A 56,616-nucleotide genomic window follows, 5' to 3' on the forward strand; every position below is an offset into this window, starting at 1 on the left:
ATCGGCCGGCGCACGGTCACGGTGACGGTGGCGCCGCTGGTCGACCCGCCGGACCTCGCGGTGGTCAGCCTGTTCGAGGAATCGGTGGCGCGGCGGATCGACACCCAGCTGAACCGCCGCCACGCCGCCCGGTCGATGACCGCGATGGCGGCGATGCTGGCGCATGAGATCAAGAACCCGCTCTCCGGCATCCGCGGCGCCGCCCAGCTGCTGGAGCAGACGGTCGGCGACGACGACCGGGCCCTGACCCGGCTGATCTGCGAGGAGACCGACCGCATCGTCCGGCTGGTCGACCGCATGGATGCCTTCTCCGACCCCAGCCCGCTGAACCGCGAGCCGGTCAACATCCATGAGGTGCTGGAGCGGGCGCGCCAGGTGGCGCAGACCGGCTTCGGCCGCCATGTCCGCTTCATCGAGCGCTACGACCCGTCGCTGCCGCCGGTGCCGGGGCAGTTCGACCAACTGGTCCAGGTCTTCCTGAACCTGATCAAGAACGCGGTCGAGGCGGTGGCCGAGGATGGCGAGATCATCCTGACCACCGCCTATCAGCGCGGCGTGGCGATCGCGGTGCAGGGCACCAGCCAGCGCCTGAACCTGCCGCTGATGGTGGCGATCCAGGACAACGGCCCGGGCATCCCGGACGACCTCAAGGACCACCTGTTCGACCCCTTCGTCACCACCAAGGCGGAAGGCTCCGGCCTCGGCCTGTCGCTGGTGGCCAAGATCATCGGTGACCATGGCGGCCTGATCGGCTTCGAGAGCGAGCCGCGCCGCACCGTGTTCAAGATCTCCCTGCCGATCCACGCCGGGGCGGTGTCGACCGGCGACAGCGAAAGCAACGGAAGCGAAGCATGACCAGCGGGACCATTCTGGTCGCGGATGACGATCGCGCCATCCGCATGGTGCTGACCCAGGCCCTGTCCAGGCTCGGCCACGAGGTGCGCAGCACCGGCACCGCCTCGACCCTGTACAAATGGGTCCAGGACGGCGTCGGCGACCTGATCATCACCGACGTGATGATGCCGGACGAGAACGGCCTGGACCTGCTGCCGCGGATCCGCAAGCTGCGGCCGGAGCTGCGTGTCATCGTCATGAGCGCGCAGAACACCCTCCTGACCGCGGTCAAGGCGACCGAACGCGGCGCCTTCGAGTATCTGCCCAAGCCGTTCGACCTGAAGGAGCTGGTCGGGGTGGTCGAGCGCGGCCTGACCCTGCCGCGCCAGGACGAGGGCGAGCGCCGCGAGGTCGAGGACGGCGAGGAGGCGATGCCCCTGATCGGCCGGTCGCCGGCGATGCAGGAGATCTACCGGGTGATGGCCCGGCTGATGGCGACCGACCTGACCGTGATGATCACGGGCGAGAGCGGTACCGGCAAGGAGCTGGTGGCGCGGGCGCTGCATGATTACGGCCGCCGGCGCAGCGGCCCCTTCGTCGCCATCAACATGGCGGCGATCCCGCGCGACCTGATCGAATCCGAGCTGTTCGGCCATGAGAAGGGCGCCTTCACCGGCGCGCTGTCGCGCTCCACCGGCCGGTTCGAGCAGGCCCAGGGCGGCACGCTGTTCCTGGACGAGATCGGCGACATGCCGATGGAGGCGCAGACCCGGCTGCTGCGGGTGCTGCAGGAGGGCGAATACACCACGGTCGGCGGCCGCACCCCGATCCGCGCCGATGTCCGCATCGTCGCCGCCACCCATCGCGACCTGCGCACCATGGTGCGGCAGGGCCTGTTCCGCGAGGACCTGTTCTACCGCCTCAACGTCGTGCCGATCCGCCTGCCGCCGCTGCGTGAGCGGTCGGAGGACATCCCGGCCCTGGTCAGCCACTTCATGCGCCGCGCCGCCGCCGAGGGGATGAGCGAGAAGGCGCTGGACAAGCGGGCGATGGAGCGGCTGACGCGGCACCGCTGGCCCGGCAATGTGCGCGAGCTGGAGAACCTGGCCCGGCGCCTCTGCGCCCTCTACTCGCAGGAGACGATCGGCATCGACGTGGTCGAGGCCGAGTTGAGCGACGCCCTGCCGCAACCCGGCATTGCCGAGCCCGGCGCCGAGCCGGCCGGGGAGGGGCTGTCGGCGGCGGTCGAGCGCCATCTGCGCGACTATTTCGCCGCCCATGCCGGCAGCCTGCCGGCCAGCGGCCTGTACGACCGGGTGCTGCGCGAGGTCGAGCGGCCGCTGATCACGCTGAGTCTGGCCGCCACCCGTGGCAACCAGATCCGCGCGGCCGAGCTGCTGGGCCTGAACCGCAACACCCTGCGCAAGAAGATCCGCGAGTTAGACATCCCGGTGGTCCGTGGCCTAAGCTAGGCCCCCACTCAGCATGTTGAACCGTTCTCGATGACCACCAACGCCGCGAGCCCGTCTTCCCTCTGGCGGCAGCTGTATCAATGGGCGGCCCGGATCGGGCTTGAGAACAAGCTGGCGGTGGTGCTGATCTTCGCCGCCGTCGCCTCCGGCATCGCGACCTACACTGCGCTCAGCAGCAACTCCCTGTTCGGCAAGGATGCCGACCGGGTGACGCTGCTGCTGGTGCTGGACCTGACCATCCTGCTGATGCTCGGCGCCATCGTCGCGCGCCGGCTGGTCGGGATCTGGGCGGCGCGGCGCCGCGGCTCGGCCGGGTCGCGGCTGCATGTCCGGCTGGTGGCGCTGTTCGCCGTGGTGGCGGTGGCGCCGGCCATCCTGGTCGCGGTCTTCTCCGCCGTCATCTTCAACATCGGCGTGCAGACCTGGTTCTCCGAGCGGGTGTCGACCGCGGTCAACGAATCGCTCTCGGTCGCCCAGGTCTATCTGGAGGAGAACCAGAAGGGCATCCGCTATGCCGCGCAGAGCATCGCCTACACGGTCGAGCGGGCCTACGCCCAGTACCCGGAATTCATCACCGCGAACAAATCCGCGCTGATCGGGATCCTGGGCAGCATGACCCAGACCTACAACATCCCCGACATCCGGATCATCGACCGCAAGGGCCAGGTCGTCGCCGAATCGCCCTACGCCAAGGGCCTGAAGCTGGACATGGTGGCCCCGCAATATTTCGACCGGGCGATGTCGGCCGACAGCACCGGCTACGGGCCGGTCGAGCTGATGGTCGACGGCCAGGGCGACCGGGTGCGCGCCCTGGCGCGGCTGAACGGCTTTCCCTTCGACGCCTTCCTGCTGATCGGCAAGCAGGTCGACCCGGAGGCGCTGGCCTATGTCGAGCAGACCAAGGGCGCGGTCGCCGACTACCGCGCCCTGGAGGGGCGGCGGTCGCAGCTGCAGCTGATCTTCACCGCCATCTACGTCACCGTCGCGGTGCTGCTGCTGATGGCCGCGGTGTGGATCGGCCTGGTCTTCGCCGACACGCTGGTGCGGCCGCTGCGCGAGCTGATCATGGCGTCCGAGCGGGTACGGGCCGGCGACCTGTCGATCCGGGTCCAGGGCAGCGACAGCACCGACGAGCTCGGTAGCCTGGCGCGCTCCTTCAACCGCATGACCAACCAGCTGGAGAGCCAGCGGCGCGAGCTGATCGAGGCGAACCGCCAGCTGGACCAGCGCCGGCAGTTCACCGAGACCGTGCTGTCCGGCGTCTCGGCCGGCGTGCTGGGCCTCGACGAGGACGGACGGGTGCATCTGCCGAACCGCTCCGCCACCGACCTGCTCGGCCGCTCGGTCGACGAGCTGGTCGGCCACCCGCTGGAGGCGGCGGTGCCAGAGATGGCGGAGCTGCTGGAGAGTGCCCGCAGCCGCCAGGGCCGGGTGGTGGAGGGCCAGGTCAAGGTCCGCCGCCACGGCGAGATGCGCATCCTGCTGGCCCGCATCGCCGCGGAGCGGCTGGACGGCGAGATCCGCGGCTTCGTCGTCACCTTCGACGACGTCACCGAACTCTTGTCGGCGCAGCGCAAGGCGGCCTGGGCCGATGTCGCCCGCCGGATCGCGCATGAGATCAAGAACCCGCTGACCCCGATCCAGCTCTCGGCGGAGCGGCTGAAACGCAAATATCTCAAGCAGATATCGGACGATCCTCAGACCTTCATCACCTGCACCGAGACGATCGTGCGGCAGGTCGGCGACATCGGCCGGATGGTCGACGAGTTCTCGGCCTTCGCCCGTATGCCGACGCCGGTGATGAAGGCGATCGACCTGTCCGAGACCTGCCAGCAGGCGATGTTCCTGCAGCGCAACGCCCATCCGAAGGTCAGCTTCTCCTTCAGCCAGCCGGACGACCGCCCGACGGTGCCCTGCGATGCCCGGCAGCTGTCGCAGGCCGTCACCAACCTGCTGCAGAATGCCGCGGACGCGATCGACGGCCGCATCGCCGAGGGCCGCGACCTGCCGAAGGGGCAGGTGCGGATGGTGCTGGACTACGCCGACGGTGAGGCCTGGATCACGGTCGAGGACAACGGCAGGGGCCTGCCCACCGTCGACCGCGACCGGCTGACCGAACCCTATGTCACCACCCGCGCGAAGGGGACCGGATTGGGGCTCGCCATCGTCAAGAAAATCATGGAGGATCACGGCGGCCGGCTGGTCCTCGAGGACCGCCCGGGCGGTGGGGCCCGGGTCAGCCTCGTCTTTCCGTTGGAACAGGCGGGCGTTCCGGCCGTTCCAACCGGCGACGAGCCGGGCGCATCGTCCGATCAGGTGACGGCTGCGGGCTCCAAGGACGCGGTGGGCCATGGCGCATGACATTCTCGTCGTCGACGACGAGGCGGATATCCGGATGCTCATCTCGGGCATCCTCGACGACGAAGGCTATACGACCCGGGAGGCCGGCGACACGACGCAGGCGCAGCAGGAGCTCGCCGCGCGCCAGCCCAGCCTGGTGATTCTCGACGTCTGGCTGCAGGGCAGCCCGATCGACGGGCTCGAGCTGCTCGACATCATCCGGCGCGACCATGCGGGCGTGCCGGTGCTGATGATCAGCGGCCACGGCAACATCGAGACGGCGGTCACGGCGATCAAGCACGGCGCCTACGACTTCATCGAGAAGCCGTTCAAGTCGGACCGGCTGCTGCTGATGGTCGACCGCGCCATCGAGGCGGCCCGGCTGCGGCGCGAGAATGCCGAGCTGAAGCTGCGCGCCGGCACCGAGGTCGAGTTGATCGGCCATTCGCCGATGATCAGCCAGCTGGCGCAGCAGATCGAGCGCGTGGCGCCGACCGGCAGCCGGGTGCTGATCACCGGCCCGGCCGGCGTCGGCAAGGAGGTGGTGGCCCGCCGGCTGCACGCCCTGTCCAAGCGCGCCGAGGGTCCGTTCATCGCCCTGAACTGCGCGGCGATGCATCCGGACCGGCTGGAGGAGGAGCTGTTCGGCGTCGAGGCCATGGTCGACGGCGTCATCGCCACCCGCAAGGTCGGCACCTTCGAGCAGGCGCATGGCGGCACGCTGCTGCTGGACGAGGTGGCGGACATGCCGCTGGCCACCCAAGGCAAGATCGTGCGGGTGCTGCAGGAGCAGACCTTCGTCCGCGTCGGCGGCGCCACCAAGGTCGAGGTCGATGTCCGGGTGATCGCCTCCTCGAACCGCGACCTGCCGACCGAGATCGCCGAGGGCCGGTTCCGCGAGGATTTGTACTATCGCCTGAACGTGGTGCCGATCGCCGTGCCGCCGCTGGCCAGCCGGCGCGAGGACATCCCGCTCTTGGCCCGCCACTTCATGCAGCGGGCGGCGGACGGGCAGGGGCTGATGCCCCGCCAGGTCGGCGAGGACGCGATGGCGGCGCTGCAGGCCTATAGCTGGCCGGGCAATGTCCGCCAGCTGCGCAACGTCATCGAATGGCTGCTGATCATGGCGGCGGGCGACAACAGCATGCCGATCCATGCCGACATGCTGCCGCCGGAGATCGGCGCCATTGCCCCCGCGGTGCTGCGCGGCGACCGCGGCAGCGAGATCATGGGCCTGCCGCTGCGCGACGCCCGCGAGCTGTTCGAACGCGAGTACCTGATCGCCCAGGTCACCCGCTTCGGCGGCAATATCAGCCGCACCGCCGAGTTCATCGGCATGGAGCGCTCGGCCCTGCACCGCAAGATGAAGAGCCTGGGCGTGCACGGCGCCGGCGACCGCAAGCTGCTCGACTGAGCCGGATGGTTCGATTGTCAGGCCTTTCGGAATTCCAAACACCGTCATTGCGAGCGCAGCGAAGCAATCCATGGAGCCGCTCGTGCGGGACGATGGATTGCTTCGTCGGCTTCACCTCCTCGCAATGACGGCGAGGGAAGGGCGTGCCAGGACGCTCGGCGTCAAGCGGGTGGGGAGAGTCTAAGCGATGGCGCGCGACGCCTATGTCAACGGGCGCTTTGTGCCGCACGCCCAGGCGGCGGTACATGTCGAGGACCGCGGCTTCCAGTTCGCCGACGGGGTGTACGAGGTGGTCTGCATCCGCCGCGGCGCCCTGATAGACGAGGACGGCCATCTCGACCGGCTCGGCCGGTCGCTGCAGGAGCTGCGCATCGCCTGGCCGTGCGAGCGCCGGGTGCTGCGGCTGCTGATGCGGCGGCTGTTGGAGCGCAACGGCGTGCGCGACGGGCTGATCTACCTGCAGGTCACCCGCGGCGCCGCCCCGCGCGACTTCCGCTTCCCGGCCGCGGCCCGGCCGACCCTGGTGATGACCACGCGGCGGGCGGCGCTGGCGCCCCATGGCCGCACCGGCGTCCGCGTCATCACCATCCCGGACATCCGCTGAAGCGCCGCGACATCAAGACCGTCGGCCTGCTGCCCCAGGTGCTGGGCAAGCAGGAGGCGGCGGAGCGCGGCGCCTTCGAGGCCTGGCAGGTGGATGAGGACGGCTTCGTCACCGAGGGCACCTCGTCCAACGCGTGGATCCTGACCGCGGACGGCGTGCTGGTCACCCGGCCGGCCAGCCACGAGATCCTCAACGGCATCACCCGCCAGTCGATCCTGCGGATCGCGGCGGCGGAGGGCGTGCGCTTCGAGGAGCGGCCGTTCAGCCTGGAGGAGGCCTTCGCGGCCCGCGAAGCCTTCCTCAGCAGCGCCACCAGCTTCGTCACCCCGGTGCTGCGGATCGACGACCGCACGGTCGGCGACGGCACACCCGGCCCGCTGGGCCGGCGGCTGCTGGAGGCCTATGTCGGATACGCGTCAGGCGCCGGCGCATCGTGACCATGCGCCATTGCTCCCTTTTCTCCGGCCCCGCGCTTCCCATATTGTCGATCGGTGCCACATCGTGTGGCTCGGGCCCCTCGGGGCTCCAATAAAATCAAGCAGCAGGATCCAACTAATGTCGGAAAAGGCACAGAACGTTCAGGACGTCTTCCTCAACAACGTCCGGAAGAACAAGATCCCGGTGACCATCTTCCTCGTCAACGGGGTAAAGCTGCAGGGTATCATCACTTGGTTTGACAACTTCTCGGTCCTGCTCCGCCGCGATGCCCATTCGCAGCTGGTGTACAAGCATGCGATCTCGACGGTGATGCCGGCGCACCCGATTCAGCTGTTCGAGCCGCAGAAGGAAGAGGCCTGATCCCTTTGGGCCAGACTTCGGGGCCAAATTCCGGCGTGGATGGCGCGTCCTCGGGGCGCGCCATCGTCATTCATCCGGTCCTGCCGGGTGCCCGCAACGATGCCGGGCGCACATCCGAGGCCTCGCTGGAGGAGGCGGTCGGGCTGTCGCGCGCGATCTCCCTCGACATCGCCGAGGCGCGTTGCGTCCGGGTGTCGCGGCCCCAGCCCTCGACCCTGATCGGCGAGGGCGCGCTGGAGGAGCTGTCGAGCGTGGTCGCCGCCACCGAGGCGGGGCTGGTCGTGGTCGACGCCACCCTGAGCCCGGTGCAGCAGCGCAACCTGGAGCGGCGCTGGAAGACCAAGGTGATCGACCGCACCGGCCTGATCCTGGAGATCTTCGGCGAGCGCGCCCGCACCCGCGAGGGTCAGCTGCAGGTCGAGCTGGCGCATCTCAGCTACCAGCGCTCTCGCCTGGTGCGGTCCTGGACCCATCTGGAGCGGCAGCGCGGCGGCGCCGGCTTCCTCGGCGGCCCCGGCGAAACCCAGATCGAGCTGGATCGCCGCCAGATCGACGACCGCATCATCCAGATCAAGCGCCAGCTGGACGACGTCCGCCGCACCCGGTCGCTGCACCGCGACGCCCGCGCCCGCGTGCCGTATCCGGTGGTGGCGCTGGTCGGCTACACCAATGCCGGCAAGTCGACCCTGTTCAACCGCCTGACCCGGGCCACCGTGCTGGCCAAGGACATGCTGTTCGCCACGCTGGACCCGACCATGCGGGCGATCGAGGCGGGGCAGGGGCGGCGGATCATCCTGTCCGACACCGTCGGCTTCATCTCCGACCTGCCGACCCATCTGGTCGCCGCCTTCCGGGCGACGCTGGAGGAGGTGCAGGCCGCGGACCTGATCCTGCATGTCCGCGACATCGCCCATCCCGACACCGAGGCCCAGCGCGAGGATGTCGAGGCGGTGCTGCGCGACCTCGATATCGACATCGATTCCGACGGGCGGGTGATCGAGGTCCTGAACAAGGCCGACCTGCTGCCGGAGGCCGAGCGCGAGACCTTGTCGACCGCCGTGCGCCGGCGCGGCCATGACGCCGCGGTGATCTCGGCCCTGACCGGCGACGGCTGCGACGGGCTGATGGAGCTCATCGCCCGCCGCATCAACGCCGACCGCGAGACCATGACGGTCAAGCTGGACATCGCCGACGGCCGCACCCTGGCCTGGCTGCACGAGCATGGCGAGGTGCTGGAGGCCCGAGACGACGGCGCCCATCTCTTCGTCCGCGTCCGCCTGCACCCGAACGACGCCGCCCGGCTGCACCGCCAGCTCGGCATCGCCACCCGTCACTGAGAGCCCTCCGATGCTGCGCCTGCCCGAGATCGATACCGTCGCCGCCCTGATCTCGGAGACGGCGCAGGAGCTGATCCTGCCGCGCTTCGGCCGGCTGGAGGACGGGGCGGTGATGGAGAAGGCGCCCGGCGACCTGGTCACCATCGCCGACCAGGAGAGCGAGGTGCGCCTCGCCGCGCGGCTGCCGGATCTCCTGCCCGGCTCCCTCGTGCTCGGCGAGGAGGCCTATGCCAAGGATCCGGCCGTGCTGGACCTGCTGGACGGCGACGACCCGGTCTGGGTGGTCGACCCGGTCGACGGCACCGCCAATTTCGTCGCCGGCCGGCCGCGCTTCGGCACCATCGTCGCCCTGGTGCACCGGGGCGAAACGCTGATGGGCTGGATCCACCTGCCGGTCGAGAATCAAACCGCCTGGGCGATCAGGGGCGAGGGCGCCTTTGTCGACGGCGAGCGCCGGACCCTGGCGGCGCCGGGGCCGCTGGCGACGCTGCGCGGCGGCTTCAACCTGGCCAAGCGGCCGCCAGGCTATGCCGTGGGCGTGATGCGGCTGCGCGAGGCGGTCGGCACCCACATCCATGTCAACTGCGCCGGCGCCGACTATATCGACGCCGTCGAGGGCCGCATCGACATCCTGGCCTATCGCAAGCTGTTCCCCTGGGACCACGCCGCCGGCACGCTGCTGCATGCCGAGGCCGGCGGATGGAGCGCCGTGCTCGACGGCACCCGCTACCGCCCGACGCTGCGCCAGGGCCCGATCCTGGTGGCGCCGGACCAGGCCAGCTGGCGCGCCGCCCGCGCCGCCATGGGCGAGATCGCGGCCGCGGCCTGATGGTTGCTACGACCTTGATTTGAACGTGAAAGGAACCTGAGCATGTCCCGCACCGTCACCGCCTCCGGGCTGGAGATCGAGGATCTCGAGGTCGGCACCGGCGCCGAGGCGAAGGCCGGCGTCACCGTGACCGTTCACTATACCGGCTGGCTGCGGAACGACGACGGCACCGCCGGCAAGAAGTTCGACTCCAGCAAGGACCGCAACGAGCCGTTCCGTTTTCCGCTCGGCGGCGGCCGGGTGATCCGCGGCTGGGACGAGGGCGTGCAGGGCATGAAGATCGGCGGCAAGCGCCGGCTGGTCATCCCGGCCGCCCTGGGCTACGGCGCGCGCGGCGCCGGCGGCGTCATCCCGCCGAACGCGACGCTGATCTTCGACGTCGAGCTGCTGGGCGTCTGACCGCACGCCTGCCGCCGGCCGGTTCGCCAGATCGAACCGGCCGTCAGTCCCGAAGCCGGCGGAGCGTGGAGACGACCGTCAGCGTCTGCGGATAGGGGGCGCCGGCCCGGGCCGGCCCGTTGACCTTCGTCAGATCCTCCGCCGACAGAGTCATGGTCAGCTTGAGCTGCCCGTCGTCGACCTCGACGGACAAGGTCCGCGTGACGCCGTTGCCCGACGGGACCGGCGCCTTGATGGTCGTCGATTCGATCCGGCCGGGCCCAAGCCAGCGATAGGTGCCGTGGGAACCCAGTGGCGCGCTGGCGACGAGTTGCCACGTCCCGTCGGCGGTGAAGACCATGGTCGAGCGGGTCTTGTCCGAGACGGGCTGGGCCGGAGCCTCCCGGCCATCGGCGATCCGTTGCTGCGAGACCAGGTCCCATCGGCCGACCAGCAGCTCCGCCGATGTCTGGGCATGGGCCGCGGCGCCGGCCAGGACCGCGGCCAGCATCGCGGCGAGGGCGGGAAGCCGGCGCCTCCCACGCAGCGTCGTCATCCTCATGCCGCCGTCTCCGCCCGCTTGGCGACGACCCACAATTCCTCCATCTCGTCCAGGCTGGCCCCGGCGGGGTCGCGGCCCTGGGCCCGCAGCGCCGCCTCCAGGTGGCGGAAGCGGCGCTCGAACTTGGCGTTGGTGCGGCGCAGGGCGGAATCGGGGTCGACCTCGTAGCGCCGGGCCAGGTTGACGGCGCAGAACAGCAGGTCGCCGATCTCGTCCTCGATCCGCTCCTTCGGCGCCTTGCCGTCGATCTCGGCCCGGATCTCGCCGACCTCCTCCTCGATCTTGTCCAGGATGTCGGCCGGGTCGGTCCAGTCGAAGCCGACCCGCGCCGCCCGCTTCTGCAGCTTCAGCGCCCGGGTCAGGCTGGGCAGGCCGGCGGCGATGCCGTCCAGCACGCCGGCCGGGCGGCCCTCGGCCTCTGCCTTGGCCGCCCGCTCCTCCGCCTTCTGCCGCTCCCACTGCGCCGGCATGCCGTCGGCGTCGACCTCGGCGCCGCCGAACACATGCGGGTGGCGGCGGATCATCTTGTCGGCAATCCCGGCCGCCACATCGGCATAGGCGAAGGCGCCTCGCTCCTCCGCCATGCGCGAATGGAAGGCCACCTGGAACAGCAGGTCGCCCAGTTCGTCCTTCAGCTCGTCCATGGCGTCGCGCTCGATCGCATCGGCCACCTCATAGGCCTCCTCGATCGTGTAGGGCGCGATGGTGCGGAAGCTCTGCTCCACGTCCCACGGGCAGCCGGTCTGCGGGTCGCGCAGCCGCGCCATCACCTCGATCAGGCGGCGGGTGGCGTCTCCGGCTTCGGGGGCATCGGGACGGTCGGTCATCATCGGTCTCCGGGCGGGCGGTCCCTTCCTGGTATCGCATCGCGGCGGCGGCGGCAAATCGCGCTCCGCCTTGCCAAGCCGGCGCTCGCATATTCCTATACCGGCCGGGGCGCTTCGCTCCGGTCCGAGGGGAAATCCACACCATGTCGTTCATCCGTTCTCTCAGAACCGTCGCGCTCGCGACCAGCCTGGCCGCCTCGGTCGCGCTCGCCGCCTGCGGCCAGAAGCCCGCGCCGGCCCCGGCCGCGCCGGTCGGCCCGACCCAGCTCTTCTCCTACGAGGTGCTGACCTTCAAGCCGCTCGGCCTCGACGACAAGAAGGCCAGCTACGGCGACCGCGCCGCGTTCACGGCGCAGGTGCGCGACACCGAGATGCCGAAGATCCTGGAGCTGCTGCAGATCCCGGCCGACCAGGTGCAGACCGAGCTGACGCCGGGGGGCTATCAGCTCGAGACCAACGCCTCGCTGCAATCGGCCTTCGAGGCCGATGCGAAGACGTCCGACCTGTTCGCCGCGGCGATCGGCTACACCTTCCGCCAGTGGAGCGTGCTGATCACCGACTTCACGCCGGAAGGGCAGGGCAACACCGCCTTTGCCGTGGTCACCTTCAAGGACCACGCCCCGAGCGGCGAGGAGGCGCAGGCCTTCTTCCAGCACGCGGCCGAGGTGAACAAGGGGCTGGGCGGCGGCTACACCGCCTTCGGCCACGACCTGTACTTCCTCAACATCGGCGATTCCGAGGGCAAGGCCTATAGCGGCCTGGACGACGCCACCTTCGTGGCCGAGCTGACCAAGGCGGCGCAGAGCTTCAAGGGCTCGGCGGTGTCGGTCAGCCGGTCCGGCCGGGTCGATGCCCGCTTCGTCGAGAACGACTGGGCCAAGTCGAAGACCGGCCAGGACTATGCCAAGATCCTGGGCCGCGACCTGACCCGCCAGCTGACCCAGCTGCGCCGCCAGCACGAGCGCGACCTGCGGAAGTTCGGCACCGAGCACCACTGGAAGTAACGGAAGCCGGCGCCGCCTGACGATCCAGGCGGCGCCGCTTCATTCGGCGGCCTCTGCTGCCCCAGCTTTCGTTACTGCGACCGGCCGGACCGTCCGCCGGCCGAAGCGCTGGGCCAGGACCACGCCCGCCAGCACCAGGGCGCCGCCGGCCAGGTGGTAGGGGTGCAGGCTCTCGCCCAGCACCGCCATCGCGATCGCCGCGGTCATCACCGGCGACAGGTTGATGAACAGGCTGGTGCGGCTGGGGCCGAGCAGGCGGATCGCCTGCATCCACAGATACGGCGCCAGGATCGAGGTCGGGATCCCGGCATAGAGGATCAGGCCCAGCGCCGTGGCGCTGTGCGGCGCCGCCGGCGCCAGCAGCCAGCCCGGCAGCAGGAACAGCGTGGCGAAGGCGATCTGCAGGTACAGCGACGGCCAGGCCGGCAGCGGCATGTGCCAGCGCCGCAGCAGCACGCCGTAGCCGGAATAGGCGACGCAGGCGATCAGCATCATGCCGTCGCCCGGTACCAGCCCGCCGCTGAACGGCGCCAGCGGGTCGCCCTGGCCCAGCAGCAGCATCAGCCCGACCAGCGACAGGCCGCCGCCGGCCACCATGCCCAGCGTCGGCGCCTCGGCCAGCAGCAGGCTGGACAGCGCCATGGTCAAGAGCGGCACCAGCGACACCACGAAGCCCATCTTGGTGGCCGAGGTGGTCTCCGCCGCGTAATAGGCCAGCCCCTGATAGGCGGCCATGCCGAACAGCCCCAGCACCGCCAGCTTCGCCAGATACGGCCGGATCTCGCGCCGCAGCCGCCACACCGGCCAGGCCAGGAACGGCGTCAGCAGCAACAGCGCCAGGGCCCAGCGCTCGAAGGCGATGACGCTGGGATGGACCGCGGTCGCCGCCAGCTTGGTGACGACGACATTGCCGGACCAGATCGCCACGGTGACGACCGGCAGGGCGAACCAGCGCAGCGGCAGGGAGGAGGGCGAGGTGGACATGTCGCGACCCTAGCGCCTGGCGGGTTCAAGATATATAACGATGATCGGACAAGCGATGGAGAGGAGGGGACAGATGACCGAGCGCCTGCCTGCGCTGCGCGGCGCCCCACCGGACCCGCTGTCCTTCCGCACCGAGGATTATCCCGCCGGCATGGTGTGGCCGGAGGCGGCGCTGCCCTGGGGCAAGCTCAACTACGCCGTGCGCGGCCTGATGGTGGCGACGGTGGGCGGCGTGCGCTACCTGTCGCCGCCGCATTACGCGATCTGGACCCCGCCGGACGTGGTCCATGCCTGCCACAACCGCGACGCCGTGCGCTACGTCTCGGTCTATGTCGTGCGCGAGCTCTGCGCGACGCTGCCGGCCGAGCCCTGCACCCTGGCGCTGAGCCCGCTGATCAAGGCGATCCTGGCCGATGTCGACGCCCGCGGCGTCAAGGTGCCGCGAAGCGAGGAGGACCTGCGGCTGGCGCAGGTTCTGGTCGACCAGATCCGGCTGGCGCCGCGCCACTCCTCCTACCTGCCGGTGTCGGACGACCCGGCGCTGCGCGTGGTGCTGGAGGCGCTGCAGCGCGAGCCGGGGGATCGCCGGTCGCTGGCCGAATGGGCGCGGGTCACCGGCACCACCGAGCGCACGCTGTCGCGCCACTGCCAGCGCGACCTCGGCATGTCCTTCGCCGAATGGCGGCAGCGGATGAAGCTGGTGGCGGCGCTGGCGCGGCTGGAGGAGGGGGCCTCGGTCGGCGCGGTAGCGCGCGACCTCGGCTACGGCAACGCCTCGGCCTTCATCGCCATGTTCCACCGCCTGACCGGCACGACGCCGGACCAGATGCGCAAGGACGGGCTGCGCCGCGACCGCGAGGCGGCGTAGCGGCGGCAGCCCGCCCCGGGCGGCGCTACAGCACGAAGTCGCCGGCGACCAGGCCGGTGGCGCTGACGACGTTGATCTGCATGTCGGCCACCTTGTCGCCATTGACGTCGATCAGCACCGACTGGACCCCGCCGCCGGCCGCCACCCGCACCTCGTGCCCGGCCCCGGTGAAGGCGCCGCCGCCGAGGAAGGTGAAGGCGGTGTTGCCGTTGCCGGCATTGCCGTCGGCGTCGATGGCCGAGAGGTCGATGCGGTCGCCCTCGGCATGCGAGAAATCGTTGATGCTGTCGCGCGTGGCGGCCACGGTCGTGCTGTCCGACACCGCCGTGTAGACGAAGCGGTCTGCCCCCGCGCCGCCCTTGAGCGCGTCGGCCCCGGCGCCCCCGGTCAGCGCATCGTTCCCGGCCATGCCCCACAGCGCGTTCGCCCCGGCATCGCCGGTGATGATGTCGGCATAGGCCGAGCCCATCACGTTCTCGACGCCGCTATAGGTGTCGCCCGTGGCGTCGCCGCCGGTGCCGCCGGTGACGAGGTTGACCGCCACCGCCGCCGTCGCCGCGTCGTACAGCGCGATGTCGGTGCCGGTGCCGCCGCCCAGCGCATCGGCCCCGGCGCCCCCGGTCAGGTAGTCGTCGCCGTCGCCGCCCTGCAGATTGTCGGCCCCGGCCTCGCCATAAAGGGAATCGTTGCCGGCATCGCCGGTGATGATGTCGCCGCCGGCGCCGCCATACAGCCGGTCCGTCCCGGCCAGGCCGCGCAGCGTGTTGGCGCCGGCATCGCCGATGATGGTGTCGTTGAAGGCCGAGCCCAGCACATTCTCGACGCCGATGAAGCTGTCCCCGGCCGCGACCCCGCCGGTGCCGCCGCCGACGAGGCGCAGCGTCACCGCGGCGCCGGCCTCGGCGTAGTTGGCGGTGTCGGTGCCGGCACCGCCGTTCAGCACATCGGCCCCGTTGCCGCCGATCAGCAGGTCGTCGCCGTCGCCGCCCTGCAGCGTGTCGGTGCCGGCCTCGCCATAGAGCGAGTCGTTGCCCGCGCCGCCGGCGAGGACATCGTTGCCGCCGCGGCCCCACAGCGTGTTGGCGCCGGCGTCGCCGGTCAGGCTGTCGGCGAAGGCCGAGCCGCCGAGGGTCTCGATCCCGGTCAGCACGTCGCCGGCGGCATCCCCGCCGCTGTTGACGCCAGTGGCCAGGTTGACCGTGACCGCGGCGGCCGACGCCGCGTAGTCGGCCCTGTCGGTGCCGTCACCGCCGTCGAGCCGATCCGCCCCGGCGCCTCCCGTCAGCACGTCGTTGCCCGCGCCGCCCGACAGGGTGTTTGCGCCGGCGTCACCGGTCAGCGTGTCGGCATAGGCGGAGCCGGTCACCGCCTCGATCGCGGTCAGCACGTCGCCCTGTGCGTCGCCGCCAGAGGCGGTGTGAGTGCCGAGATTGACCGTCACCGCCGCGGCGGAGGTCGAGTAGTCCGCCGTGTCGAAGCCGTCGCCGCCATCGAGGGTGTCGGCCCCGGCACCGCCGCGCAGCGTGTCGTCGCCGATCCATCCGGTCAGCACATTCGTCCCGGCCGTGCCGATGAGGAGATCGTTCTCGTCACTGCCGAACGCGTTCTCGATGCTGGTCAGCTTGGTGCCGTCCGAGATCGTTCCGGCCGCGAGATCGATGGTCACGCCATGCTGGTAGGAATTGCCGCTGGCGTAGCTAATCGTGTCGATCCCTGCGCCGCCATCCACATCGCCGCCCCAATAGACGAAGATACGATCGTCGCCATTGCCGCCGATCAGGGTCTCATGACCGAGATTCCCTTGGATCCTGTCATTGCCATCGCCGCCATCGATCAGAGTGCCGCCAGCCAGGTTGTCGTCGCCACCCAGGCCGTACAACGTTGCGCTCTCTCCATAATAGTAATTGTAAACACTGTCGTTGCCATTCGTCAGAATGATATTGGCATAGTAATCATAATTATCATGCCACCAATCCACGTATCCGATGGTGGTGTCCGCCCCCTGGAACTGGAGGTGCTGCCAATTGGTGATACCGTAGGGATAGTCGCCGGTCTGGGCCCAGTAGATGCTCACACCCGCGCCATCAGGGCCGATGACATAGCCGCTGAGGTCCATCGACTTTCCTTCCTGGCCGGGAATGCCGAAGGAGGCGGGAGCAGAGGCGTGGCTGTCGAATTTGTTTACGCCGGACATTGACCCCTCCAATAGTATTTAGCTTATGGTTATCGAAAAATTGTTGGTCGCAATATCGGCAGGTCGATCCGTGACCGGATCCGGGTGTCATGCGGCCCTGGGTTTGTCGTGCAATCTACGCCCGTCGCCGTCCCGGCTCCAGCCCTCCTGGACGGGTTCGCCGGTTCCGCTCACACCGCCGGCGCCGCATCTTCGACCGGTTCCCGGTTCATGGTCCGGCGCTGCGCCGCCAGGCGGTCCAACTGGGCCCGCAGGCCCGGATGCTTCGACACGAACATGCGGAAATCCCGCTCCGGCAGCGCCAGCAGCTGGCAGTAGTCGATGGCGGTGACGTCGGCGGAGCGGCGGGCCCGGCTCAGCAGCGCCATCTCGCCGAAGAACTCGCCGGGGCCGAGCGGGATCTCGCGGCCGTCGACCGTCACCTGCACCGCGCCGGACGAGATGAAATAGGCAGCGTCCGGCCGGCCGCCCTTGCGGATGATGCGCTCGCCCGGGGCGGCGGCGCGCGGCTGGAACAGCAGCAGCAGGTCCTCGCGCGCCTCCTGGTCCAGATCGGCGAAGATCGGGAACAGGTCGACGATGTTCTGGATGCGCAGGCCGCGCTCGCTCTCGCGGGCCGCGCTGCGCCGCTGCAGCTCGTCCAACTGCGTCTCCAGCGCGGCGAGGCGCTTCTGGCCGTAATGGCCCCGCCGGACCCGGCTCACCAGCCGATCCACGGCCGCGAAGACCAGCGGGTTGAGGGTGATCGAGATCAGCGCCCCGGCCAGGACCAGGTCGCGGCCCTCCGGCGGCAGCAGGCCCATGGACAGGCCGAGGCCTGCCAGGATGAAGGAGAACTCGCCGATCTGGGCCAGGCTGGCGGCCACGGTCAGGGCGGTGGCCGCCGGATAGCGCAGCAGCAGCACGATGCCGAAGGCGACGATCGACTTGCCGAGGATGATCAGCGCCACCACCGCCGCCACGGCCAGCGGCTCGCGCAGCACGATCGACGGGTCGAACAGCATGCCGACCGAAACGAAGAACAGCACCGCGAAGGCGTCCTGCAGCGGCATCGAGTTGGCGGCCGCCCGGTGGCTGAAATCGGACTCGCTGAGCACCACGCCGGCGAAGAAGGCGCCGAGGGCGAAGGAGACGCCGAACACCACGGCCGAGCCGTAGGCGATGCCGACGGCGACGGCGAGGACGGAGAGGGTGAACAGCTCGCGCGAGCCGGTCCGTGCCACCTGCTTCAGCACCCAGGGCACCACCTTCGGCCCGAGCAGCATCGCCAGCGCCACGAAGGCCGCGACCTTGCCGAGGGTCAGCAGCAGCTCGGTGACGATGTCGGTATCGCCGCCATGCCCGTCGGCATGGCCGCCGAGCATCCCGGCGAAGGCCGGCAGCAGCACCAGCGCCAGCACCATGGCCAGGTCCTCGACGATCAGCCAGCCGACGGCGATGCGGCCGTTCGGCGTGGCCACGCCGTTGCGCTCCTCCAGCGCCTTCAGCAGCACCACCGTGCTGGCGACCGAGAGGCTGAGGCCCAGCACCAGCCCGGCGCCCAGCCCCCAGCCCCAGGCGGCGGCCAGGCCCATGCCGATCAGCGTCGCCAGGACGATCTGCCCGACCGCGCCGGGGATGGCGACCGAGCGCACCGCCATCAGGTCGGCGGCGGAGAAATGCAGGCCGACGCCGAACATCAACAGGATCACGCCCATCTCGGCCAGCTCGGCCGCCAGGCCGGCATCGGCGACGAAGCCGGGGGTGAACGGCCCCACGGCGATGCCGGCGACGAGATATCCGACCAGGGGCGGCAGGCGCAGCCGGTGCGCCAGGAAGCCGAAGGCGAAGGCCAGCACGAAACCGGCCGCCGCCGTCGCGATCAGAGTTGCCTCGCCATGCATCGATCGGTTCCCTTCATCCTGCCGCTTCCCGTGTATAGCGTCGGTGCCGCGCCGGCGTAAGAAAACCCTCGTCCGGAGGGACTGGTCTTCGGCCGGGACGCGAAGAGGAGCCCGGAGCGCCCGGCAGGCCGGATGTGGTATCAGACGCTCCGGGGCGGGGCCGCGCCGATCGGCCCGTGATCGGGGGCGTGCGATGGGGCTGAACTGCGCCGATTTCTACGATGCCGAGCTGCGCCGGCACAACGAGGCCCTGCGGGCCGCCCTCGCGGTCGGGCCGCGCGACCGCGTGCTCGACATCGGATGCGGCGCCGGGCTGACCAGCCGCGAGGCGGCCCGCATCGCCGTGGATGGCGGCGTCCTGGGCGTGGACGTCTCGGCGCCGATGCTCGAGATCGCCCGCCGGCGCAGCGCGGAGGAGGGGTTGTGGAACGTCGTCTTCGAGCAGGGCGACGCGCAGCGGCACGGGTTTCCCGCGGCCGGCTTCGACCTCAGCATCAGCCGGTTCGGGGTGATGTTCTTCGCCGATCCGGCGGCGGCCTTCGCCAACATTGCCCGGGCGATGCGGCCGGGCGCGCGGCTGGTATGGATGGTGTGGCAGGGCCAGGACCGCAACGAGTGGTCGACCGCGATCCGGCAGGCGCTGGAGCCGGGCACCGCCCCGTCCGCGGCCGCCGCCCCCGCCTTCTCGCTGGCCGACCCAGCCGTCGCCACCGGGCTCCTGGAGGCATCCGGCTTCACCTCGGTCGATTTCGCCGCGGTCCACGAACCGGTCTTCTACGGCGCGGATGTCGACGCCGCCTATGACGCCCTGGCCGGCCTGCAATTCATCCAGGAACCGCTGGCCCGGGCGGATGCCCAGGCCGATGCGCGGCGGCAGCGGCTGCGCGATCTGCTCGAAGCCCATCTGACCGCGGATGGCGTGCTGTTCGACTCGCGCGCCTGGATCATCACCGCAGATCGGGCGGACGGCTAGCCGAAGGTCTTTCCGCCTGAAGAGGGGGCATGGCCGCGTTCGACCCGAAGCGGACGAATGCCATGAGGCCGCGCCGCGATGTTTCGGCCGGCCGAATTCGCCGCCGTATGAATTCACAGGCGGCACGGAAATGCGATATCGGTCTTGCTAAAGCGCGAGCGCAACTTGCGGTGTTTTTACCCCACGAAACAGTGCTTCGAAAGTGTCACATTCCCAAGAAAAATAAAGACAGAGTCCGTGGCCAAGCTTGGATGCGCGACGCCGCCAAACACCACTCGACAATCCTTGTCAGAACTTGCGAATTTTGCCGCCGAATCTAAGTTCGTTAGATCAAAATATATCTTCAACGGAGCGTCATTCGGCCAATCCTGCAATGCCCTGGAGTCGGTCGCGGAGCCATGAGGAAGAGGCAAGGAAAACTCATTCTCCACAATAGATCGTAGGCAAAATCCGATATCATCAGTGCTGCACCGCCACGGTCTCCTGACAATTGCGTAGTAATCCAGGCGGCAGAACCCAAAGTCCTCAGATATCGATACCTTATAATTCGGCGTCTCATATGGGTTATGAACGTTTGTTTCGAGTCCTATAATTTTGGACGCGTTGCGACACTCCTCGGCGGTCTCGCGGTAGGTCAGCAGTTGGTCGATGATTGGTTCTTCGCCGCGCTTTGGAGGATGTGCAGGGTTGCTTGTCTTTGTCCGACCGTCGGGCCCCGTCATTTTGAAAATTATCCCATCAGCCCGCAACAACTCGGGCACCAGCACACCGAACATGGTGACGAACGCGAAGAGGATGAATTGCTTGGCCATGGGGGCGCACCCTGGTGGCGTATTGTCCCAACCAATGTGCAGCCTTCTACGATCCGATGTCCACTTTCCGCCCTTCGCGGCCGTTCACCTCGCCCGGTTCTCTTCGGTGGTCCCGCGGCTGCCTTGACGAGGAAAAGCAGACGATCGACCCCGGGCTGGTTCAAATCGCTTGACTATATGTTCGCTTTTTGTTCTAATCAACGGATGGTCGATGGTGCCATCAGAGCCGGAACTCCCGCCGCCGCTTCGCCGGCCACGGCGCAGGCCGGCCGCTATGCCGAGGTGCTGGCGGAGCTGACCGAGCTGGCCCTGGAGCTGGCCCGCGTCTTCCAGGCCAGGGCGCTGGCCGCCGNAGGCCGGCCGCTATGCCGAGGTGCTGGCGGAGCTGACCGAGCTGGCCCTGGAGCTGGCCCGCGTCTTCCAGGCCAGGGCGCTGGCCGCCGATCGGGCCGGCGATCTCGACCGCGCCGCCATCGCCGAAGCGGGCTTCAACCGCACCGCCCTCGGCATCCGCCGCGCCGCCGCGCTCGACGCCAGGCTGCGGCAGCAGCAGGAGGAGGCGCGGCACGAGGCCGACTCTTATCGCGAGTGGCAGCGGGATGAGAAGGAGGACCGGCGCCACATCGTGGCCGAGGCCCTGTCCCGCGCCATCGCCGCCGGGAAGCCCGCGGCCAAGGAAAAGCTGACCGTCGATCTCTGGTCCCGCCTGGCTGAGGATGAGCGCATCGACGCCGACCTCGCCGACACCGCCCTGCCGATCGAAACCCTGGTGCNTCCCTGGCCGCGGGCTTCCCGGCGGCGATGGCGCGGGACAGGGCCTCGGCCACGATGTGGCGCCGGCCGTCCTTCTCATCCCGCTGCCACTCGCGATAGGAGTCGGCCTCGTGCCGCGCTCGACGCCAGGCTGCGGCAGCAGCAGGAGGAGGCGCGGCACGAGGCCGACTCCTATCGCGAGTGGCAGCGGGATGAGAAGGACGGCCGGCGCCACATCGTGGCCGAGGCCCTGTCCCGCGCCATCGCCGCCGGGAAGCCCGCGGCCAAGGAAAAGCTGACCGTCGATCTCTGGTCCCGCCTGGCTGAGGATGAGCGCATCGACGCCGACCTCGCCGACACCGCCCTGCCGATCGAAACCCTGGTGCTGCGCCTCGGCCGCCAGCTCGGCCTGTCCCGCCGCGCCGTCGCCGCCGGCCTCGGGCCGAAGGAGGAGGCCGGTCCCGCCCGCGCCGCCCCGAAGCCATCGGACGAGATCCCSGCCGCCGCGCCGGCCGCCARACCGGCCGCCGCGCCGGGTCAGCCGCCCCCGCTGGATTGGAGCAGATCCACCTACCACTACTACCGCAGCATCGCCGCCGAGGATGTCGGCGGCCCGGCGGGCGAGACCTACATCATCGACACCGCCACCGGCGACATCTTCGACCAGAACTGGACCCTCTTCCGCACCCTGCCCATGGACGACCGGCCGCCGGACACCGGCGGGGCCGCTGCCCCGCCCGCCACGGCGCCGCCGGATCCCGGCGGTGAGCCATCCGGGACGGCGGCCACGCCCGGCGAGGATCCGGACGAGGCCGAGCGCAAGCGCCTGAGGCGCGAGCGCGACGCCGAAGGACGCCGCATGATGATGATGGCCCATATCTTCCGCCACGCGTGATGGCGGCGGGCGCTTCACCGTGGCTAAGCTCAGGCATGCCGGCGCTCCCCGCAGGCAAGACCGCTTCAGCATACCAAACACCGTCATTGCGAGCGCAGCGAAGCAATCCAGGGGACGCACAAACCGGCCCCTGGATTGCTTCGTCGGCTTCGCCTCCTCGCAATGACGGTTGGGGAGTGCTTCGAGCGGCTCTCGCCGAAAGGCGCTAAGCCACAGCCGATGGCAGCCCTAATGCTCGTGCGCGGCGTCATCCCCGGGCAGGTCGAGCTTGAACGCGTCCTTCAGCTCCGAGATCTGGCCGGGCGACAGCAGCCGGGGGTTCAGGCCGCGCAGCAGCAGGTGCAGCTTCGCCGTCTCCTCCAGCTCCTCGGTCGCATAGACCGCGGCCTCCAGGCTCTCCCCCGCCACCACCGGGCCGTGATTGGCCAGCAGCACGGCGGAATACCGGCCGGCGAGGCCGCGGATGGCGTCGGCCACGGCCGGGTCGCCCGGCCGGTAATAGGGCACCAGCGCCGTCGCCCCGACCCGCATCAGGTAATAGGCGGTCAGCGGCGGCAGCACCGCCTTGGGGTCGATCCCCGGCAGCATCGACACCGCGACCGAATGGGTCGAGTGCAGATGCACGATGGCGCGGGCCGAGCCGCGCGTCTCGTAGAGCGCGCCGTGCAGCGGGATCTCCTTGGTCGGCTTGTCGCCCGACAACAACCGCCCCTCGGCGTCGAGCCGCGACAGCCGGGCCGGGTCGAGGAAGCCGAGCGAGGCGTTGGTCGGCGTCACCAGCCAGCCGCCATCGTCCAGCCGCAGGCTGATATTGCCGGAGGAGCCCGGCGTCAGCCCGCGCTCGAACAGCGAGCGGCCGAAGCGGCAGATGTCCTCGCGCAGCCTGGTCTCGTCCATAGGTCCCTCCTTCCGATCGCGTCAGGCGGTGGCGCCCGGCACCAGCTCGAAGCCGAGATCGACCACCGTCGCCGGCTCGCGGCCGCAGACCAGCCGCGCCCCCACCTCCCCCATCCGCACCCGGGGCGAGCGGATGGTGGAGAGCGGCTGCGGCAGCGCCTGGGCCAGGTCGAGCCCGTTGAAGCCGAACAGCGCCACCCGGTCGGGCACGGCGATGCCGCGCGCCAGGCACAGGAAGCAGCCGCCCATCGCCATGTCGTCATTGGAGAAATAGACCGCATCGACCCCGCCGTCGCGGTCGAGGATGCGGGCCAGCCCCTCCCGCCCCGCGGCAGCCGAGGACCGGCCCGGCATCAGCTCGGTCGCGACCAGGGCCGCGGCGCTTTCCGACAGCGCCTCGCGGAAGCCCTCGAAGCGCTTCGCGGCCCGCCGGTCCTGGCCGAGATCGTGGCCGACATAGGCCAGGCGCCGATAGCCGCGCTCGATCAGGTGCCGGGCGCTGGCCCGGCCGGCCGCCCGGTTCGACAGGCCGACGACGATGTCGAGCCCGGCGCCGTCGAGATCCATCAGCTCGGCCACCCGGATGCCGGCATGGGTCAGCATCGCCCGGCTGCGGTCGGTGTGCTCCAGCCCGGTGACGATCAGCCCGGCGGGGCGCCAGGCCAGCATCGCCTCGATCAGCCCCTCCTCCCGCGCCGGATCGTAGTCGGTGACGCCGACCACCGAGCGGAAGCCGGCGGCATCCAGCACCGCCTCCGCCCCGCGCAGCACGTCGGGGAAGACGATGTTGGCCAGCGACGGGATGATCACCCCGACCAGGTTCGAACCGGCGGAGGACAGGGTGCCCGCGAGCCGGTTCGGCACATAGCCGAGGCGCCGGACGATCTCCAGCACCCGGTCGCGCGTCTCCCCCGCCACCGGCCCGCCGCGCAGCACGCGCGACACGGTGATCTTGCTGACTCCGGCGGCGCGGGCGATGTCCGCCAGCGTGATGCCCCTGGGATCGGCCCGCCGCGTCCGCGCCATCAGGCCCTTGCCTTCCCGGCCCGGTGGGGCAGAGTCATGTTCGAGGACGGGATCCGTGCCGGCACCATGGGGACTTTCCTGCGGCAGTCCGGCCTCCGGATTGCCCATCATCGCTGCGCTGATATCGATATCATAATCCATCACGGAATGGCACGGCAGTCGGTTTCTGCCTTCTCGATCGCGCCACGCGGGCATATGATATCGGTATCAACATCGACGGACGTGCCGCCGGGCGGACATCGACCCGGGCTCGCGGGCATGTCGATGGCCGGATGAGGAGACTCGGGATGCAGGACACAGGGAGGAGCCGCGCCGCCGTGATCGGGCTGGGCTCGATGGGGCTGGGCATGGCCCTGTCGCTGCGCCGGGCCGGATTCGAGGTCCCCGGCTGCGACCTCTCCGCCGCCGCGGTCGAGCGCCTGGTCGCCGCCGGCGGCACCGGTGCCGCCACCCCCGCCGAGGCCGCGGCGGGCGCCGATATCGTCGTCTCCGTCGTGGTCAACGCGGCCCAGACCGAGTCGGTGCTGTTCGGCGAGGCCGGCTGCGCCGCGGCGATGCCGCAGGGCGCGGTCTTCATCTCCGCCGCCACCATGGCGCCGGAGGCGGCGCGCGGACTGGCGGAGAGGCTGGCGGCGAGCGGCCGGCACTATCTCGACGCCCCGATCAGCGGCGGCGCCCAGCGCGCGGCGGAGGGGGCGCTGACCATCCTCGCCTCCGGCAGCGCCGCCGCCTTCGCCTCGGCCCGGCCGGCGCTCGACGCCATGGCGGCCAAGCTGTACGAGCTCGGCGACGCGCCCGGCACCGGCGCCGCCTTCAAGATGGTGAACCAGCTGCTGGCCGGCGTGCACATCGCCGCCGCCTGCGAGGCGATCGCCTTCGCCGCGCGGCAGGGGCTGGACATCCGCAAGGTCTACGAGGTGATCACCGCCTCGGCCGGCAATTCCTGGATGTTCGAGAACCGCATCCCGCATGTGCTGGACGGCGACTACGCGCCGCGCAGCGCGGTCGACATCTTCACCAAGGATCTCGGCATCGTCATGGACATGGCGCGCAGCGGCAAATTCCCCGTGCCGGTGGCCGGCGCGGCGCTGCAGATGTTCCTGATGACCGCCGCCGCGGGCATGGGCCGGGACGACGATGCCTCGGTCGCCCGGCTCTACGCGCAGATCGCCGGCCTCGACCTGCCCGGCGCGCCGAAGGAAGGATAGATCGATGCCGCGCTTCGCCGCCAATCTCAGCATGATGTTCACCGAATGGGACTTCCTCGACCGCTTCGACGCGGCGGCCGCGGCGGGCTTCACCGCCGTGGAGTACCTGTTCCCCTATGAGCATCCGCCCGAGGCGATCGCCGAGCGGCTGTCGCGCAACCGCCTGACCCAGGCGCTGTTCAACCTGCCGCCCGGCGACTGGGCCAGAGGCGAGCGCGGCCTCGCCGCCCTGCCGGAGCGGGCGGACGAGTTCCGCGCCTCGGTCGCCACCGCCCTCCGCTATGCCGAGGCCACCGGCGTCGGCCGCGTGCATATGATGAGTGGCAACGCCGACCCGGCCGATCCGCGGGCGCAGGCGGCCTGGCGCGACGCCACCCTGTTCGCCGCCGAGGCCTTCGCCGCCAAGGGCATCGACCTGCTGCTGGAGCCGCTGAACACCCGCGACATGCCGGGCTATTTCCTGGGCAGCTTCGACCGGGCCGCGGCGCTGATCGGCGAGCTGGGCCTGCCCAACCTGAAGCTGCAATTCGACTGCTATCACCGGCAGATTCTGCATGGCGACGTGACCATGGCGCTGCGCGCGCTGCTGCCGGTCACCGCCCATGTCCAGGTCGCCAGCGTGCCCGGCCGGCATGAGCCGGATGTCGAGGAACTGAACTACCCGTTCCTGTTCCAGGAGCTGGACCGGCTGGGCTATGCCGGCTTCGTCGGCTGCGAGTACCGGCCGCGCGCCGGCACGCTGGAGGGCCTCGGCTGGTTCGCGCCCTATGCCGGCCGCCGGGCCTGAGGAGGAGAAGACGATGACCCTCGTCCTTGGCTGCGTGGCCGACGACTACACCGGCGCCTCCGACCTGGCGAACACCCTGTCCAAGGCGGGGCTGCGCACGGTGCAGACCATCGGCGTGCCGCGCGACGATATGGCGCTGCCGCCGGTCGACGCCGTGGTGGTGGCGCTGAAGAGCCGGTCGATCCCGGCGGCCGAGGCCGTGGAGCGCAGCCTGGCTGCGGATCGCTGGCTGCGCGGCCGTGGCGCCGGGCACGTCCTGTTCAAGATCTGCTCGACCTTCGATTCGACCGATGCCGGCAACATCGGCCCGGTGACCGACGCGCTGCGGGCGGAGATCGGCGCCGGCCCCGCCCTGGTCACCCCCGCCTTCCCGGAGACCGGGCGGACGGTCTATCTCGGCCATCTCTTCGTCGGCACGGTGCCGCTGCATGAGAGCCCGCTGAAGGACCACCCGCTGAACCCGATGCGGGATTCGAACCTGGTGCGCGTGCTGGGCCGGCAGAGCAAGGCGCCGGTCGCGCTGCTGCCCCTCGCCACGGTGGAGGCCGGGCCGCAGGCGGTGCGCGACGCCATCGGCCACCACGCGGCGGAGGGCGCGGGCGCGATCATCGCCGATGCGGTGCTGGACCGGCATCTGGAGACTTTGGGCGTGGTGGCGCTGGACCAGCCTGTGTCGACCGGCGCCTCCGGCCTCGGCCTCGGCATCGCCCGGGCGCTGGTCGCCGCCGGCCGGATCGCGGCGTCCGGCGCGGGTCAGGCGCCGGCCGCGATCGGCGGCCCGGCGGCGATCCTGGCCGGCAGCTGCTCGCAGGCGACCCTGGGCCAGATCGCGGCGGCGGAGCGGAGCATGCCGGTGCTGCGCCTGGATCCGGAGGCGCTGGCCGGCGATCCTGGCGAAGTCGGGCGCGCCCTCGCCTGGGCCGAACGGCATCGCACCGAGGGGCCGGTGCTGATCGCCAGCAGCGCCCCGCCGGAGCAGGTCGCGGCGGTGCAGCGGAAGCTCGGCCGCGACGCCGCCGGCCATGCCATCGAGCAGGCGATGGCCCGGATCGCCCTCGGCCTGGTCGAGGCCGGGGTGCGCCGGCTGGTGGTGGCAGGGGGCGAGACCTCCGGCGCCGTGGTCGACGCGCTGGCCCTGCCCGCCTTCCGCATCGGCGCCGAGATCGCCCCGGGTGTGCCGGTGCTCTATGCCGTCGGCCGCGAGCCGCCGATGGTGCTGGCGCTGAAATCGGGGAATTTCGGCGGGCCGGAGTTCTTCACGGACGCGCTCAGGGCGATGCCGTGAGCCAAGCGGACGGGCCGGAGCCGCCCCCTCACCCGGAACCGCGACCGCGGTTCCGACCTCTCCCCGAGGAGAGGTGATGTTTCCCTCTCCTCGGGGAGAGGGAGGGGCCCGTCGCGTTGGCGACGGGAGGGTGAGGGGGAAAGCTTGCAGTCCTCAGAGGATCACCGGCTCCGGCTCCAGCGCCACGCCGTAGGTGGCCTGGACGTCGCCCTGGATCTGCCGGGCCAGGTCGAGGATCTCGGCTCCGCTGGCGCCGCCGCGATTGACCAGGACCAGCGCCTGGCGGTCATGCACCGCGGCGTGGCCGACCGCCCGCCCCTTCCAGCCGCAGCGGTCGATCAGCCAGCCGGCGGCCAGCTTCACCCGGCCGTCCGGCTGCGGATAGCCGACGATGCCGGGGAAGGAGGCGGCGAGGTCCTGGTACTGGTCGCCCGGCACGATCGGGTTCTTGAAGAAGCTGCCGGCATTGCCGATCACCGCCGGGTCCGGCAGCTTCTGCCGCCGCACCGAGACCACCGCGTCGAAGATCTCCGCCGCCGCAACATCGCTCCGGTCGCCGAACACCCGCGCCAGATCGGGATAGGTCGTCACCGGCGCCCAGGGCCGCGGCAGGCGCAGCGTGACCGACGTGACAATCCAGCGGTCCGGCTCGCGCTTGAACAGGCTGTCGCGATAGCTGAACCGGCAGGCCGTGCGGTCCAGCGTGACGAAGCCGCCGGCCGCGGTGTCGAAGGCGCGCAGGCTCTCGAACCGCTCCTCCAGCTCCACCCCATAGGCGCCGATGTTCTGGATCGGCGCGGCCCCGGCGGTGCCCGGGATCAGCGCCAGGTTCTCCAGCCCCGGCCGGCCCTGGGCGATGGTCCACGCCACCAGATCGTGCCAGACCTCCCCGGCCCCGGCCTCGACCAGCACGGCCTCCGCGCTCTCCCCCGCCAGCCGCCGGCCGGGGATGCGCATCAGCAGGGTCAGCCCGTCGAAATCGCCGGTCAGCACGACATTGCTGCCGCCGCCCAAGAGCCGGCGCGGCAGCCCGGCGAAGCGCGGATCCGCCAGCACCGCCGGCAGCTCGGCCTCGTCGCGGATCTCAACGGCGTAGCGGCTGCGCGCGGCGATGCCGAAGCTGTTGGCGGATTGCAGCGGGTGGTCGGTCAGGATCTGGTACATGGTCACAGCATTAGGGCGCGGCCGGCCCGCGGGCAATCACACGATCTCGTCGATCAGCTTGGCGATCAGCGCCTGGATGAAGGTGTCGCGGCCCTCGGCGGTGCGGACGAAGGCGCCGATGCCGCCGATCACCTGTTGCCGGTAATAGCCCTCGAGCCAGTCATACTCGTCGAGGATGACCAGCGCGTTGACCGTCACATGCGCCGCCTCCGCCGCGTCGCGGGCCAGGATCGGGTCGATGCCGGCGTTGGAGAAGCCGTTCGAGACGATGTCGATGGTCTGGCGCGGGCTATCGAAGCCGCTGCCCTTGAACAGCTCCAGCGCGTCGAGCACGGCGCTGCCGATCGCGGTCGACCCGGCCTCCTGCCCCGCCGGCGCGGCCAGCACCGCCTCGGCAAAGGCGTCGGCGTCGGCGGCGCTGGCGAGGCGGTGCCAGGGCAGCAGCACCTTCAGGCTGCGCGGGCCGTCGAAGCGGGCCAGCGTCACCGCGATGCCGCCGCGCGGGCCGGCCGCGATCGCCGCCTTGACCTTGTCGTCGCGGAAGGCGGCAGCATGGCCGCGCAGCTGGAACTCCAGCGCGCCGATGGTGATGCTGGCCGAGGCGTCGACCAGCAGGACCAGTTCCAGATCCACCGGCTGTTTCTCCGGTGCAGGCTCGGCGGGAGGCTGCGGCTCGGGCGCCGGGGTCTGGGCCGCGGCCAGCGATGGCCGGACCAGCAGCGAGCCGGCGAGCCAGCCGGCGAAATGCCGCCGCCTCATGGCGCCAGCGTGGCCAGGAAATCGTCGGCGTCGCGCCAGAAGGCGCTGCGGATGTCGTCGCGTTCCATCAGGATCTCGTGCCGGGCGTCCGCATAATCGCTGACCCGGCACTGCGGCAGCAATCGGGCGACCCGCCGGGACGCGGCGTTGTCGACCAGCCGCTCCTGCCCGGCCAGCAGCATCAGCACCGGCACCTGGATCGACGGCGCCTGCCGCAGGATCACGGCGGAGGAGCGGAAGGCGGCGGCGAGCCAGCCCCAGGTGATGCCGGAGACGCGGTAGTCCGGATGGTCGCGGAACCAGTCGGCCTGGATGCGGTTGCGCACAGGGTCGCTGGACAGGAGCCGCCGCGGATCGAGCATCCGCTGCCCGTCATAGCCGCCCTCGCCCGGGGCGTAGCGCCGGCCGCGGCCGAAGGACGCCGCCACCGGCGCCAGCATGCGGGCCACGCGCTGCACCGCCGGCACGGCGATCGGCACCACCATCGGCGCGGTCAGGATCGCTCCGGCGGCGAGGTCCGGCCGGGCGGCCAGCAGCCGCAGCGCCAGATGCCCGCCCATGGAGTGGCCGAGGACAATCAGCGGCCCCTCCCCCACCGGGCGCACCACCTGGTCGATCAGCCGGGCGGCGTCCTGCACCAGCGGGTCGAAGCTGTCGTAATGGCCGGTCTCGTCGCCCACCGGGGTACGCGACGACAGGCCCTGGCCGCGCCAGTCGAAGCCGAAGACGCGAAAACCGCGGGCGATCAGCTCGCCCACGGTCTCGCGGTACTTCTCGATGAACTCGCTGCGGCCGTTCAGGATCAGCACGGTGCCGCGCACCCGCCCTTCCGGCTCCGGCCACGCGCCCCAGCGCAGCCGCGCCCCGTCCGGCGTCGTCAGGACATCGGTTCGGGGCGCGGCGGCGAGGTCCACTACTCCGCCTTCACCTCGGCCCGCAGCGCCGCCTGGGCGGCGGCGAGACGGGCGATCGGCACCCGGTAGGGCGAGCAGGAGACGTAGTCGAGCCCGACCGATTCGCAGAAATGGATCGAGGCCGGGTCGCCGCCATGCTCGCCGCAGATGCCGAGCTTGATGCCCGAGCGGGTCTTGCGGCCGCGCTCCGCCGCCAGCGACACCAGCTCGCCCACCCCGTCGCGGTCGAGGGTGACGAAGGGGTCCTGCTCCAGGATGCCGGCGCGGGTGTAGTCCGGCAGGAAGGTGCCGGCATCGTCGCGGCTGATGCCGAAGGTGGTCTGGGTCAGGTCGTTGGTGCCGAAGGAGAAGAACTCCGCCGTCTCCGCCAGCTCATGTGCCCGCAGCGCGGCGCGCGGCAGCTCGATCATGGTGCCGACCAGGAAGTCGAGCTTGATGCCCTTCTCCGCCTCGACCGCGGCGGCCACCGCCACGATCGCGGCCTTGAGGATGTCGAGCTCCTTCTTCGAGAAGGCGAGCGGGATCATGATCTCCGGCGTCACCGTCTCGCCCGACGCGGCCTTGACCTCGGCCACCGCCTCGAAGATCGCCCGCGCCTGCATCTCGTAGATCTCCGGGAAGGAGATGCCGAGGCGGCAGCCGCGATGGCCGAGCATCGGGTTGCTCTCATGCAGCTGCGCCGTGCGGTGCCGCACCCGGCCGAGATCGACGCCGGCGATGCGGGCGACCTCCTCGAGGTCCTCCTCGGTGCGCGGCAGGAATTCGTGCAGCGGCGGGTCGAGCAGCCGGATGGTGACCGGCAGGCCCTTCATGATGGTGAACAGCTCGACGAAATCCTTGCGCTGCATCGGCAGGATCTCGGCCAGCGCCGCCTTCCGCGCGTCCACCGTCTCGGCCACGATCATGCGGCGCACGGCAGTGATGCGGTCGGCCTCGAAGAACATGTGCTCGGTGCGGCACAGGCCGATGCCCTCGGCCCCGAACTTGCGCGCGGTGCGGGCATCGAGCGGGGTCTCGGCATTGGTGCGGATCTTCATCCGCCGGACCGCGTCGGCCCAGCCCATCAGCGTGGCGAAGTCGCCCGACAGTTCGGGCTGCACCGTCGGCACCTCGCCCTTCATCACCTCGCCGGCGGCGCCGTCGATGGTGATGACGTCGCCGGCCTTCAGCGTGACGCCGCCGACCGAGACGGTCTTCGCCTTCGGATCGATGCGCAGCTCGCCGGCGCCGGAGACGCAGGCCCGGCCCATGCCGCGGGCCACCACGGCCGCGTGGCTGGTCATGCCGCCGCGGGTGGTCAGGATGCCGGCGGCGGCGTGCATGCCATGGATGTCCTCGGGGCTGGTCTCCTCGCGGACGAGAATCACCTTGTCGCCCATCTGGGCCAGGGTCTCGGCCTCGTCCGCAGTCAGCACGATCTTACCGGAAGCGGCACCGGGCGAGGCCGGCAAGCCCTTGGCGATGACTTCGCGCTGGGCCTTCGGATCCAAGGTCGGATGCAGCAGCTGGTCGAGCGCCTGCGGCTCGACCCGACGGACCGCCTCGCGCTGGTCGATCACGCCGGCCTCGGCCAGCTCGACCGCGATGCGCAGCGCCGCGGCGGCGGTGCGCTTGCCGTTGCGGGTCTGCAGGATATAGAGCCGGCCCTGCTGGACCGTGAACTCGATGTCCTGCATGTCGCGATAATGGCTCTCCAGCCGGTCGCGGATGTCGCAGAGCTGCCGGAAGGTCTCCGGCATCGACTCCTCCATCGACGGCAGGTCGCTGCCGGCCTGCTCGCGCGAGACCTTGGTCAGGTTCTGCGGCGTGCGGATGCCGGCGACCACGTCCTCGCCCTGGGCGTTGATCAGGTACTCGCCGTAGAAGGCGTTCTCGCCGGTCGAGGGGTTGCGGGTGAAGGCCACGCCGGTGGCGCAGTCGTCGCCCATATTGCCGAACACCATCGCCTGGACGGTGACCGCCGTGCCCCAGCTGGCCGGGATGTCGTGCAGGCGGCGATAGGTGATGGCGCGCTGGTTCATCCAGGAGCCGAAGACGGCACCGATCGCGCCCGACAGCTGGTCCTTCGGGTCCTGCGGGAAGGGCTGGCCGAGATCGGTCTGGACCACGCCCTTGTAGCGGTCGACCAGGGTCTTCAGGTCGGCGGCCGTCAGCTCGGTGTCGAGCGACACGCCGCGCTCGCGCTTGATGCCCTCGAGCTCATCCTCGAAGCGGTAATGCTCCACCCCCAGCACGACGTCGCCATACATCTGGATGAAGCGGCGATAGCTGTCATAGGCGAAGCGCTCGTCGCCGGTGCGGGCGGCCAGGCCGCCGACGGTCTCGTCGTTCAGGCCGAGATTGAGCACAGTGTCCATCATGCCCGGCATCGAGGCGCGGGCGCCCGAGCGGACCGAGACCAGCAGCGGGTTCGCCTTGTCCCCGAACCTGGCGCCGACGATGCCTTCGATCTGGGCCAGCGCGTCGTGCATCTGACCGTCCAACTCCTCCGGGTAGGAGCGGCCGTGGTCGTAGTAGTAGGAGCAGACCTCGGTGGTGATGGTGAAGCCGGGCGGCACAGGCAGCCCCAGGACGCTCATCTCGGCGAGATTGGCCCCCTTGCCGCCGAGAAGGTTGCGCATGTCGGCGCGGCCGTCAGCCTTGCCGTTCCCGAAGCCGTAGACCCACTTGGTCATGTCGTTCTTCTCTCCGCCTTGGCGTTCGTGGGAGATGATTGAGTCGGATCTTAGACCCGAAACGGCGAAAGCGGTACGCCGGCCCCGGACCGGGCATTCGGACGGAGGACGGGCACATAGCCGCCTTCCAGAGCCGTTGCGGTCGGAATCATCGTACCTCCGCCTCGATCCAGCGCAGGGGGAACAACGGTTCGATCCCCGTGCGTGTTCCGTGTCTTGCAGCGCAGCGAGGCCACGAAGTCAAGCACGGAGAAACGGCGGAATTCCTCAGAGTTTTATAAGTTTGCGACGCAACATGGTCGATTTCCGAACTGCTAAGGACGGAGATGGAAATCCGCACGCATTTGATAAGCGGGCTTATTTGACAAGCAACGTTCACCGGCCCCGGCATGCGCATGCCAAGACCACCCACTTGGCCGAGAAACGCGAATGAATCGATCCATTCCCCGATGCGGGCTTCGGGAGACCACCGACGCGGCGGAACGCCACGGATCCGCCCGGCCCCGAAGGGCGAGCCGTCCGCCAGAAACCAGTGGAGGCCAGCGGACAGCCCGCCTATCGTCACCTGAAAGGGGGAGGAAAATCTCATGAAGCGATTCGCATGGGCGGCCGCTGCCGCCGTACTGTCGGCGAGCCTGCCGCTGGTGGCGCAGACCGCGCCTGAAGCCCAGAACGTCACCTTCATCCATGCCGGCACGCTGCTCGCCAAGCCCGGCGAGAGCCCGCGCGGCCCCAGCACCATCATCATCCGCGGCGACAAGATCGCCGAGCTGCGCGACGGCTATGCCGAGGCGGAGCCGGGCGCCCGGGTCGTCGACCTGAAAGACCGGTTCGTGATGCCGGGGCTGATCGACATGCATGTCCATCTCTGGGGCATCGGCGGCGATCCGGTCGCCGACCGGATGACCGACCTGAATCGCGACGATGTCGACGACATGCTGTACGCCATCGCCAATGCGCGGGTGACGCTGGAGGCCGGCTTCACCACCGTGCGCGACCTCGGCGGCGACGCCCGCGGCATGCGGGCGCTGCGCCAGGGCGTCGAGACCGGCGTGATCGCCGGCCCGACGGCGGTCAATGCCGGCAACGCGATCTCGGTCTCGGGCGGCCATGCCGATTCCACCAACGGCGTCGCCGGTATCTATGCCGAGGCCCTGCACCAGCACAACACCAACACCTGCGATGGCCCTGACGACTGCCGCCGAGCGGTGCGCGAGCAGGTGGCGCTGGGCGCGCAGGTGATCAAGTACATGTCGACCGGCGGCGTGCTCTCGAACGTCTCCGGCGGCCTCGGCCGCGCCATGACCGACGAGGAGATGAAGGCGATCGTGGACACGGCGCACGGCCTGGGCCGCCGGGTCGCGACCCACAGCCATGCCGCCGCCGGCACCAAGGCGGCGATCCGGGCCGGCGTCGACACCATCGACCATGGCACCTTCCTGGACGACGAGGCGATCGCCCTGCTGAAGGAGCATGGCACCTGGCTGGTGCCGACCATGATCGCCCCGGTCACGGCGGTGGAGCAGGCACGGGCCGGCGTATTGCCGCCGGCGGTGCTGCCGAAGGCCGAGGAGGCCGCGGCCGTCGCCTTCGCCAGCCATTCCAAGGCCATTGCCGCGGGCGTGAAGATCGCCTTCGGCACCGACACCGGCGTGTCAAAGCATGGCGAGAACGCCCGGGAGTTCGCGCTGCTGGTGAAGGCCGGCCTGTCCCCGGCGGACGCGCTGAAGGCGGCGACGGTCAACGCTGCCGAAGCCCTGGGCCGCAATTCGATCGGCGTGATCGAGGTCGGTAAGGACGCCGACATCATCGCGGTCGCCGGCAGCCCGCTCGACGACGTGACGCGGATGGAGACGGTCGACTTCGTGATGCGCCACGGCGTGATCCACAAGGCCGACGGCAAGCGGCAGGCCTTCCCGGAGAGCTGACGCCGGTCGGAATGCCGGAGGTAGGGGCTGCCGCCCCTACCCTTCCACCCGCGAAAAGTCCGCGACCGCGTCCATCGACCGCGCCAGATCCTCCAGCAGCGCCAGGCGGTTGCGGCGCTGCGCCGGGTCGTTGACCAGGACCGCGTCGAAGAAGGCGTCGACCGCGGGCCGCCAGCCGGCCAGCATGGTCATCGCCCCGGCGAAGTCGCCGGCCGCCAGCGCCGCGCGCAGCGGCTGCGCATCGGCCTCCAGCCGCTCGAACAGCGCCCGTTCCTCGGCCATGGCGAAGCGGCCGGGATCGACGTCGCCAAAGCCCTCCGCCCCGTCCTTCTTGCGCTCGATCCGGACGATGTTGCCGGCGCGGCGATAGGCGGTGAGGAGGTTGGCGCCGTCCTCGCTGCCGAGGAAGGCGGCCAGGGCGTCGACCCGGCCGAGCAGGCGCAGCAGGTCGTCCTCGCCGCCGACGGCGAAGACCGCGTCGATCAGGTCGTGGCGCACGCCCTTCTCGCGCATCGCCACCTTGAGGCGGTCCGCGATGAAGGACAGCAGTTCCTCGACCACCACGGCCTTGTCGCGCAGCCCGTCGACACGATAGGCGTCCCAGGCCGCGCCGAACGCCGCGCGCAGCGGCAGGGACAGCTTGTTCTCGGTGATCAGCCGGATCACGCCCAGCGCGGCGCGGCGCAGGGCATAGGGGTCGCGGCTGCCGGTCGGCTTCTCGTCGATGGCAAAGAAGCCGGCCAGGGTGTCGAGCTTGTCGGCCAGCGCCACCGCGATCGAGACCGGCGCGGTCGGGCAGCGGTCGCCAGGCCCCACCGGCTTGTAATGGTCGGCGATCGCCTCGGCGACATCCGCCGGCTCGCCCTGGGCCAGGGCGTAGTAGCGGCCCATCAGCCCCTGCAGCTCCGGGAATTCGCCGACCATCTCGGAGGTCAGGTCGGCCTTGGCCAGCCGGGCGGCACGATCAGCCTTGGCCGGATCGGCATCCAGCGCCGGGGCGAGGCCGGCGGCCAACGCCGCCATGCGTTCGACCTTCTGCGCCACGCTGCCGAGCTTCGCATGGAAGATGATCGGCTCGAGGCTCTTCACCCGGCTTTCCAGCGGGGTCTTGCGGTCCTGGTCCCAGAAGAACTTGGCGTCGGACAGCCGGGCGCGCAGCACGCGCTCATTGCCGTCGATCACCGTGGCGCCGTCGTCCTTCGTCTGGGTGTTGGCGACCACGGCGAAGCGCGCCGCCAGCTTGCCGTCTCCGCCCTCCAGGGCAAAATAGCGCTGATGCGTGCGCATCGAGGTGACCAGCACCTCCTCCGGCACCGCCATGAAAGCGTCGTCGATGCGGCCGAGATAGGCCACCGGCCATTCGACCAGCCCCGCCACCTCCTCCAGCAGGCCCGGATCGTCGCGCAGCGCCAGGCGGGCGGCCTGCGCCTGCTGCTCGACCTGCGCCTTGATCAGCGCCTTCCGCTCTTCGCGGTCGAGCACGACATAGGCGTCGCGCAGCTTCGCCTTGTAGTCGGCGAAGCCGGTGACCGCGATCCGGCCCGGCGCCAGGAAGCGGTGGCCGACTGTCGAATCGACCGCCGACTTGGCGCCCTCGCCCGAGCCGTCGATATCCGGCTTGTGCAGGTCGTAGCGGAACGGCACCAGCGTGCCGTCGAACAGCGCCAGCACGTGATGCAGCGGGCGTACCCAGCGCACCACCTCCTCCGCCGCGCGCATCGATTTCGGCCAGGGCAGGCCGAGGATCGCCTTGCGGATCACCTCCGGCAGCAGGTCCGCGGTCGGGCCGCCCGGGATGGTCAGGTTGGCGAACCAGATCTTGCCCTTCGGCGTGTCGCGCTGCTCGCACTGCTCCAGCGTCAGCCCGGTGGCCTTCAGGAAGCCGTCGATCGCCTGCTGCGGCGCATCGACCTTCGGCCCCTTGCGCTCCTCCACCACATCCGGCCGCATCGCCGGCAGGCCGTCGACCACCAGGGTCAGGCGCCGCGGCGTGACGAAGGCCTCGGCGCGATCAAAGGCCAGGCCGGCCGCCTTCAGCGCGTCGGTGACGAGCGCCTTGAGGTCCTCCGCGGCCCGCGCCTGCATGCGGGCCGGGATCTCCTCGGAGAAGAGTTCGAGCAGGAATTCGGCCATGTCACGCGGCGTCCAGCCAGAGTCGGCAGCAGGCCCGGGCGAGGTCGCGCACGCGGCCGATATAGGCGGCACGCTCGACCACGGAGATCACGCCGCGGGCGTCGAGCAGGTTGAAATTGTGGCCGGCCTTGAGGGCCTGGTCATAGGCCGGCAGCGCCAGGCGGCGCTCCAGCAGCGCCTTGCATTCCTGCTCCGCATCCTTGAAGTGCTGCAGCAGGATCGCCGTGTCGGCGTGCTCGAAATTGTAGGCCGAGTATTCGCGCTCGGCCCGCAGGAAGACCTCGCCATAGCGCTTGGCGCCCGGCGTCTGCGGGTCGTTGAACGGCAGGTCGTAGACGCTCTTCACGTTCAAGAGGTACATGGCCAGCCGCTCCAGCCCGTAGGTCAGTTCGACCGGAACAGGGTCGCATTCGATGCCGCCGACCTGCTGGAAATAGGTGTACTGGGTGACCTCCATGCCGTCGCACCAGACCTCCCAGCCGAGGCCCCAGGCGCCGAGCGTCGGGTTCTCCCAATCGTCCTCGACGAAGCGAATGTCATGCACCGCCGGGTCGATGCCGAGGGCGTAGAGGCTCTGCAGGTAGAGATCCTGGGCGTCCGCCGGCGCCGGCTTCATCAGCACCTGGAACTGGTAGTAGTGCTGCAGCCGGTTCGGGTTCTCGCCATAGCGCCCGTCCTTCGGCCGGCGCGACGGCTGGACATAGGCGACGTTCCACACCCGGTCGGGGCCGAGCGAGCGCAGCGTCGTCGCCGGGTGCGAGGTACCGGCGCCGACCTCCATGTCGTAGGGCTGCAGGATCAGGCATCCCTGGGCGGCCCAGAAATTCTGCAGCCGCAGGATGATCTCCTGGAAACTCTTCGGGGGTGGGGCGACCGTCTGCATGTCTCGGGCTGGCGCTGGAAAGAGGCCGGGCACCATAGGGCGCCGGGCGGGAGGCTTCAAGCGCGCGGGGCATCAAATGGCCGCGAAAACCCGGTGCCGGCTGCCCCTCCCGTCACCCCTCGCAGCGGTGGCTCAGACCGTCGGCGTGATAGGCGCCGCAATTCGGGCAGCGGACCAGGTCCTCGGCTCCCTTCTGCGCCTTGCGGGCCCGGTGCTGCTGCGACAGCGCATCCCGTCGGGCCGCCGTCTCACGGGCGACGCCGACGCGGCGCACCATGCCCATCAGCCAGAACACGCCGACCACGAGGGCAATGGCAACAAGAAGCTTGCCGAGCATCGGAATCCTTACAGCCCGTAGCGGGACCAGAGCAGCCGATCCTCCACCGCCCCGACGGCGCTGTCCACAGCGGCGGCGGCCAGGGTGTCGGCGCGGGTCAGGCGGCGCAGCCAGCCGGCCTGCTGCTGCACCGGCTTCAGCCGCACCTTCGGCCCGAACTTGGCGCGCAGCACGGCATGGGCATGGCCGATGCCGTCGGCGAGGCCGAGGGCGCGGCCCTTGGCGCCGGTCCAGAACTCCCCGGTGAACAGGGTGGCGTCGTCCGCCGTCAGCCGGCCGCCGCGCCGGGCGCGGATATGGGCGATGAAGGCGGCGTGGATCTCGCGCTGCAGCTCCTCCAGCTTGGCCACATCCTCCGGCCGCTCGGGCTGGAACGGATCGAGGATCGATTTGCGCGTGCCGGCGGTGTGCATCCGACGCTCGACACCGATGCGCGCGATCGCGTCCTGGAAGCCAAAGCCGGCGGAGATCACGCCGATCGAACCGATGATCGAGCTGTCATCGACCCAGATCTCGTCGCCGGCGCAGGCCAGCCAGTAGCCGCCGGAGGCGGCGACGTCCTCGACGAAGGCATAGACCGGCACCTTCTTCTCCTCCGCCAGGTCGCGGATGCGGCGCGCGATCAGCGAGGACTGCACCGGGGAGCCGCCGGGCGAGTTCACCAGCAGCGCCACCGCCGCCAGCTTCTTGGGGGCGAAGGCGGCGGCGATCGGGCGGGCCAGCTTCTCCATCGACAGGCCCTGGGCCAGCAATCCGCGCCCGCCCCCGATCACGCCGCGCAGCGGCAGCACGGTCACCAGCGGCCCGTCGCCGCGGCCGAGGAAGGGAAGTCGGAGGCCCATGGAAACACTCTCGATCGGTTGCCGTCGGCAGGATATGGCCCGCCGGGCCTCGATTTCAAAAGGTCCGACGCCTCAAAGCGCCAGCGGCGCGGCGTCGCGCAGCACCGCCTGCGCCGCCGGGGTGTAGCCGCCATCGGCCTCATGCAGCACCAGCCCGGCCGCCAGCACCGCCGGCGACCGGCCGCCCCGCCGCGCCTGCACCAGCACCCGCCGCGCCGGCTCCCCCGCCCGGGGCCAGAGCGGGAACAGCGTCACTGCTCCGAAGCCCGGCCGCAGCGCGGCGCAGATCTCGTCGATCCGGTCGGCCCGGTGCACCAGGGTCAGCCAGCCGCGCGGCTTCAGCACCTTTGCCGCGGCCGCGATCCAGCCGGCCAGGTCGAGCCCGTCCTCGACATTCGCCGCCGCCTTGATCTGATGGGCCGAGGTGCGGCCACGGCCCGGCGGCAGGAAGGGCGGGTTCATCATCACCCGGTCGAAGGGCGCGTCCGGAATCGGCTCGGCGACGCTGCCCTCGATGACCGTGGCGCGTCCCGCCAGCCCGTTCAGCCCCAGATTGTCGCGCGCCAGCGCCGCCAGGCCGGGATCGCGCTCGACGCCGGTGACCGCGACCTCCGGGCAGCGCGCGGCCAGGCACAGCAGCGCCGCGCCGACGCCGCAGCCGAGATCGGCCACCCGCTCGCCCGGACCGGCCGCCACGGCGGCGGCCAGCAGCACCGGATCGATCGCGGCCCGATACCCGTCACGCGGCTGCAGCAGGCGGACACGGCCGCCGAGCAGCCGGTCCTCGCCGGCCGCGGGCGCCGCGGCCTCAGGCATCGGGCAAGCTTTCCCCTGCCGATTGAAGGACATATCGCGCCCTGGTCCAGTCCTCGACCGGGACCATCAGGCGGCGCGGCAAGATGCCCAGGCTTCCTTCCAGCACCGATGTGTGCATATCAAGGATGACACTTTCGATGCGCGCGTCGGCCAGCAGGGCCGTCAGGAAGGACAGCCGGACCGGGTCATTGGTTCGCAGAAGCTCTTTCACGGGGCCGATTTCTCGTCTATGCAGCGCATTCATAGGGTCATGGTGACACAATCCGGTTCGGATCGCTGCCCTGCTGCAGGCCGGTGCCGGAGATCGGACGATGGATGTTGAGGAGCCGGGCTTGACCGCCAGTCTTGGAGCGACGAGAGCCGAGTCCCTGCCGCCGGAGCCGACCGCCGACGCCGGCGCGCTCGACCGCCTGACCGCCCTTGTCGCAGCGGATCTCGAGGCGGTCAACGCCCTGATCCTGCAGCGGATGCAGAGTTCGGTCGAGTTGATCCCGCAGCTGGCCGGCTATCTGATCGCCTCGGGCGGCAAGCGCATCCGGCCGGTGCTGACCCTGGCCTCGGCCCGGCTGTGCGGCCATCGCGGCCAGCGCCATGTCGGCCTGGCGGCCGCGGTCGAGTTCATCCACACCGCCACCCTGCTGCATGACGACGTGGTCGACGAGAGCGACCTGCGCCGCGGCCAGGCGTCGGCGAATGTCGTGTTCGGCAACCAGGCCAGCGTGCTGGTCGGCGACTTCCTGTTCTCCCGCGCCTTCCAGGTGATGGTCGAGGACGGGTCGCTGGAGACCCTGCGGATCCTGGCCAACGCCTCGGCGGTGATCGCCGAGGGCGAGGTGCTGCAGCTGTCGGCGGCGCACGACACCGTGACCAGCCGCGACACCTATCTGCGGATCATCCGTGCCAAGACGGCGGAGCTGTTCGCCGCGGCCTGCGAGATCGGCGCCGTGGTGGCCGATCGCAGCCCGGCCGAATGCGCCGCCATGCGCGACTTCGGCACCGAGCTCGGGATCGCCTTCCAGATCGTTGACGACGTGCTGGACTATTCCGCCCGCCAGGCCCGGCTGGGCAAGACCATCGGCGACGATTTCCGCGAGGGCAAGATCACCCTGCCGGTGATTCTGGCCGTGCAGCGCGGCAACGAGGAGGAGCGCGGCTTCTGGCGCCGGACGCTGGAAGACGGCGAGCAGAGCGAGCAGGACCTCGACCATGCCGTGGCCCTGCTGCAGCGCCACGGCGCGCTCGCCGACAGCATGGCCGCCGCGCGGACCCACGCCGAGAACGCCATCCGGGCCATCCGCCTGCTGCCCGCCTCGCCGATGCGCCAGGCGCTGGAGGACGTGGTCGATTTCGTGGTCGAGCGAGATTTCTGACGGAAGTGCGACACAGGCCTTGCAGCCCCCCGCCAGTCTCGCTATAAGCCCATCCGCCGGTGCGACGGAGTGTAGCTCAGCCTGGTAGAGCGCTACGTTCGGGACGTAGAAGCCGGAGGTTCGAATCCTCTCACTCCGACCATTTCCAGACCGGTTCTAACGGCGCCCTCCCGAGGCGCCGTTCTTGTTTCCGGAATCCCTGTCCAGGAAAGAGGCCGGCTCCAGCAGCTTCCGGCCGGCGGCGGCATTCCCGCGCCGCCGCCGGCATTCTTCAGACGAGTCCGGTCATCGCGGAAGCATCGAAGCCGCGCAGGGCGTCCGCGTTGCCGGTGCGCACCTTCACCGCCCAGTGCGGATCGCCGAGGAGCGCCCGTCCGACCGCGATCAGGTCGAACTCGTCGCGCTCCATCCGGTCGATCAGCCGGTCCAGGCCGGCCCTCGGCGAGCTCTCGCCGCTGAACGCGGCCATGAAGTCTCCCGACAGCCCGACCGAGCCCACGCTGATCGTCGCGGCCCCGGTCAGCTTCTTCGCCCATCCCGCGAAGTTGAGGCCGTGCTCGCCATCGATCTCCGGGAACTCCGGCTCCCAGAAGCGGCGCTGCGAGCAATGCAGCGCATCCGCGCCGGCCTCGACCAGCGGCCGGAGCCAGGCGGCCATCTCGTCAGGCGTCTCCGCCAGGCGGGCGGCGAAATCCTGCTGCTTCCATTGGCTGAGCCGGATGATGATCGGGAAGTCGGGCCCGACGCCGGCCCGCACCGCCGCGACGACCTCCGCGGCAAAGCGCGAGCGCTCGCCGATGGTGGCACCGCCATAGCGGTCCGCGCGGCGGTTGGTGCCCGCCCAGAAGAACTGGTCGATCAGGTAGCCATGCGCGCCGTGCAGCTCGACCGTGTCGAAGCCGAGTCTCCCGGCCTCCGCCGCCGCCTTCGCGAAAGCGGCGATCGTGTCGGCGATCGCCGCATCGGTCATCGCCACGCCGCGCTCCACGCCGGGCGCATCAAGGCCTGACGGGCTCTCGACCGGGGCGTCGGCCGTCCAGTCCGTGAGGAAGCTCTTGACCGCGCCGGTGTGCCACAGCTGCGGGCCCATCCGGCCGCCGGCGTCATGCACGGCGTCGATCACGCCCTGCCAGCCATCCAGGGCGGCTTCGCCATGGAAGAAAGGAATGCCGGGGTCGTTTCGCGATGCCGGGCGATCGACCACCGTCCCCTCGGACAGGATGAGGCCGACGCCGCCTTCGGCGCGCCGACGGTAATAGGCCGCATTGGCTGGGCCGGGCACGCCGCCGGGGGCGAAGGAGCGTGTCATCGGCGCCATGACGATCCGGTTCGGCAGCGCCAGCGACCGCAGCCTGAAGGGGCGGAACAGGGCATCCGGGGAGGAGGTGACCATGCGAAGCAGCTCCGTTGTGGCAGGAGCCGGATAGGTATACATCGTAAACCTAGCGTCAATTACGCACCTGGAATCGCCCAGGTATCGTCGAGGAAACCATGTCCTGTGAGCGCCAGCGCTTCGTGGTCGATTGCCCCAGCCGCCTGCTGTTCGATCAGATCGCGGACAAATGGTCGATGATGGTCCTCACCGTGCTCGACCCCGGGCCGATGCGCTTCAACGCGATCAAGCGCCATCTCGAGGGGGTGACGCAGAAGGCGCTCACGCAGTGCCTGCGGCGGCTTGAGCGCAACGGCCTGGTATCGCGGCGCGTCATCCCCGTCTCGCCGGTGGCGGTGGAGTATGAGATCACCCGGCTCGGCCGCTCGCTCCAGCACCCGTTCAAGGCGCTCTATGCCTGGATGCTCGACCATCTCGAGGAGGTCGACGAGGCGCGGAGGATCTTCGATGAGCGCGGCCTGCCGGGATCCGGGACGGACTTCCGGATCCCGACGACCTCCTGATTCCGTGCCACGGGCGCCGGATCGGCATGGGACGACCGAACAAGTTTCCATCGCCTCCCTGATGAATTAGACTGACAGAATCGCGACGACGCACTCGTCCAAGCGGCGTGCGCAGCGGAATTGGCATTGCTCTCGCAAATGTCCCGCCCGTCGCCGAGGAGCTTCATACCCTCCGCCGTGTCGCATTTGCGCGGGATGACCGACGTCTTCTCGCCCTGGCGCCGCGAAAATTCGCCGATGATGGAGAGAACGAGACAGTGACAGCCGATCTGCAATTCGATCATTTCAACGCGATTGCACTGAAGGTATTCGCATTGCTGTACGGGGCATTCCCCAATCCGATCGACCTCGATTTTGACGATCTCGGCCTGTTGCATGACGATGAACTGCCGCAGACGGAATTGGCATACAATACAACGTTCTGGCTTGAGCAGAACGGCTTGCTGACTGTCACAAACTACTACAACGACCGCCCGAGGGAGATTACGGAAGCGCTCGAGGTCAGGCTGTCGATGCAGGGGCTGATCGCGCTGCAGGAGGTCCCGAGATCTGCCCCGTCCGGCAAGACGCTCGGCGAGCAGATGGTGGATGTCGCCAACGCCGACAGCCGCGACACGCTGCAGGACAAGGCCTCCGGCCTGGTCAGCGGCCTCTTGACGGCCTTCAGGCCGCGGTAGGCCGGCGACAAGGCGGGGCGCCTGAGCGGAGAACGCCCCGCCGCGCGAAGCCCCGCACTCGCCTCACCCTGATCGGCCCGGGCCGCTCACGCTGCGCGCCAGACAGTTGCAAAGCGCCAAACTTCGACACCCGCTCACTTTTGGCCAGCACTTCGATCTGAAGTACGCAAAAATAACGAGTATTTCTTTTTAATTGAACCACTCGGTAATTCAAAGTTCTGAAACAAATATTAACGATATCGAAACAATTTGGGATAAGCGGGTTGCACTCTGGGACATGATGCTTTACGAACCCCGGAATGATCGATGAAATGACTGAATCAGGCGGCGCCGTCGCCGAGAGCGGCGCCATGCCTGATGCTGCCCCGAAGATCGCCATCGAGGGCCTCTACAAGATCTTCGGAACGCGCGTGGCCGAGGCGATCCCGATGGTCGAGGCCGGCCGGGACAAGGCCGAGATCCGCAGCCGGACCGGCTGCACCGTCGGGGTGAACGATGCCCGGTTCGAGATCCGCGAAGGTGAGATCTTCGTCGTCATGGGCCTGTCCGGATCCGGCAAGTCGACGCTGCTGCGGCTGATCAACCGCCTGATCGAACCGACGATCGGCCGCATCGTGATCGACGGCCAGGATGTGACCGAGATGTCGAAGCGCGACCTGATCGCGCTGCGGCGCCGCGACATGAGCATGGTGTTCCAGACCTTCGCCCTGCTGCCGAAGCGCACCGTGCTGGACAACACCGCCTTCGGCCTCGAGGTGGCCGGCATCGGCGAGGCGGCACGGCATCGAAAGGCGCGGGAGGCGCTCGCGGCAGTCGGGCTGGACCGCTATGCCGACAGCCTGCCGTCCGAGCTCTCCGGAGGGATGAAGCAGCGCGTCGGGCTGGCCCGGGCGCTGGCGTCGGAGCCCACCATCCTGCTCATGGACGAGGCCTTCTCCGCCCTCGACCCTCTGATCCGGGCCGAGATGCAGGACGAGCTGCTGCGCCTGCAGGCCGAGCATTCGCGGACCATCGTCTTCGTCAGCCATGACCTCGACGAGGCGATGCGGATCGGCGACCGGATCGCCATCATGCAGGATGGCATGGTGGTGCAGGTCGGTACCCCGGAAGAGATCGTGACGAAGCCGGCCAACGACTATGTGCGGTCGTTCTTCCGCGGCGTCGACGTGACCCGGGTGTTCACCGCCGGCGACGTCGCCCGGCAGACCCGGATCGCCCGGGTCGAGCGGCCGGACGTGAAGGCCGATGCCGCGCTGGAGCGCCTGCGCCGCCACGACCAGGAGATCGCCGTCGTGACCGACCGCGCCCGGCTCTATCAGGGAATGGTGTGCGTCGAATCGCTGACCGCGGCGCTGCGCCGCGATGCTTGGGACGCCTATCCCGATGCCTTTCTGCCGGATGTCGCACCGATCGCCGCCGACCTGCCGCTGACCCAGGTGCTGGGCCGCGTCGCGGAAAGCCGCTGGCCGGTGCCGGTCGTCGGCGTGGACGGGCGCTATCACGGCACCATCACCAAGGACGCCCTGCTGATGGCCCTCGACCGGACGAGCTGAGTTATGGAATTCGATCTCAGAATCGGCGACGCCGCCAACACGGCCGTCGACTATGCCCTGGACCATTTCGCGCCGGCGCTGGACGTCATCTCCGCCGCCATCGGCTTCGTCGCCGACGGCATTAAGGCGGCGCTGCTGGCCGTGCCGCCGGAGGCGGGCATCCTGGTCATCGTGCTGCTGGCCCTGTGGCGGGTCGGCTGGCGCTTCGCGGTGTTCGCCGCGGCGGCGCTGGCCGTGATCATGGGCATGGGGCTGTGGAAGTCGACGATGGAGACCCTGTCGCTGGTGCTCGCGGCGACAGCCTTCGCCGTCGCCGTCGGCATCCCGCTCGGCATCGCCATGGCGCGCAGCACCCTCGTCCGGGCGGTGGCGCGGCCGGTGCTCGACCTGATGCAGACCATGCCGGCCTTCGTCTACCTGATCCCGGCCGCCATGTTCTTCGGCCTGGGCGCCGTGCCGGGCACGATCGCCACCGTGATCTTCTCGATGCCGCCGGTGGTGCGGCTGACCGATCTCGGCATCCGGCAGGTCGACCAGGAGTTCATCGAGGCGGGCCTGGCCTTCGGCTGCACCGACCGGCAATTGCTCTTCAAGGTGCAGATCCCCAATGCCCTGCCGTCGATCATGGCCGGCGTCAACCAGACCGTGATGCTGGCGCTGTCCATGGTGGTGATCGCCTCGATGATCGGCGCCGGCGGGCTGGGCAACACCGTCCTGACCGGCATCCAGCGGCTCGATGTCGGACTGGGGTTCGAGGGCGGGGTCGCCGTCGTCGCCCTGGCCGTCATCCTGGACCGCATCACCCAGAGCGTCGGCGGCTCGAAGCCATCCGGCGGCCTGAGGGCGCTCCTCGGCCGCAGCCGCCGGATGCCGGCCGATGCCGGCGGCACCGCGGCGCCGTCCGCGGGCCGCTGACAGCCCCGGGCGGCCCCGGAGCACCGAACGACACCGAACGACCCCCGAGAACAAGGAGATGTCATGCTGAAGGCCTTCGCAAGATTGGCCCTGGCGGCGGCGTTGACCGCCGGCGCCGGCCTCCCGGCGAGCGCCCAGGACCAGACTCCAATCAAGATCGGCTGGACGGCCTGGTCCGATGCGGAGTTCGTCACCAAGCTGGCGCAGAAGCTGATCACCGACACCTACGGCACGCCCGTGGAGCTGGTGCAGACCGATATCGCGCCGCAATACCAGGGTGTGGCCAAGGGCGACATCGACGCCATGATGATGGCGTGGCTGCCGCAGACCCATGCCGACTACTTCAAGCGCGTGGGCGACGACGTGGTGACGCTCGGCGTCCTCTACACCGATGCCAAGCTCGGCTGGGTGGTGCCGTCCTACGTGCCCGAGGACCAGGTCGCCTCGATTGCCGACCTGGCCAAGGACGACGTGCAGAAGAAGCTGAACGGCAAGATCCAGGGCATCGATCCCGGCGCCGGCCTGATGCGGCTGTCGGGCGAGGCGATCGACACCTATGGCCTCGACGACTACGAGCTGGTCTCGGCCAGCGACGCGGCGATGGTTGCGGCGCTGGACCGGGCGATCCGCCGGAAGGAATGGATCGTCGTGACCGGCTGGAGCCCGCACTGGATGTTCGGCAAGTACGATCTGCGCTATCTCGAGGACCCGAAGGGCGCCCTGGGCGGGGTGGAGCGGATCTACGTCCTTGGGCGCAAGGGCTTCCAGGCCGACCACCCCGAAGCGGCGAAGTTCCTGATGCGCATGCACCTGCCGCTGAAAGAGCTGGAGGCAGCGATGGCCGACGCCCAGGACACCTCCTATGAGGCGGCGGTCGAGAAGTACATCGCCGAACACCCGGCCCGGGTGAAGTACTGGCTGACCGGCGAGATCGGCGGCGCCTGACGGCTCCGCGATCCGCATGCGCCGGTCCCCGGGGGAGAGCCTTCCCCGGGGACCGTGCATTTTGAGCCACCGGTGCCGACGAATCATCGGGTCACCAGCCGGTATCGAATTCCTGGTCAGTGAGGCCGACAGCTCCCGCGGCGACGCGGACGCAATCCCTCACGCATCCGCCATGGGGAGGTGCGGCAGCAGCTTGTCGAGGGTGATGGGGAAATCCCGCACCCGCACGCCAGTGGCGTTGTGAACGGCATTGGCCACCGCTGCCCCGGCGCCGCAGACGCCGAGCTCGCCGAGACCCTTGGCGCCGAGCGGATTCGCCTTCTCGTCCGGCTGCTCCAGGAACACGACCTCCAGCTCCGGTACGTCGGCATGGACGGGGACGTGATATTCGGCGAGGTCGCGGTTGACGAAGCGGCCATGGCGCGGGTCGAGATGCGTCTCCTCCATCAGCGCCGCGCCGAGGCCCCAGGTCATGCCGCCGATCACCTGCGAGCGCGCGGTCTTGGCGTTCAGCAGGCGGCCGGCATCGATCACCGCCAGCATACGCCGCAGCCGGACCTCGCCGGTGTCGATGTCGACCGCGACCTCGGCGAATTGCGCGCCGTGGGAATGCTGGGAGAAAGCCTTGTAGTCGGGGTTCGCCGCCATCGGGGTGGACGCCCCCTCGGCCTCGAGCCCCTCCGGGGCGATGCGGGCGAGGAAATCGGCCGACAGCGTGCCGTCGCCTGTCCCCGCGGCCGCCGCGATCTTCGCCCGCAGCGCGAGGCAGGCCTGATGGACGGCAGAGCCGGAGCTGGCGGCGCCCCAGGACCCGCCGGAGCCGGCGGTGCGCGGGAACCGGCTGTCGCCGAGCTCCACCGTCACGGCCGCGAGCGGCACGCCGAGCCGTTCGGCCGCGATCTGGGCCAGGATGGTGTAGGTGCCGGTGCCGATATCGGTCATGTCGAGCCGTACCGTCACCCGGGCCCGGGCATCGATCGCCACCCGGGCGGTGGCGGCACCGAGATAGTTGGGCCGGATCGCCGCGGCCATGCCCATGCCAATCAGCTTGCGGCCCTCGCGGACCTGCCCCGGCGCGGCGCTGCGGCGGTCCCAGCCGAAGCGACGCGCGCCCTCCTGCAGGCAGCCGACCAGGTTGCGGCTGGCGAAAGGCACGCCGCGCTCGGGATCCCGCGCCGGCTCGTTGCGGATACGCAGCTCGATCGGGTCGAGGCCGAGCCGTTCGGCCAGCTCGTCCATGCCGCATTCGAAGGCGATCAGCCCCGGCGCCTCGCCCGGTGAGCGCATCCATTCGCCACGGCGGAGATCGACCGGCACCAGCCGGTGCCGGGTCAGCCGGTTCGGGGCGGCGTAGAGCGACCGGGTGACGACCGCCGTCTGCTCGCAATACTCCTCGACACGCGAGGTGGCCGAGCAGACGTCATGGCCGAGGGCGGTCAGCCGCCCCTCACGATCCGCGCCGAGGCGGACCAGATGCATCATCTCCGCCCGATGTCCGGCGTTGCCGAACATCTGCTGCCGGGTCAGGGCGACCTTGACCGGCCGCTGCAGGTTCCGTGCGGCCAGGGCGGCCAGCACCGTGTCCGCATGCACGATCAGCTTGGAACCGAAGCCGCCGCCGGTGAAGGGGCTGACGATGCGGACATTCTCCGACGGTATGCCGAGCGTGTTGGCGATGCCGGCCCGAACATTCGCCAGGGTCTGCGCCCCGGTGCGGATCGTCACCATGTCGCCGGACCATTCGGCCAGCGTGGCGTGGGGCTCCATCGGATTGTGATGCTCATAGGGCGTCCGGTAGATCGCCTCGACCCTGACCGGCGCGGCGGCGAAGGCTCCTTCGAAATCGCCGATGGCGCTGTCGGTCTGCATTCCGGCATTGGTCCGCGGCGGCGCATAGGCCTCGGCCAGGCGGGGCGCCAGCTCGAAGGCGCCCGCCGCCGCCTCGTACCGGACCCGGATCAGCCCGGCGGCGGCGCGCGCGGCCTCGAAGCTCTCGGCCACCACCAGCGCCACCGGCTCGTCATGGTAGCGAACTTGGTCGTCGGCGAGCACGGGCCGGGCGCGAGTGAACACCTCGGGCGGCGTCGGGGTCAGCGGCGGGCCGAAGTCGGGCTGAGCCGGGGCGTTGCGATGGGTCATCACATGCAGCACGCCCGGCGCCCGCTCCGCCTCCGCCGTGTCGATCGCGGCGATGCGGCCCTTGGCGATGGTCGCGCCGAGGATGACGCCATAGGCCGGTGCCTCGCTCGGCACATGCTCATAGGCATAGGTCGCCCGCCCGGTGACCTTGAGCGGGCCGTCGATGCGGTCGACCGGCTTGCCGATCACGGTGACGTCCGTCGCGATGATGTCTGCCATGCTCCCCTCACCCGCGCTCGACGGCGGCGGCCAGGGTGTGCCGCAGCGTCCGTTGCGCCAGCTGGATCTTGAATTCATTGCCAGGCCGCCCCCTCGCATCGGCCAGGGCCACCGCGGCGGCATCGCGGTAGGCGTCATCCGCCGCGGCGGCACCGGCCAGGGACCGCTCCGCGGCGTCGGCGCGCCAGGGCTTCGGCGCCACCCCGCCCAGGGCGATGCAGGCGCGGCGAATGCGCCCGCCCTCGGCGTCGATGATGGCGGCGACCGAGACCAGGGCGAAGGCATAGGAGGCGCGATCCCGGACCTTGCGGTAGATCTGCCGGCCGGGCGGCGGCGGGGGCAGGACCACCGCCGTGATCATCTCGCCGGGATGCAGCACGGTCTCCACATCCGGCGCGGTGCCCGCCGGCCGGTGCAGCCCGGTGACCGGGACCACTCTCGTCCCGCCATCGGGCCGGATCGTCTCGATCCGGGCGTCGAGCGCGGCCAGGGCGACGGCCATGTCGGAGGGATGGACGGCGATGCAGTCGCTGCCGGCGCCGAGCACGGCGTGCATGCGGTTGAAACCGTCCAGGGCGGCGCAGCCGGAGCCGGGGCTGCGCTTGTTGCACGGCAGCGACAGGTCCTGGAAATAGGGGCAGCGGGTGCGCTGCAGCAGGTTGCCGCCGGTCGACGCCTTGTTGCGGATCTGGCCGGACGCGCCGGCCAGCAGCGCCTGGGCCAGCACCGGATAGCGCCGCCGCACCGCCGGGTCGGCGGCAAGGTCGCTGTTCCGCACCTGCGCCCCGATGCGCAGCCCGCCTTCCGGCATCGGCTCGATCCGGTCGAGCGGCAGCCGGCTGATGTCGACCAGATGGGTCGGCTGCTCGACCCCGAGCTTCATCAGATCGAGCAGATTGGTGCCGCCGGCGATGAAGCGGGCTCCCGGTTGTCCCCCGACCGCCGCGGCCGCCCCGTGCGCGCTTGTTGCGCGCTCATAGGTGAAGGGCTGCATCGGTCACGCCTCCGCCACGTCGCGGATGGCCGCAACGATGTTGGGATAGGCCGCGCAGCGGCAGATATTGCCGCTCATCCGCTCGCGGATCTCCGCATCGTCGAGCGTGACGGCAGCGGCGACATCGGCACTGGCATGGCTCGGCCAGCCGGCATCCACCTCGCCCAGCATGCCGATGGCGGAGCAGATCTGCCCGGGCGTGCAATAGCCGCATTGGAACGCGTCGCGGGCGACGAAGGCGGCCTGCATCGGATGCAGCGCATCGCCCCGCGCCAGCCCCTCGATGGTGGCGATCTCGTCGCCCTCATGCATCACCGCCAGGGTGAGGCAGGCGTTGATGCGCCGGCCGTTCACCAGCACCGTGCAGGCGCCGCACTGGCCGTGGTCGCAGCCCTTCTTCGAGCCGGTCAGGCCGAGGGAGTTGCGCAGCGCGTCGAGCAGCGTCGCCCGCGTGTCCAGCTCGACCGCCCGTCCCTGCCCGTTGATCGACAGGCGCATCGTCGCCGTCCGGATCGGCGTGGGCGGCTGGGCGGCGGCGGGCGCCGCGGCGCCGGTGAAGACCAGGCTGGCCGCGGCGCCCGCCTCCAGCACGGAGCGGCGCGTCGGTCCGGTGTTGCCGTCGGCTGCGGCCATGGAGCATCCCCCGTCTGCGGGACGAGACCAGTCTCGTCGATGCCGGTGAGGTGGGGGCCGCGCGGCCCGGCCGCTGTCAGAAAGCCGGCAGCATTGTCAGGATTCGGGAAGAATCCGCATCCGATAGCTCCGGGGGGAGGTGCCGCGCAGGCGCCGGAACGTCGCGGTGAAGTGGCTCTGGCTCGAGAAGCCGAGCCGGGCGGCGACGGTCCCGATCGGCAAAGCAGGGTCGCCGAGCATCGATTCGGCCCGGCGGATCCGCTCCTCCAGCACGAAGGCCCAGGGCGCGATTCCGGTCGTGGCCTTGAAGCGCCGGGCGAAGCTGTCGGCGCCCATGCCGGCAACCTCGGCCATGCCAGCCAGCGAGATGTCGTCGGCGATATGGGCATCGACATAGCCCCGGACCCGGGCCAGGGCGCGGCTGCCGAGCCGCCCGTGGCGCGGGGCCGGCGGCGGGTCGCCGTCCAGCGCCGCCAGCCGGAACGCCAACACGGCGACGAGATGCTCGAGATAGGCTGCATCGGGGCGGCAGCCGAGCGCGATCTCGGACTGCAGCGCGCCGATCAGAGAGCCGATCACGGCGTCGCTGCGATTCACCACGATCGGCAGACGCGCCAGGCGGCCGGCCTGATTCCAGGCAGGATCGATCCAGAGGGCCGAGTAGCGCAGATCGGCATCGCGGTAGACGCCGGTCCGCTCCGCCCCTGCCGGGACGAAGGTGAACACGCCCGGCCGGTCAGGGCCGTCGAACAGCAGCCGGCCCTCGGCCTGGACGCGGGTGCCCGCGGTGCGGCCGGCATCGGTCAGCACCAGCAGATGCCGCGGCGCGGACCACCGCATCTCCACCTCCCGGCATACCCAGCGCCGGCAGTCGTACAGCACCTGCGAGCCGAACCACGAAACCCGGCGCAGCCGGACCGTCGCATCCTCGCGGGCCTGGATCTGCCCGTGGCCGAACATGGGGCGGATCGACATGGCTGCACCTCGGCTCCGTTGCCACGCCGCCGCGATCGCCACAGCAATGCGGAAGCCATGCCGACGAGACGATGTGGGTCCCGGTGATGTGGTCCGTGACGGGCCGGATTGAACCCGGCAGCGTCAACCTGTCTCCGCAGGACATGCGCAGCGCCGTGCCCGGACACCAAGGCGGCCTTCGGTAGCGGCACCCGCCCGGAGACATCAATGCAAATCCTGAACGAATAGTTGTTTCGGGCGGGCGACAGATCTTGAATGGACCGGATATTGCCGGTACCTGAGGTTCACAGCAGGAAGCTGGAGACATTGTGTGCAGGGAAGACCACTCGACACGCCTGATAGTGGTCACATGTCGCCCAGCCCGGGGCCGGGCCTTTCAGCCAATGCCCCGCGCCTGATGGAATGCCACGAATGCGGGCTGGGGCATGCCGTGCCGGTGCTGCCGGACGGCACCGCCGCGCGCTGCATCCGCTGCGGCGCGACGCTGCACCGGTTCCGTGCCAGCTCGCTGGACCATGCCTTCGCCTATGCCTGCGCCGGGCTGGTGCTGTTCCTGATGGCGAACCTCCTGCCCTTCATCTCGCTGGAGATCTCCGGCCGGGTGCAGAGCGCCAGCCTGGTCACCGGGGTGGTCTCGCTGTACCGGCAGGGGCTGTGGGAGCTGGCGGCGGTGGTGGCGCTGACTATGTTCCTGGCCCCCGGCCTGCGGCTGGGCACGCTGGCCGTGGTGCTGGGCGGCCTGCGCCTGAGGCGGCCGCCGCGCTGGCTGCCGCGGCTGTACCGCTGGGCCGACCTGCTGGGCCCCTGGGCAATGATGGAGGTCTATCTCCTCGGCGTCTTCGTCGCCTATGTGAAGCTGATCGACCTCGCCACCGTCGTGGTCGGGCCCGGCCTCTATTCGGTCGGCGGGCTGATGCTGGCGATCATCGCCGCCGGCACCAGCCTGGACACCGAGACGGTGTGGCGGGCGTTCGAGCGCCGCGGCCTGGTGCCGGCCACCCCGACGGCCGCCCCGCGCCGGCCGACCGCGCTGTGCCATGGCTGCGGCCTGGTCTCGAACCTGCCGGCCGGGGGCCATGGTGCCTGCCCGCGCTGCGGCGCCGCGCTGCACCGACGGCGGCCGGACAGCCTGACCCGGACCTGGGCGCTGGTGGTGACCGCGATCATCCTCTACATCCCGGCCAACCTGTTCCCGGTGATGACCGTGATCTCGCTGGGCAGCGGCGCGCCGGACACGATCATCAGCGGGGTGATCGAGCTGGCCGATTCCGGCATGTGGCCGCTGGCCGCGCTGGTGTTCTTCGCCTCGATCACCGTGCCGGTGCTGAAGCTGGCGGGGCTGATCTACCTGCTGGTCACGACCCAGCGCGGCGCCCGGGGCCAGCTGCGCAACCGGACCGTGATCTACCGCATCGTCGAGGCGGTCGGCCGCTGGTCGATGATCGACATCTTCATGATCTCGATCCTGGTGGCGCTGGTCCAGCTCGGCCAGCTGGCGACGATCGAGCCCGGGATCGGCGCCGTCTCCTTCGCCGCGGTGGTGATCGTGACCATGATCGCGGCCATGACGTTCGATCCGCGCCTGATCTGGGACGCGGCGGGGGAAAACCGTGACTGAGACAGATGATCATCCCGGGCCGGCGGCCCCCGCCCCGCGCATCGACCGCAAGCGCCGGCTGACTCCGATCTGGCTGGTGCCGATCGTCGCGGCACTGGTCGGCGTCTATCTCGCCTGGATCACCTTCTCCGAGAAGGGGCCGACCATCACCATCAGCTTCCAGTCCGCGGACGGGCTGGAGGCCGGCAAGACCCTGATCAAGCACAAGGAGGTGGTGTTCGGCACGGTCAAGACCATCGCCCTGTCCGAGGATCTGAGCCATGTCGAGGTGACCGCCGAGATGACCAGGGAGGCGACGGCGCATCTGCGCCAGGGCACGCGCTTCTGGGTGGTGCGGCCGCGCCTGTCGGCCTCGGGCGGGCTGACCGGCTTCTCGACCATCGTGTCCGGGGCGTTCATCGAGCTCGACCCCGGCCAGGGCGACAGCGAGCGCAGCTTCACCGGGCTGGAGGATCCGCCGGTGGTGCGGGCCGACGTGCCGGGCACCGAGTTCCTGCTGACCGCCGACCGGATCGGCTCGGTCGGCGCCGGGTCGCCGATCTATTTCCGCGACGTCCAGGTCGGCCAGGTGATGGGCTTCGATTCCTCGAACCTCGAGGCGGGCGTGACGATCCACGCCTTCATCCGCGCGCCGTTCGACCGCCAAGTCTACGCCGGGACGCGGTTCTGGAACGCGGCCGGCATCTCGCTGACCACCGGGCCGCAGGGGCTGAAGCTGCAGCTCGAATCCCTGCAGGCAGTGCTGGCCGGCGGCCTCGCCTTCGACACCCCGGCCACCGCCCGGACCGGCCAGCCGGCCAAGGCGGGCACCACCTTTCCGCTGTTCAAGGACCAGCAGAGCGTGGATGAGGCGCAGTACACGGTCCGCCTGCCCTATCTGGTGTATTTCAACGAATCGGTCGGCGGCCTGGCGCCGGGCGCCGCGGTCGAATGGCATGGCCTCAAGGTCGGCCAGGTCACGGATATCCGGCTGCAATACGACGCCGCCGCGGGCCAGGCGCGCATCCCGGTGACGATCGAGGTCGAGCCGCAGCGGATCGAGCTGGTTGGCACCGAGGAGAATTTCGGCAGCGGCGCCGTCGTCGCGGGGCTGGTCCGGCGCGGGCTGCGGGCGCAGCTGAAGACCGGCAACCTGATCACCGGCCAGATGGTCGTCACCCTCGACATGTATCCCGACGCGGCGCCGGCGGAGCTGGGCACCGGCGACCGCTATCCGGTGATCCCGAGCATTCCCGGGCAGCTCGACAGCGCCATGCGGTCGATCAACGGCATCCTCGACAAGGTGTCGGCGCTGCCCCTCGACAAGCTGATCGACCAGGCCAACGCGACGCTGAAATCCGTCGAGACGCTGGCCGCGGCGCCGGAGATCACGGAGTCGCTGCGCTCCCTGGCCGGCGCCCTGTCCTCCACCCAGCAGCTGCTGAGCCAGGCCAACACCGATCTGGGCCCGGTGATCGAGAAGCTGCCGCCGCTGCTCGCCACGGCGCAGCAGGCGGTGCAGCGGCTCAGCGGCACGCTGGGCTCGATGAACCAGGGCTATGGCGCGGAGTCGACCTTCAAGCGCGACCTGACCCGGCTTATGAGCCAGGTCGAGGACACGTTGCGGTCGGTCCGCATCCTTTCCGACTATCTCGAGCAGCACCCCGAGGCGTTGATCCGGGGCAAGACCGGAGGGCTGGACTGATGCGCGCTTTGCCCCTGCCCCGCCGCGGGCTCCTCGCCGGGCTCCTGGCCGCCGCGGCGCTGGCCGCCTGCTCATCGACGCCACCCAAGGTCTACACCCTGGCGACCGTGCCGGGCGCGGCCGTTGCGGGACGGCCGGTCACGGCCTCGGTGGCGGCGGTCGAGGTTCCGAAATATCTCGACCGGCCGCAGATCGTCCGGCGCTCCGGCACGGTCGAGCTCGGGGTCGAGGAGTTCGAGCGCTGGGGCGAGCCGCTGGCCAACATGGTGCAGCGGGTGCTGGCCGACGACCTGGCCGCCCGGCTGCCCGCGGGCTCGGTCGTCACCACCAGCCGGACGCTGTCCGGCGACGAGGCCCTGACGGTGGAGCTGGCGCTGGGCCGCTTCGACCCGGAGGCCGACGGCACGGTGGTGCTGGAGGCGCAGTGGCGGGTGCAGCGCAAGTCGGGCGGCCGGCCCCGGACCGAGACGGCGCGGATCACCCGCCGCCCGGCCGACGACAGCACCGCCGCCGAGGTCCGGACGATGAGCGACGCGCTCGGCGAGTTGGCCGACCATATCGCACAGCAGATCCAGCTTCCGGCAGGCCGGTCAAAGCCGCGATAACGCCGTATCCGGCGCCGCTCCTGCTCCAGGCTCCGGCGCCAGGAAAAGAGGCCGGCCCGGTTGCGGTACGGGCCGGCCCTGAAGTGGAGCAATGGAGTCAGTCCGGCGAAGCCTTCGCCGGCCGCCCCGACGGGGTCGAGGCGGTAGTCGGAGTGTCATGGATCCGGCAGCGCACCGACACCCCCATTTGGGAGGTCTCCCACCGGATTTTCGCAGCGTGAAAGCCGCGGTTCACGGAGGCTTCACGATGGCGCGGAGGGCGTTTCAATCGAGGTGGAAGACCTCCGGCATCATGGCCCACCACTCCCCCTCCTCGCGGGTCTCGAACGGTTCCTGGCACGGCGCGCACAGCGCCCACCATTCCCGCGTCCTCGGATCGCCCGCCATCCGCGCCATGTCGGCGGCGAAATCAGCCCCGTGATACTCCCAGGTGCCGAACAGGATGTTCTCCGGCTGCTTCAGGAAGATCGAATAGTTGCGGATGTGGCAGGCGCTGATCATCGCCAGCACCTCGGGCCAGACGGCCTGGTGCAGCCGCAGATACTCCGCCACCGTATCCGGCTTCAGCCGGATGCACATGCCCATGCGCTGCATCACCCTGTCCTCGTCCTATCTTCAGAGACCGTTTCGAAATGCGCTGGCGTGAGTCGGCTGGTGGTGGTTTCGAGAACCGGAGCGCAGCGGACGTTCAAGTCCGTGAGCACCGGAAGCGGAGAAACCGCCATCAGACGGCCACGCCAGTAGCATTTCCAAACGGTCTCTCAGCGCCGGGCCCGCCACGCCACCCGGTCCTGCCGCGTCGCCTCGGCGACCCTGCCGGCGGCGTCGCGCAGCCAGGCCGGCTTCCGCGCCTCGAGATCCTCGGCGATGGCGCGGGCGCGGGAGCGGCGGGCGGAGTGCAGATTGGCCAGCTCCGCCCCCATCGCCGTCAGCAGCCGCCGCATCAGGCCGGGATCGGCCAGCGCCGGGAAATCGAGC

The 56,616-nt window shown here is 70.1% G+C and carries 49 protein-coding genes, 1 tRNA gene and 1 pseudogene (2 of these 51 cut by a window edge); 26 read left to right on the forward strand and 25 right to left on the reverse strand.

Going from position 1 to position 56,616, the window contains the following annotated elements; translation table 11 throughout:
- The 9 genes and pseudogenes from BWR60_RS05095 to BWR60_RS05135 form a co-directional block, all read left to right on the forward strand.
- Positions 1-855: the 3' portion of a two-component system sensor histidine kinase NtrB gene (locus BWR60_RS05095; protein ID WP_088149989.1), read on the forward strand. The gene continues 288 nt to the left of window position 1, outside the view; 855 of the gene's 1,143 nt are visible here — the last part of the coding sequence; the start codon falls outside the window, past its left edge; the stop codon is at positions 853-855.
- A complete protein-coding gene (gene ntrC, locus BWR60_RS05100; RefSeq protein WP_088149929.1) occupies positions 852-2,306 on the forward strand; it encodes a nitrogen regulation protein NR(I) in 1,455 nt (484 codons plus the stop codon). Before BWR60_RS05095 ends, ntrC begins: the two co-directional genes overlap by 4 nt.
- Positions 2,307-2,336: 30 nt before the next feature.
- Entirely contained in the window at positions 2,337-4,667 is a 2,331-nt protein-coding gene (locus tag BWR60_RS05105) for a sensor histidine kinase (RefSeq protein WP_088149930.1), read from the forward strand.
- Positions 4,657-6,060, forward strand: a complete 1,404-nt coding sequence (locus tag BWR60_RS05110; RefSeq protein WP_088149931.1) for a sigma-54-dependent transcriptional regulator — start codon at positions 4,657-4,659, stop codon at positions 6,058-6,060. Before BWR60_RS05105 ends, BWR60_RS05110 begins: the two co-directional genes overlap by 11 nt.
- A 187-nt stretch (positions 6,061-6,247) precedes the next feature.
- Positions 6,248-7,101: pseudogene (locus tag BWR60_RS05115) on the forward strand (D-amino-acid transaminase).
- A 118-nt stretch (positions 7,102-7,219) separates the two neighbouring features.
- Complete coding sequence (hfq, locus tag BWR60_RS05120) at positions 7,220-7,462, forward strand: RNA chaperone Hfq (RefSeq protein WP_026870608.1); 243 nt, start codon at positions 7,220-7,222, stop codon at positions 7,460-7,462.
- 35 nt (positions 7,463-7,497) lie between these two features.
- Positions 7,498-8,799: a GTPase HflX gene (gene hflX, locus BWR60_RS05125; RefSeq protein ID WP_088149932.1), complete on the forward strand. Its 1,302-nt coding sequence runs from the start codon at positions 7,498-7,500 to the stop codon at positions 8,797-8,799.
- A 10-nt stretch (positions 8,800-8,809) separates the two neighbouring features.
- The gene (locus tag BWR60_RS05130; protein WP_088149933.1) at positions 8,810-9,628 is read left to right on the forward strand and encodes an inositol monophosphatase family protein; all 819 of its coding nucleotides are present in this window, start codon (positions 8,810-8,812) and stop codon (positions 9,626-9,628) included.
- Positions 9,629-9,670: 42 nt separating this feature from the next.
- The gene (locus BWR60_RS05135; protein ID WP_088149934.1) at positions 9,671-10,027 is read left to right on the forward strand and encodes an FKBP-type peptidyl-prolyl cis-trans isomerase; all 357 of its coding nucleotides are present in this window, start codon (positions 9,671-9,673) and stop codon (positions 10,025-10,027) included.
- A 43-nt stretch (positions 10,028-10,070) separates the two neighbouring features.
- Here BWR60_RS05135 and BWR60_RS05140 read toward each other — a convergent pair whose 3' ends face one another.
- A complete protein-coding gene (locus BWR60_RS05140; protein ID WP_144445522.1) occupies positions 10,071-10,568 on the reverse strand; it encodes a hypothetical protein in 498 nt (165 codons plus the stop codon).
- Positions 10,565-11,395, reverse strand: a complete 831-nt coding sequence (gene mazG, locus BWR60_RS05145) for a nucleoside triphosphate pyrophosphohydrolase (RefSeq protein ID WP_088149990.1) — start codon at positions 11,393-11,395, stop codon at positions 10,565-10,567. Before mazG ends, BWR60_RS05140 begins: the two co-directional genes overlap by 4 nt.
- Before the next feature lie 143 nt (positions 11,396-11,538).
- On the opposite strand from mazG, the gene BWR60_RS05150 reads away from it, so the two are divergent.
- Positions 11,539-12,399, forward strand: coding sequence for a hypothetical protein (locus BWR60_RS05150; RefSeq protein ID WP_088149936.1), 861 nt, complete (start codon positions 11,539-11,541; stop codon positions 12,397-12,399).
- Positions 12,400-12,438: 39 nt separating this feature from the next.
- Here the strand turns inward: BWR60_RS05150 and BWR60_RS05155 are convergent, their stop codons facing one another.
- The gene (locus BWR60_RS05155; RefSeq protein WP_218823350.1) at positions 12,439-13,383 is read right to left on the reverse strand and encodes a DMT family transporter; all 945 of its coding nucleotides are present in this window, start codon (positions 13,381-13,383) and stop codon (positions 12,439-12,441) included.
- A 73-nt stretch (positions 13,384-13,456) separates the two neighbouring features.
- On the opposite strand from BWR60_RS05155, the gene BWR60_RS05160 reads away from it, so the two are divergent.
- Complete coding sequence (locus BWR60_RS05160) at positions 13,457-14,251, forward strand: AraC family transcriptional regulator (RefSeq protein ID WP_088149937.1); 795 nt, start codon at positions 13,457-13,459, stop codon at positions 14,249-14,251.
- Positions 14,252-14,276: 25 nt separating this feature from the next.
- On the opposite strand, the gene BWR60_RS05165 is transcribed toward BWR60_RS05160, so the two are convergent.
- Together BWR60_RS05165 and BWR60_RS05170 are read right to left on the reverse strand one after the other, a co-directional pair.
- Positions 14,277-16,445: a calcium-binding protein gene (locus BWR60_RS05165; protein WP_088149938.1), complete on the reverse strand. Its 2,169-nt coding sequence runs from the start codon at positions 16,443-16,445 to the stop codon at positions 14,277-14,279.
- Positions 16,446-16,615: 170 nt separating this feature from the next.
- Positions 16,616-18,328, reverse strand: a complete 1,713-nt coding sequence (locus tag BWR60_RS05170) for a cation:proton antiporter (protein ID WP_088149939.1) — start codon at positions 18,326-18,328, stop codon at positions 16,616-16,618.
- Positions 18,329-18,521: 193 nt separating this feature from the next.
- On the opposite strand from BWR60_RS05170, the gene BWR60_RS05175 reads away from it, so the two are divergent.
- Positions 18,522-19,301, forward strand: a complete 780-nt coding sequence (locus BWR60_RS05175) for a class I SAM-dependent methyltransferase (protein ID WP_088149940.1) — start codon at positions 18,522-18,524, stop codon at positions 19,299-19,301.
- A gap of 176 nt (positions 19,302-19,477) precedes the next feature.
- On the opposite strand, the gene BWR60_RS36200 is transcribed toward BWR60_RS05175, so the two are convergent.
- The 3 genes from BWR60_RS36200 to BWR60_RS05190 form a co-directional block, all read right to left on the reverse strand.
- Entirely contained in the window at positions 19,478-20,113 is a 636-nt protein-coding gene (locus tag BWR60_RS36200; RefSeq protein ID WP_144445523.1) for a hypothetical protein, read from the reverse strand.
- 1,876 nt (positions 20,114-21,989) lie between these two features.
- Positions 21,990-22,658: an aldolase gene (locus tag BWR60_RS05185; protein WP_088149942.1), complete on the reverse strand. Its 669-nt coding sequence runs from the start codon at positions 22,656-22,658 to the stop codon at positions 21,990-21,992.
- Positions 22,659-22,679: 21 nt separating this feature from the next.
- Positions 22,680-23,684, reverse strand: coding sequence for a LacI family DNA-binding transcriptional regulator (locus BWR60_RS05190; protein WP_088149992.1), 1,005 nt, complete (start codon positions 23,682-23,684; stop codon positions 22,680-22,682).
- 272 nt (positions 23,685-23,956) lie between these two features.
- Here BWR60_RS05190 and ltnD point away from each other — a divergent pair, with 272 nt between their 5' ends.
- From ltnD to otnK, 3 genes are read left to right on the forward strand one after another with little or no spacing between them, the layout of a single operon-like run.
- Positions 23,957-24,892: an L-threonate dehydrogenase gene (gene ltnD, locus BWR60_RS05195; RefSeq protein WP_144445524.1), complete on the forward strand. Its 936-nt coding sequence runs from the start codon at positions 23,957-23,959 to the stop codon at positions 24,890-24,892.
- 4 nt (positions 24,893-24,896) lie between these two features.
- The gene (otnI, locus tag BWR60_RS05200) at positions 24,897-25,679 is read left to right on the forward strand and encodes a 2-oxo-tetronate isomerase (RefSeq protein WP_088149944.1); all 783 of its coding nucleotides are present in this window, start codon (positions 24,897-24,899) and stop codon (positions 25,677-25,679) included.
- Between the two features lie 13 nt (positions 25,680-25,692).
- Complete coding sequence (gene otnK, locus BWR60_RS05205) at positions 25,693-26,964, forward strand: 3-oxo-tetronate kinase (RefSeq protein WP_088149993.1); 1,272 nt, start codon at positions 25,693-25,695, stop codon at positions 26,962-26,964.
- Positions 26,965-27,117: 153 nt separating this feature from the next.
- Here otnK and murB read toward each other — a convergent pair whose 3' ends face one another.
- The 4 genes from murB to ppdK are packed head-to-tail and all read right to left on the reverse strand — an operon-like array spanning position 27,118 to position 32,476.
- Positions 27,118-28,128, reverse strand: coding sequence for a UDP-N-acetylmuramate dehydrogenase (gene murB, locus BWR60_RS05210; protein ID WP_088149945.1), 1,011 nt, complete (start codon positions 28,126-28,128; stop codon positions 27,118-27,120).
- A 36-nt stretch (positions 28,129-28,164) separates the two neighbouring features.
- Positions 28,165-28,887 (reverse strand): DUF1194 domain-containing protein, encoded by a 723-nt coding sequence (locus tag BWR60_RS05215; RefSeq protein ID WP_088149946.1) that lies wholly within the window; start codon positions 28,885-28,887, stop codon positions 28,165-28,167.
- A complete protein-coding gene (locus tag BWR60_RS05220) occupies positions 28,884-29,801 on the reverse strand; it encodes an alpha/beta fold hydrolase (protein WP_179221638.1) in 918 nt (305 codons plus the stop codon). Before BWR60_RS05220 ends, BWR60_RS05215 begins: the two co-directional genes overlap by 4 nt.
- A complete protein-coding gene (gene ppdK, locus BWR60_RS05225; RefSeq protein WP_088149948.1) occupies positions 29,801-32,476 on the reverse strand; it encodes a pyruvate, phosphate dikinase in 2,676 nt (891 codons plus the stop codon). The genes BWR60_RS05220 and ppdK overlap by 1 nt, the downstream gene beginning before the upstream one ends.
- 587 nt (positions 32,477-33,063) lie before the next feature.
- Here ppdK and BWR60_RS05230 point away from each other — a divergent pair.
- A complete protein-coding gene (locus BWR60_RS05230) occupies positions 33,064-34,404 on the forward strand; it encodes a metal-dependent hydrolase family protein (protein ID WP_088149949.1) in 1,341 nt (446 codons plus the stop codon).
- A gap of 36 nt (positions 34,405-34,440) precedes the next feature.
- On the opposite strand, the gene glyS is transcribed toward BWR60_RS05230, so the two are convergent.
- The 6 genes from glyS to BWR60_RS05260 all read right to left on the reverse strand — a co-directional run bounded on the left by glyS (position 34,441) and on the right by BWR60_RS05260 (position 39,626).
- Positions 34,441-36,537, reverse strand: coding sequence for a glycine--tRNA ligase subunit beta (gene glyS / locus BWR60_RS05235; RefSeq protein WP_088149950.1), 2,097 nt, complete (start codon positions 36,535-36,537; stop codon positions 34,441-34,443).
- Between the two features lies 1 nt (position 36,538).
- Positions 36,539-37,420, reverse strand: coding sequence for a glycine--tRNA ligase subunit alpha (locus BWR60_RS05240; protein WP_088149951.1), 882 nt, complete (start codon positions 37,418-37,420; stop codon positions 36,539-36,541).
- 112 nt (positions 37,421-37,532) lie between these two features.
- Entirely contained in the window at positions 37,533-37,757 is a 225-nt protein-coding gene (locus tag BWR60_RS05245; protein WP_088149952.1) for a hypothetical protein, read from the reverse strand.
- Positions 37,758-37,765: 8 nt separating this feature from the next.
- A complete protein-coding gene (locus BWR60_RS05250; RefSeq protein ID WP_088149953.1) occupies positions 37,766-38,599 on the reverse strand; it encodes a S49 family peptidase in 834 nt (277 codons plus the stop codon).
- Positions 38,600-38,671: 72 nt separating this feature from the next.
- The gene (locus BWR60_RS05255) at positions 38,672-39,415 is read right to left on the reverse strand and encodes a tRNA1(Val) (adenine(37)-N6)-methyltransferase (RefSeq protein ID WP_088149954.1); all 744 of its coding nucleotides are present in this window, start codon (positions 39,413-39,415) and stop codon (positions 38,672-38,674) included.
- Positions 39,408-39,626 (reverse strand): DUF2007 domain-containing protein, encoded by a 219-nt coding sequence (locus BWR60_RS05260; RefSeq protein WP_088149955.1) that lies wholly within the window; start codon positions 39,624-39,626, stop codon positions 39,408-39,410. Before BWR60_RS05260 ends, BWR60_RS05255 begins: the two co-directional genes overlap by 8 nt.
- A gap of 121 nt (positions 39,627-39,747) precedes the next feature.
- On the opposite strand from BWR60_RS05260, the gene BWR60_RS05265 reads away from it, so the two are divergent.
- Together BWR60_RS05265 and BWR60_RS05270 are read left to right on the forward strand one after the other, a co-directional pair.
- Positions 39,748-40,785, forward strand: coding sequence for a polyprenyl synthetase family protein (locus BWR60_RS05265; protein ID WP_429913007.1), 1,038 nt, complete (start codon positions 39,748-39,750; stop codon positions 40,783-40,785).
- A 65-nt stretch (positions 40,786-40,850) separates the two neighbouring features.
- Positions 40,851-40,927, forward strand: a tRNA-Pro gene (locus BWR60_RS05270).
- Between the two features lie 129 nt (positions 40,928-41,056).
- Here the strand turns inward: BWR60_RS05270 and BWR60_RS05275 are convergent.
- A complete protein-coding gene (locus BWR60_RS05275; protein WP_088149957.1) occupies positions 41,057-42,178 on the reverse strand; it encodes an NADH:flavin oxidoreductase in 1,122 nt (373 codons plus the stop codon).
- A 98-nt stretch (positions 42,179-42,276) separates the two neighbouring features.
- Between BWR60_RS05275 and BWR60_RS05280 the strand changes: the two genes are divergently transcribed.
- The 5 genes from BWR60_RS05280 to BWR60_RS05300 all read left to right on the forward strand — a co-directional run bounded on the left by BWR60_RS05280 (position 42,277) and on the right by BWR60_RS05300 (position 46,771).
- The gene (locus BWR60_RS05280; protein WP_088149958.1) at positions 42,277-42,681 is read left to right on the forward strand and encodes a winged helix-turn-helix transcriptional regulator; all 405 of its coding nucleotides are present in this window, start codon (positions 42,277-42,279) and stop codon (positions 42,679-42,681) included.
- Positions 42,682-42,938: 257 nt separating this feature from the next.
- The gene (locus BWR60_RS05285; RefSeq protein ID WP_088149959.1) at positions 42,939-43,358 is read left to right on the forward strand and encodes a hypothetical protein; all 420 of its coding nucleotides are present in this window, start codon (positions 42,939-42,941) and stop codon (positions 43,356-43,358) included.
- Positions 43,359-43,708: 350 nt separating this feature from the next.
- Complete coding sequence (proV, locus tag BWR60_RS05290) at positions 43,709-44,911, forward strand: glycine betaine/L-proline ABC transporter ATP-binding protein ProV (protein WP_230982955.1); 1,203 nt, start codon at positions 43,709-43,711, stop codon at positions 44,909-44,911.
- A gap of 3 nt (positions 44,912-44,914) precedes the next feature.
- Positions 44,915-45,826 carry an ABC transporter permease gene (locus tag BWR60_RS05295; RefSeq protein WP_088149960.1) on the forward strand — a complete coding sequence of 304 codons (912 nt, stop codon included), beginning with the start codon at positions 44,915-44,917 and terminating at the stop codon, positions 45,824-45,826.
- 63 nt (positions 45,827-45,889) lie between these two features.
- Positions 45,890-46,771: a glycine betaine ABC transporter substrate-binding protein gene (locus tag BWR60_RS05300; RefSeq protein WP_088149961.1), complete on the forward strand. Its 882-nt coding sequence runs from the start codon at positions 45,890-45,892 to the stop codon at positions 46,769-46,771.
- Positions 46,772-46,930: 159 nt separating this feature from the next.
- Here BWR60_RS05300 and BWR60_RS05305 read toward each other — a convergent pair whose 3' ends face one another.
- From BWR60_RS05305 to BWR60_RS05320, 4 genes are all read right to left on the reverse strand, one after another.
- Entirely contained in the window at positions 46,931-49,129 is a 2,199-nt protein-coding gene (locus tag BWR60_RS05305; RefSeq protein WP_088149962.1) for a xanthine dehydrogenase family protein molybdopterin-binding subunit, read from the reverse strand.
- Between the two features lie 7 nt (positions 49,130-49,136).
- Positions 49,137-50,123, reverse strand: a complete 987-nt coding sequence (locus BWR60_RS05310; RefSeq protein ID WP_088149963.1) for an FAD binding domain-containing protein — start codon at positions 50,121-50,123, stop codon at positions 49,137-49,139.
- Positions 50,124-50,126: 3 nt separating this feature from the next.
- A complete protein-coding gene (locus tag BWR60_RS05315) occupies positions 50,127-50,756 on the reverse strand; it encodes a 2Fe-2S iron-sulfur cluster-binding protein (RefSeq protein WP_088149964.1) in 630 nt (209 codons plus the stop codon).
- A 96-nt stretch (positions 50,757-50,852) separates the two neighbouring features.
- A complete protein-coding gene (locus BWR60_RS05320) occupies positions 50,853-51,731 on the reverse strand; it encodes a helix-turn-helix domain-containing protein (protein ID WP_088149965.1) in 879 nt (292 codons plus the stop codon).
- Between the two features lie 349 nt (positions 51,732-52,080).
- On the opposite strand from BWR60_RS05320, the gene BWR60_RS05325 reads away from it, so the two are divergent.
- From BWR60_RS05325 to BWR60_RS05335, 3 genes are read left to right on the forward strand one after another with little or no spacing between them, the layout of a single operon-like run.
- On the forward strand, positions 52,081-53,349 hold the full coding sequence (locus BWR60_RS05325) for a paraquat-inducible protein A (RefSeq protein ID WP_088149966.1): 1,269 nt from the start codon (positions 52,081-52,083) through the stop codon (positions 53,347-53,349).
- Positions 53,342-55,033, forward strand: coding sequence for an intermembrane transport protein PqiB (locus BWR60_RS05330; protein ID WP_088149967.1), 1,692 nt, complete (start codon positions 53,342-53,344; stop codon positions 55,031-55,033). The genes BWR60_RS05325 and BWR60_RS05330 overlap by 8 nt, the downstream gene beginning before the upstream one ends.
- Positions 55,033-55,638 carry a PqiC family protein gene (locus tag BWR60_RS05335; protein ID WP_088149968.1) on the forward strand — a complete coding sequence of 202 codons (606 nt, stop codon included), beginning with the start codon at positions 55,033-55,035 and terminating at the stop codon, positions 55,636-55,638. The genes BWR60_RS05330 and BWR60_RS05335 overlap by 1 nt, the downstream gene beginning before the upstream one ends.
- 264 nt (positions 55,639-55,902) lie before the next feature.
- On the opposite strand, the gene BWR60_RS05340 is transcribed toward BWR60_RS05335, so the two are convergent.
- Entirely contained in the window at positions 55,903-56,232 is a 330-nt protein-coding gene (locus BWR60_RS05340; RefSeq protein ID WP_088149969.1) for an L-rhamnose mutarotase, read from the reverse strand.
- Positions 56,233-56,399: 167 nt separating this feature from the next.
- Positions 56,400-56,616, reverse strand: the 3' end of a protein-coding gene (locus BWR60_RS05345) for a DUF2252 family protein (protein ID WP_088149970.1). 854 nt of this gene lie beyond the right edge of the window; only the last 217 of its 1,071 coding nucleotides appear in the window; the start codon falls outside the window, past its right edge — the gene reads right to left on this strand; the stop codon is at positions 56,400-56,402.

This window comes from Inquilinus limosus, from assembly GCF_002195995.1.
GTDB classification, from domain to species: Bacteria; Pseudomonadota; Alphaproteobacteria; order DSM-16000; family Inquilinaceae; genus Inquilinus; species Inquilinus limosus_C.

Excerpts from the sequence above, each read along its gene's own strand:
- ntrC (WP_088149929.1), top strand. The coding sequence starts at position 852 with ATGACCAGCGGGACCATTCTGGTCGCGGATGACGATCGCGCCATCCGC.
- otnK (WP_088149993.1), top strand. The coding sequence starts at position 25,693 with ATGACCCTCGTCCTTGGCTGCGTGGCCGACGACTACACCGGCGCCTCC.
- BWR60_RS05335 (WP_088149968.1), top strand. The coding sequence starts at position 55,033 with ATGCGCGCTTTGCCCCTGCCCCGCCGCGGGCTCCTCGCCGGGCTCCTG.
- BWR60_RS05150 (WP_088149936.1), top strand. The coding sequence starts at position 11,539 with ATGTCGTTCATCCGTTCTCTCAGAACCGTCGCGCTCGCGACCAGCCTG.
- BWR60_RS05295 (WP_088149960.1), top strand. The coding sequence starts at position 44,915 with ATGGAATTCGATCTCAGAATCGGCGACGCCGCCAACACGGCCGTCGAC.
- BWR60_RS05310 (WP_088149963.1), bottom strand. The coding sequence starts at position 50,123 with ATGCAGCCCTTCACCTATGAGCGCGCAACAAGCGCGCACGGGGCGGCC.
- BWR60_RS05130 (WP_088149933.1), top strand. The coding sequence starts at position 8,810 with ATGCTGCGCCTGCCCGAGATCGATACCGTCGCCGCCCTGATCTCGGAG.
- BWR60_RS05160 (WP_088149937.1), top strand. The coding sequence starts at position 13,457 with ATGACCGAGCGCCTGCCTGCGCTGCGCGGCGCCCCACCGGACCCGCTG.
- glyS (WP_088149950.1), bottom strand. The coding sequence starts at position 36,537 with ATGGCCGAATTCCTGCTCGAACTCTTCTCCGAGGAGATCCCGGCCCGC.
- BWR60_RS05250 (WP_088149953.1), bottom strand. The coding sequence starts at position 38,599 with ATGGGCCTCCGACTTCCCTTCCTCGGCCGCGGCGACGGGCCGCTGGTG.
- BWR60_RS05190 (WP_088149992.1), bottom strand. The coding sequence starts at position 23,684 with ATGGCGCGGACGCGGCGGGCCGATCCCAGGGGCATCACGCTGGCGGAC.
- hfq (WP_026870608.1), top strand. The coding sequence starts at position 7,220 with ATGTCGGAAAAGGCACAGAACGTTCAGGACGTCTTCCTCAACAACGTC.
- BWR60_RS05255 (WP_088149954.1), bottom strand. The coding sequence starts at position 39,415 with ATGCCTGAGGCCGCGGCGCCCGCGGCCGGCGAGGACCGGCTGCTCGGC.
- BWR60_RS05280 (WP_088149958.1), top strand. The coding sequence starts at position 42,277 with ATGTCCTGTGAGCGCCAGCGCTTCGTGGTCGATTGCCCCAGCCGCCTG.
- BWR60_RS05140 (WP_144445522.1), bottom strand. The coding sequence starts at position 10,568 with ATGAGGATGACGACGCTGCGTGGGAGGCGCCGGCTTCCCGCCCTCGCC.
- BWR60_RS05110 (WP_088149931.1), top strand. The coding sequence starts at position 4,657 with ATGGCGCATGACATTCTCGTCGTCGACGACGAGGCGGATATCCGGATG.
- BWR60_RS05105 (WP_088149930.1), top strand. The coding sequence starts at position 2,337 with ATGACCACCAACGCCGCGAGCCCGTCTTCCCTCTGGCGGCAGCTGTAT.
- BWR60_RS05230 (WP_088149949.1), top strand. The coding sequence starts at position 33,064 with ATGAAGCGATTCGCATGGGCGGCCGCTGCCGCCGTACTGTCGGCGAGC.
- BWR60_RS05325 (WP_088149966.1), top strand. The coding sequence starts at position 52,081 with ATGTCGCCCAGCCCGGGGCCGGGCCTTTCAGCCAATGCCCCGCGCCTG.
- otnI (WP_088149944.1), top strand. The coding sequence starts at position 24,897 with ATGCCGCGCTTCGCCGCCAATCTCAGCATGATGTTCACCGAATGGGAC.
- BWR60_RS05320 (WP_088149965.1), bottom strand. The coding sequence starts at position 51,731 with ATGTCGATCCGCCCCATGTTCGGCCACGGGCAGATCCAGGCCCGCGAG.
- BWR60_RS05135 (WP_088149934.1), top strand. The coding sequence starts at position 9,671 with ATGTCCCGCACCGTCACCGCCTCCGGGCTGGAGATCGAGGATCTCGAG.
- murB (WP_088149945.1), bottom strand. The coding sequence starts at position 28,128 with ATGTACCAGATCCTGACCGACCACCCGCTGCAATCCGCCAACAGCTTC.
- proV (WP_230982955.1), top strand. The coding sequence starts at position 43,709 with ATGCCTGATGCTGCCCCGAAGATCGCCATCGAGGGCCTCTACAAGATC.
- BWR60_RS05165 (WP_088149938.1), bottom strand. The coding sequence starts at position 16,445 with ATGTCCGGCGTAAACAAATTCGACAGCCACGCCTCTGCTCCCGCCTCC.
- BWR60_RS05340 (WP_088149969.1), bottom strand. The coding sequence starts at position 56,232 with ATGCAGCGCATGGGCATGTGCATCCGGCTGAAGCCGGATACGGTGGCG.
- ppdK (WP_088149948.1), bottom strand. The coding sequence starts at position 32,476 with ATGACCAAGTGGGTCTACGGCTTCGGGAACGGCAAGGCTGACGGCCGC.
- BWR60_RS05275 (WP_088149957.1), bottom strand. The coding sequence starts at position 42,178 with ATGGTCACCTCCTCCCCGGATGCCCTGTTCCGCCCCTTCAGGCTGCGG.
- BWR60_RS05170 (WP_088149939.1), bottom strand. The coding sequence starts at position 18,328 with ATGCATGGCGAGGCAACTCTGATCGCGACGGCGGCGGCCGGTTTCGTG.
- BWR60_RS05315 (WP_088149964.1), bottom strand. The coding sequence starts at position 50,756 with ATGGCCGCAGCCGACGGCAACACCGGACCGACGCGCCGCTCCGTGCTG.
- BWR60_RS05245 (WP_088149952.1), bottom strand. The coding sequence starts at position 37,757 with ATGCTCGGCAAGCTTCTTGTTGCCATTGCCCTCGTGGTCGGCGTGTTC.
- BWR60_RS05300 (WP_088149961.1), top strand. The coding sequence starts at position 45,890 with ATGCTGAAGGCCTTCGCAAGATTGGCCCTGGCGGCGGCGTTGACCGCC.
- BWR60_RS05240 (WP_088149951.1), bottom strand. The coding sequence starts at position 37,420 with ATGCAGACGGTCGCCCCACCCCCGAAGAGTTTCCAGGAGATCATCCTG.
- ltnD (WP_144445524.1), top strand. The coding sequence starts at position 23,957 with ATGAGGAGACTCGGGATGCAGGACACAGGGAGGAGCCGCGCCGCCGTG.
- BWR60_RS36200 (WP_144445523.1), bottom strand. The coding sequence starts at position 20,113 with ATGGCCAAGCAATTCATCCTCTTCGCGTTCGTCACCATGTTCGGTGTG.
- BWR60_RS05155 (WP_218823350.1), bottom strand. The coding sequence starts at position 13,383 with ATGTCCACCTCGCCCTCCTCCCTGCCGCTGCGCTGGTTCGCCCTGCCG.
- BWR60_RS05215 (WP_088149946.1), bottom strand. The coding sequence starts at position 28,887 with ATGAGGCGGCGGCATTTCGCCGGCTGGCTCGCCGGCTCGCTGCTGGTC.
- BWR60_RS05175 (WP_088149940.1), top strand. The coding sequence starts at position 18,522 with ATGGGGCTGAACTGCGCCGATTTCTACGATGCCGAGCTGCGCCGGCAC.
- BWR60_RS05305 (WP_088149962.1), bottom strand. The coding sequence starts at position 49,129 with ATGGCAGACATCATCGCGACGGACGTCACCGTGATCGGCAAGCCGGTC.
- BWR60_RS05185 (WP_088149942.1), bottom strand. The coding sequence starts at position 22,658 with ATGGACGAGACCAGGCTGCGCGAGGACATCTGCCGCTTCGGCCGCTCG.
- mazG (WP_088149990.1), bottom strand. The coding sequence starts at position 11,395 with ATGACCGACCGTCCCGATGCCCCCGAAGCCGGAGACGCCACCCGCCGC.